This is a genomic window from Zhihengliuella salsuginis (assembly GCF_014651715.1).
Taxonomy (GTDB): Bacteria; Actinomycetota; Actinomycetes; order Actinomycetales; family Micrococcaceae; genus Zhihengliuella; species Zhihengliuella salsuginis.
The window spans coordinates 1-43,861 of record NZ_BMXK01000014.1 but is presented as its reverse complement, the minus strand read 5'-3'; the positions used below and the strand labels follow the sequence as shown (position 1 = coordinate 43,861).

Below are 43,861 nucleotides of genomic sequence, written 5' to 3'. Positions count from 1 at the left end.
CTGACCCTGCGGACCGTCAGAGGCGGCCCGCAGGGTCAGGGGGCGCCGGTGTGTCCGTCGCCGCGCCCCTGATCGCGCCGCTTCAGGTAGCGCTCGAACTCGCGGGCGATCGATTCACCGCTCGCCTCCGGCAGGTCGGTCGCGTCCTGGGCCTCCTCGAGCTGCTTGACGTACTCGCCGATCTCCTCGTCGTCGGCCGCCAACTCGTCGACCCCGCGCTCCCACGCGTCCGCGTCCTCGGACAGGGCGCGCAGATCGAGGGAGAGGTGCAGCAGGTCCTCGAGATGGCGCATGAGCGCGTAGGTGGCCTTGGGGGACGGGGACTGCCCGACGTAGTGGGGCACCGCCGCCCACGCCGAAACCGTCGGCACGCCGGCCGCCTCTGCGAGCGCGGCGAGGACGCCGACGATACCCGTCGGCCCCTCGTAGCTCGGGCGCTCGGCCTTGAGGATCGACCGCAGCTCGTCGTGCTCGCTCGTCCGGGTGACGGGGATCGGGCGCGTGTGCGGGGTGTCGGCGAGCAGCGCCCCCGTCAGCACCAGCGCCTTGACGCCGTGGGCCTCGGCGAGGGTCAGCAGCTCCGCGCAGAACGCCTTCCAGCGGTAGGTGGGCTCGACCCCGCGCACCAGGATCAGGTCGAAGTCGTGGTCGTCCAGCGCCGCCCGGTAGAAGTGCGTGGCGGGCCAGTGCACGATCCGCTGCCCGGCGGCATTGCGCTTCACCGAGGGGCGGGAGAACTGGTAGTCGTAGTAGTCGTCCTCGCCGATCGTCGCGAACTTCTGCGCGTCGTATTCCCGGGCCAGCAGCCGGGCGGCATCGCTGGCGGCTCCGCCGGCGTCGTTCCACCCCTCGAACGCCACGACCATGACGCAGGGCCGTCCGCCCCCGCCCTCGATGCTGTCCATCGCCTCGAGCAGGCTGCCGCGCTGGGCGGGCGGGCTGCCGGCGGCCTCGTGCGGATCGCCGGCGCCGTCGTGCCCCGGTTCGTCGGGATCTTGCTGTCCATGCGAATTCTCAACCACGCCTTCACCCTAGCGCGACCCGTCGCGGGGCGCGCGCAATGCCGTCGGCAGTCCGGGCACGACGGCGGCGGTGAAGCGTTCGCTGTCGGCCCGCCTGCCGGACCGGGGAACCCGGTGCCCTCCCGATAGACTTGGCGCATGCCTTCGACTGACTCCACGGTTGCCCTGCCCGACCATCGATTCGACGCCCGCGACGGCCTGCAGGCTGTGCTGTGGGACATGGACGGGACCATCGTCGACACGGAGCCGTACTGGATCCGCGCCGAGGAGGACCTGGTGCACGGGTACGGGTGCGAGTGGACGCATCAGGACGCGATGAAGCTCGTCGGCAATGCCCTGACCGACAGCGCCGCCATCATCCGCGACGCGATCGTCGCCGGGGGAGGCCCGGCCCTCGAGCCGCGCCACATCATCGACACACTCTCCGCCGAGGTCATGGCGCGCGTCCGCGAGGAGGTGCCGTGGCGCCCCGGGGCGCGGGAGCTGCTCGAGCAGCTGTCGTCCTCCGGCGTCCCCTGCGCCCTCGTGACGATGTCGGAGGGGCCCCTGGCCACGCTCGTCGTCGACGCCCTGCCGCCCGGGACGATGCGCTTCAAGGTCACCGGCGACATGGTCGCCCGCGGCAAGCCGGACCCGGAGCCCTACCTGCAGGGCCTGGACCGCATGGAGCAGATCGTGCCGGGCCTGGATCCGCGCCGGGTCGTGGCCATCGAGGACTCGGTGCCCGGCGTCGCCTCGGCCGCGGCGAGCGGCGCCACCACGATCGCCGTGCCGCACTTCATCGAGCTGCCGCCGCCGTCGAACTGGACCGAGTGGGAGACGCTGGCCGGGCGCACGGCCGCCGATCTCGACGAGCTGGTCCGGAGCCGGTGCGCCGGGACCAGCGCGTGAGCGCCCGGCCCGCCGCACCCGAGGAGTCCTCCGCCCGTTCCGGGATCCCGCTCGGATCGATCCTCGGCGTCCCGGTCACGCTCGCGTGGTCGTGGTTCATCATCGCCGCGTTCGTCGTGTTCGCGTTCGGCCCCGACGTGGCCCGCGCGCTGCCGGGCATCGGCTACGGGGCCTACGGTGTCGCGCTCGCCTACGCGGTGCTCCTGCTGCTCTCCGTCCTCGTGCACGAGCTCGCGCACGCCTGGCTGGCCAAGGCGTACGGGTGGCCGGGCGCGCGCATCGTCCTGACGCTCTGGGGCGGGCACACCCAGTTCGGGAGCTTCCACGCCACACCGGGCCGGTCGCTCGCGGTGGCGCTGGCCGGCCCCGCGGCGAACTTCATCATCGCCGGGCTCGGCCTGCTCGTGCAGACACTGCTCGCGCCAGGGGGCGTGGCGGGCCTGCTGCTGAACATCCTCGTGCTCGCCAACTTCCTGGTCGCCGTCTTCAACATCCTGCCGGGCCTGCCCCTCGACGGCGGGCGCCTGGTCGAATCGCTGGTCTGGCGGGTGACCGGCTCCCAGGAGCGCGGAACGATCGCCGCCGGCTGGGCGGGCCGCATCATCGCCGTCGGCCTGGTCGTCGCGTTCATCGGCTGGCCGCTCTACCGGTTCGGGACGGTCGACTTCTCACTCGGGATCGTCGGCCTCCTGGTCGCCGGCTTCCTCTTCGTGGGCGCGAACGCCTCGATGCGCGACGCCCGGATGCGGCTCCGGCTGCCGAAACTGGCGGCGGGCGCGCTGGCGACCCCGGCGGTCGGCCTGCGCGCCGACGCGAGCGTGGCCGACGTCGTCGAACGCGGACGGGGCCTGGCCGCCGGGACCGAGTTCCTGCTGGTCGGAGCCGGCGGGCAGCCGGAGGCCGTGATCGACCCGCCGTCGTTCGCCTCCGTCCCCCGCGAACTGCACGGCACGACGGCGGCCGCCAGCGTCGCGCGCGCCCTCGCTCCTGGCGCGGTGGTCCGCGAGGACGCCGCCGGCCAGCCGCTCATCCAGTACCTCGCCTCCTTGAAGGGCAGCGAGTACGCCGTCGTCGACCTGGCGGGACGCGTCACGGGGCTGCTGCGCCAGGAGACGGTCGTCCGCGCGATCACCGGCCGCTGAGGCGGCGCCGGAGTATTCGGGAATCCCGCCGACGTGCGGGAGAATCCATACCGGGAACACCTTGACCACAGACGCCTCCGAACCGGGGCGGACACGACGAAGAAACGAGCACGATGACCGAATTCCTAGCCCCGCAGCAGCCCCGCAGCACCGTCGACGCCCAGGGGGCCAAGATGCGGCGGGGGCCCCTGCGGCCGGGCGATCGCGTGCAGCTGACGGACGAGAAGCGCCGGATCAACACCATCACGCTCAAGACCGGCGGCGAGTTCCACACGCACAAGGGCGTTCTGCACCACGACGAGCTCATCGGAAAGCCGGAGGGCTCCGTCGTCGAGAACTCCGTCGGCCACCGCTACCAGGTCCTGCGCCCGCTCGTGAAGGACTTCGTGCTCTCGATGCCCCGCGGCGCCACGGTCGTGTACCCGAAGGACGCGGCCCAGATCGTGCAGATGGGCGACATCTACCCCGGGGCCCGCGTCGTCGAGGCGGGCGTGGGCTCCGGCGCCCTGTCCATGTCGCTGCTGCGCGCGGTGGGGGATTCCGGCTACCTGCACTCGTTCGAGCGCCGCGAGGAGTTCGCCACGATCGCCCGCGACAACGTCGAAGCCGTCTTCGGCGGCGCCCACCCGGCCTGGCGCATCACCCTCGGCGACTTCCAGGAGCAGGTCCTCGCCACGGAGGAGCCGGGCTCCGTCGACCGGGTGGTCCTGGACATGCTCGCACCCTGGGAGTGCGTCGACGCCGTGTCCACCGTGCTGGCCCCGGGCGGAGTCTGGATCAACTACGTGGCCGCCGTGACCCAGATGTCCCGTGTCGTCGAGGCGATCCGCGCGACCGGGCTCTTCACAGAGCCGGAGTCCTTCGAGACCATGGTGCGCGGCTGGCACGTCGACGGCCTGGCCGTGCGCCCGGACCACCGGATGGTCGCCCACACGGCGTTCCTGATCGTCTGCCGGCGTCTGGCCGACGACGCCGTCGGCATCCCCGGGTCCCGCCGCCCGAAGTCGGCGCAGTTCGCGGCCGAGGACGTCAGCGCCTGGACCAGGGACCACAGCGACGAGGAGTGGACGCCCGAGGCTCTCGGGGAGCGCGGCTCCAGCGGCAAGAAACTGCGGCGGGCCGCACGCGACGCCGCGGCCATCAGCGACGGCGCCGCCACCTCGGTCACGCAACTGGGTGAGACACCCGACGGTGACTAGCATGAACGATGGCAGCCAGCGACGGTAGCCGGCGTCAGGAGGGAAGCACGATGCAGAACGACTCACCAGCAACCGGACCCGATCAGGACCGGAACGCGATCGCGCAGGCCGAACGCGAGGTGAACGTCCAGCGCGAGAAGGCCCGCTCCCTCGACCGGCAGCTCGCCACCGCGGCGGCGAACAACCGCAAGCTCGTCGACCTGCTCGAGCGCACCCGCGGTGAGATCGCGACCCTGCGCGCCGGCCTCGACCGCGACGGGGAGACGCCGTTCAACTTCGCCACGATCGTCGAGGTCCACCCGCGTTCGGGGTTCTCGGCCGCCACCTCCGCCGCGGCCGAGGGCTCCGGGAGCCAGTCGGCGATCTCGACCACGCACGTCGCCAGCGTCGACATCCTGCACAGCGGGCGCAAGATGCGCGTCTCGGTCAGCCCGCTGCTCGACATCGAGTCGCTGCGCGTCGGGCAGGAGGTGCTGCTCAACGAGGCCCTCGTCGTCGTGGCCGCCCTGGGGTTCGAGGCCACCGGGGAGATCGTGACGGTCAAGGAGATCCTGGACGAGGACCGCGTCGTCGCGATCGGCCGCGGCGACGACCAGCGCGTGGTCCGCATCGGGGCGCCGCTGCGTTCCGAGCGCCTGCGCGTCGGCGACGCCGTCGTCCTCGACGCGCGCACCTCGCTGGCGATGGAGCGCGTGCAGCTGACCGAGATGCAGTCGCTCATCCTCGAGGAGGTCCCGGACATCTCCTACGAGGACATCGGCGGGCTCGGGCCGCAGATCGAGCAGATCCGCGACGCCGTCGAGCTGCCGTTCATCCACCAGGAGCTCTTCGCCGAGCACGGGCTGAGCGCACCGAAGGGCATCCTGCTCTACGGCCCGCCCGGGTGCGGCAAGACGCTGATCGCCAAGGCCGTGGCCCGCTCCCTGGCGGACCGCGCCGTCGAGCTGACGGGGACGCCCTCCTCGCGCAGCTACTTCCTGAACATCAAGGGCCCGGAGCTGCTGGACAAGTACGTCGGCGAGACCGAGCGCCACATCCGCCTGATCTTCGCCCGCGCCCGGGAGAAGGCGGCGACCGGCGACCCCGTCGTCGTGTTCTTCGACGAGATGGACGCCCTTTTCCGCACCCGCGGTTCGGGGGTCTCCTCCGACGTCGAGACCACGATCGTCCCGCAGCTGCTGACGGAGATCGACGGCGTCGAGAAGCTGGACAACGTGATCGTCATCGGCGCATCCAACCGCGAGGACATGATCGACCCGGCCATCCTGCGCCCGGGCCGCCTCGACGTGAAGATCCGGGTCCAGCGCCCCACCCGGACCGGGGCGTCCGAGATCTTCGCGAAATACCTCACCGAGCAGGTCCCGCTGCACCGCAGCGAGGTCGAGCGCGACGGCGGCGACGCGTCCGCGTGCGTGCGCCGCCTGATCGCGACGACCGTCGAGCAGATGTACGCCTCCGGCCCGGAGAACGAGTTCCTCGAGCTGACCTTCGCCAACGGGGTGTCGCGGATGCTGTACTTCCGCGATTTCGCGTCCGGCGCGGTGATCCGCAACATCGTGGACCGCGCCAAGAAGGCCGCCATCAAGGACCTGCTGACCGGCGGGGAGCGCGGGGTCACCGCGTCCCACCTCCGCGAGGGGGTGATCGAGGAGTTCCACGAGCACGAGGATCTGCCGAACACGTCCAACCCGGACGACTGGGCCCGCATCTCCGGCCAGCGCGGCGAGCGCGTCACCCACATCCGGCCGGTCGTCCACGAGCGCGCGGGGGAGCGGGCGTGAGCGTCAACCGGGTGATGGGGCTGGAGACCGAGTACGGCGTCCTGGCCCCCGGGGCGCCGCGGGCGAACTCGACGGTGCTCTCCGCGCGGATCGTGAACGCGTACGCCGACGTCGTGCGGGCGGGCGGCGGGCAGCTCGCGGGGACGCCGTGGGACTACTCCGACGAGTCGCCGCTCCTCGACGCGCGCGGGTGGCGGGTGCGCCGGAGCGAGGCCGATCCGACGCAACTGACCGACGCCCCGCGCGAGCTGACCGCCGAGGAGATCGCGCTCATCGACGCGGTCCCGCAGAACGCGCTGTACGACGACGAGGCGCCTGCGGCGCGGCCGTCGTCCCGGGCCGTCGACCACCTCGGCGACGCCCTGTACCGCGAGGAGCCGGAGTCCGCGAACGACGCCGGGGGGCGGCTCGAGGGCGAGCACGTGGTGATGAACATGGTGCTCGGCAACGGCGCCCGGCTCTACGTCGACCACGCCCACCCCGAGTACTCGTCGCCCGAGGTGACGAACCCGCTGGACGCGGTTCTCTGGGACCAGGCGGGGGACCGGGTCGCACTGGCCGCCATGGAGCAGATCGCCGCCGAGCACGGCGACGAGGTCCTGCTCTACAAGAACAACACCGACAACAAGGGCGTCAGCTACGGCGCGCACGAGAACTACCTCATGCCCCGGGCGGTCGCCTTCGACGCCATCTCAGCCGGGCTGCTCCCGTTCTTCGCGACCCGGCAGATCATCTGCGGCGCCGGGCGCGTGGGGCTCGGGATCGCCGGGACGGAGACCGGCTTCCAGATCAGCCAGCGCGCCGACTTCTTCGAAGCGGAGGTCGGCCTCGAGACGACCATCCGCCGCCCCCTGGTCAACACCCGCGACGAGCCGCACGCCGAGTGGGGCAAGTACCGCCGCCTGCACGTCATCGCCGGCGACGCCAACCTGGGCCAGGTCTCCACGTACCTGCGCGTCGGCACCACCGCGCTGGTGCTCTCGCTCATCGAGTCGGGCCGCGCCCCGGCCGTCGCCCTCGCGGATCCCGTCGCCGCGGTCGCCCGCATCAGCCACGATCCCGGCCTGAGGACCGTCGTCGAACTCGCCGACGGCCGCCGCCTGACCGCCCTCGAGATCCAGGAGATCTACCTCGACGCGGCGACCGCCTGGTGCGCGGAGACCGGCAGCGCGACCGCGGACCCGCAGACCGCGGACGTCCTGAAGCGCTGGCGGGCCACCCTCGACGGGTTGCGCCGCGACGTCTCCTCCATGGCCTCGACCGTGGACTGGGTGGCCAAGCACCACCTGATGAACCAGTACCGCGACCGGCACGGCCTCGCCTGGGACGACCCCAGGATCGCGGCCATGGACCTGCAGTGGGCCGACCTGCGCCCCGAGAAGGGCCTTTTCCGCCGGCTCGAGGCCCGCGGGCGCGTCGAGCGCCTGGTGACCGAGGAGCGGATCGCGCGCGCCGTCGTCGTACCGCCCGAGGACACCCGCGCCTACGTGCGCGGACGCGCCCTGGAGCGCTACCGCCGGCACGTGGTCGGGGCGAACTGGGACTCGGTCGTCTTCGCCGTTCCCGGGCGTCGCGGGGTGAAGCGGATCCCCCTGCTCGAGCCGGGCGCGGGAACGCGGCGGGACATCGGCGCGCTGTTCGACGCACAGCTGGACGTCGCCGAATTCGTCGACCAGCTCGCCGCGAGCGTCGACACGTCGGCGTAGAGTCGAACCAGGCCCACGGGCACGACAGGAAGCGAGGAGCCACGGATGGCACAGGAACAGCGGCAGTCCCAGCAGCAGCAGGGCGCGAGCCGGGAGCAGACCGCGCAGGAGGCCCTGCAGGCGGAGAAGAGCACGAGCGCCCAGCAGCAGGCGCAGCTGAACGAGGTCGACGACCTGCTCGACGAGATCGACGGCGTCCTGGAGACGAACGCCGAGGAGTTCGTGCGCGGGTTCGTGCAAAAGGGCGGCCAGTAGCGGTGGATCGTCGCGTCTTCGGGATCGAAACGGAATTCGGCCTGGCCTACTCGCCGTCGGGCCCCGGCCGGCTGACGCCGGAGGAGGTGGCCAAGTACCTCTTCCGGCACGTCATCGAGTTCGGCCGCAGCTCCAACGTCTTCCTGACGAACGGCTCGCGTCTCTACCTGGACGTGGGGTCGCACCCCGAGTACGCCACGGCGGAATGCGACGACGTCGCCCAGCTCATCGCGCACGACCGCGCCGGCGAGCTCATCATGCAGGACCTCGCCGAGCGTGCGGAGCGCGCCCTGGCCGCCGACGGGTACGAGGGCAGCGTCTACCTCTTCAAGAACAACACCGACTCGGCGGGGAACTCCTACGGCTGCCACGAGAACTACATGATCCCGCGCCGGGTCGAGTTCGCCCGGCTCGCGGAGATCCTGATCCCGTTCCTGGTCACCCGCCAGCTCTTCACGGGGGCCGGGCAGGTGCGCGAGGTCGACGGCCAGGCGCAATTCGTGTTTTCCCAGCGGGCGGACCACATGTGGGAGGGCGTCTCGAGCGCGACCACGCGCTCGCGCCCGATCATCAACACCCGCGACGAACCGCACGCCGACGCCCAGCACTACCGGCGCCTGCACGTGATCGTCGGCGATTCGAGCATGTCGGAGACCACGCAGCTGGCGAAGATCGGCTCGACCGACCTGCTGCTGCGCATGATCGAGGCCGGGATGCCGATGCGCGACTTCAGCATCGCGAATCCGATCGCGGCCATCCGCGACGTCTCCCACGACATGACGGGCCGGGCCCTCATCACCCTCTCGGACGGGCGGAGCATGACGGCCCTCGAGCTCCAGCAGGTCTACTGGGAGAAGGCGAGCGCGTTCGTGGACCGGGAAGGCCACCACAACCGGCACCTGCCGCGCGTTCTGGACCTGTGGAAGCGGAGCCTCGAGGCCGTCGAGAAGCAGGACTTCTCCGGTATCGGCACCGAAGTCGACTGGGCGATCAAACACCAGCTGATCAACCGGTACGCCGAGCGCGCGGCCCTGCCGCTCGCCAGCCCGCGCATCGCCCAGCTCGACCTGACCTACCACGACATCGCGCCCGGCCGCGGCCTCTTCGACGTGCTCAAGCAGCGCGGCCGAGTGGCGACTGTCGTCAGCGACGCGGAGATCGAACGGGCGCGGACGACCGCGCCCCAGACGACCCGGGCCAAGCTCCGGGGCGACTTCGTCCGCGCCGCCCGCGAGGCCGGACGTGACTTCAGCGTGGACTGGGTCCACATGAAGCTCAACGACGACTCCGGGCGCACGGTCGCGTGCAAGGACCCCTTCGCGACGGAGGACGAGCACGTCGAGGCGATGATCGCCGGGATGGCACGCGCCTGACGGGAGATTACCGGACTGCGGCCTGCCTGCAGGAAATTCACAGGCGGCCCCCATACGCTGGTGGGTGGATTTTCGCTGCTCTCCGGTGGTGAAGAGAACTGTCGAGACGAAGAAAGTTGTATCTGTGCGCAAGCTCCTTCCCGCCGTCCTGGTCGCGTCCGTCGTGGCGCTGGCCGGCTGCGGCAGCACCGCCGAACACACCGCGGGCAACGCCGAACCCCTGTCCTCCGTCTCCGCGACGGACAGCTCCGAGGAGGCCACCCCTCCCGAGGTCACCTTCGACACCCCGCTGACCGCCACCGAGACCGGCGCGCGCGTCGTCTCCGAGGGCGACGGCGAAGAGATCGCCGAGGACCAGAACGTCTTCGTCAACATCGCCGGGTTCGACACGTCCAACGGCGAGATGCTCGGCCACGACTTCGATCAGGACCCGCAGCCGCTGCCGACGACGGAGGACCTGGAGACCAACCTTCCCGTCGTGTACGACGTGCTGATCGGGACCAAGGTCGGTTCGCTGATCGCCTTCGTTCCCGAGCAGCCCGCGGCACCGGCTGAGGAGGGGTCCACGGGTGCGCCGGCCGAGCCTGCGCCTGCGGCGGAGATCCTCGTGATGAAGGTCGTCAAGGCCGAGGACATCCCCGAACCAGCGCCGGCCTCGCCGACGCTGAGCGAGGACGAGGTCAAGGAGCTCGAGGACGCCGGCAAGCTGCCGACCGCCGAATTCGACGACGCGGGCGTCCCGACGATCACCATCCCGGAGGACACCGAGCCCCCCGAGGGCCTGGCCGTCCAGGTGCTGAAGGAGGGCGACGGCGCCGAGGTCGCCGCCGAGGACGAGGTCACCGCGCACTACCTCGGGGTCCGGTGGGACGACGGGGAGAAGTTCGACGGCTCCTACGCCAAGGGCGAGCCCGTCCCGTTCGAGTTGAACAAGGTGATCCCGGGCTGGACCAAGGGCCTGACCGGTCAGAAGGTCGGCTCCACCGTCCAGCTGACCATCCCCGCCGATCTGGCCTACGGCGAAGAAGCGGAGGCCCAGGGCCGACCGGCCGGAACGCTGGTCTTCGTGGTCGAGATCAAGGATGCCAAGGCGGCCGGCTCCGCCGAGTAGAAGCAGGCACGTCCGCACGGGCGGTAGGCTGGGACCAGGACGCGCGAGGCGCAGCCGGCTCCCGGCCTGCCGCCCGTCGTCATCCGCCCACCCAGACGAAAGATGAGGGAACCCATGTCATTTGGTCAGCGCGACTACGACCGCACCAAGCCGGAGATCGACTTCCCGGGGGACACCCCGCCGGAGGAGCTCGCCGTCGAGGACCTGGTCGAGGGCACCGGCGCCGAGGTCGTCTCGGGCACGGTCGTCTCGGCGCACTACGTCGGCGTCTCCTGGTCCACCGGCGAGGAGTTCGACGCGTCCTGGAACCGCGGCGCCCCGCTCGACTTCACGGTCGGCGTCGGACAGGTCATCAAGGGCTGGGACCAGGGCCTGCTGGGCATGAAGGTGGGCGGCCGCCGTCGTCTGGAGATCCCGTCCGCCCTGGCGTACGGCGAGCGTGGCGCCGGCTCGGCGATCGCCCCCAACGAGTCCCTGATCTTCGTGATCGACTTGATGGGCGCCCGCTAGCCGCCCCTCGCGCCCTCCCGGCGCAGCATTCAGGATGCCGGTGCGTTCCGCAACAGCGGAGCACACCGGCATTCTTCGTAGTAACGTGTGCACCGTGGCTGCCCAAACCAAGGTTGATCAGACGGAACGCTTCGTGAGTCTGCTCGTGACGCTCCTGCAAGCGCCGCGCCGAGGACTCACCAAGGCGCAGCTTCGCCATGCGATCGACGGCTACCGCGACCTCGACGACAAGAACTTCGAATCCAAGTTCGAGCGGGACAAGGCGCACCTCCGCGAGCTGGGCATCGAGATCACAGCCGACGCCGGCGCCGCGAACGACTCGTTCTACGAGTCCGGCGCGCTGTACAGGGTCGACCCGGGCCAGACGCAGATCCCCGAGATCGCCTTCACCTCGCAGGAGACCATGGCGCTCACCCTGGCCGCGCGGCTGTGGGCGGACCCCGGCTTCGGCGGGGCGGCCGGCCGCGCGCTGGCCCGCCTGACGAGCGCCGACGCACTCGCTGTCGACGCGAGCCCGTTCGCGGCCCGCCTGACGGTGGGCGAGTCGGTGCTGACCCCGTTGACCCATGCGGCCCTGCGCGGGGAGCCGGTCGCATTCGCGTACCGCAAAGTGACGGGGGAGGAGTCCGTGCGCCGCGTCGCCCCCTGGGGCCTCGGTTCCCGCTTCGGGCTCTGGTACCTGATCGCCTTCGATCTCGAGCGCCGCCAGGAGCGCATGTTCCGCCTCTCCCGGATCGTCAGCGCCATCGACGCGACGGACGCCGTGGGCACCCCGCCGCGCCCCGCCGGGTTCTCGGCCCGCGACTACCTGGCGCGGCTCTCGCCCCGGGAAGCGACGACGACGGCGCGCGTCCGCCTCGCGGCCGGTCGCGGCCAGGACCTGCGCGCCGCGGCCGTCCGCATCGGGTCGTCCCCGCGCGAGGGCTTCGACGAGGTCGAGTTCGACTACCACGACGCCGAGGCGACGTCGGAACGGCTGGCCTCCCTCGGCGCGGACGTCGAGGTGACGGGACCCGCCGAGCTGCGCGACGCCGTCGTCCGCCGCCTGACAGGCGCTCTGGCGGCCCAGACGGGTGCGGTGCCCGAGTACTCGTTGAAGAAGACCGTCGGCGCCGGGCGCAGCTCCGGCGTGGCGATGGCGGCCCGCGCGTTGAGCATCGTCGCGTTCGTGCAGCACCGCGGCACGGCAGGGCGGGCGGAGATCCGCGAGCACTTCGGCATCAGCGAGCACACACTCACCACCGACCTGCAGCGCATCAGCCTGCTCGGCCCCGACGACATCAGCCTGGGCACGCGCATCGACCTGGACTTCGAGGCCGACCCGGTGCAGATCAGCACCCCGCCCGAGCTCGAGGCGCCGCTCGTGCTCAGCCTGACGGAGGCATTCGTCATGGTGATCGGGCTGAGGATGCTCAGCCAGGTCCCGGGCACCTCCACGGAGGCCGCTGTCAGCGCGCTGGCCAAGCTCGAGGAGGCGACGGAGCACCTCCCGGTGCTCGACGCGATCGCCCTGCAGAGCCGCGCCGACGACGACCCGGAGCTCAGCGGTGCCATCAAGAGGGCCGTCGCCGAACACCGCGCACTGGCCATCGACTACTACAGCCCCACCCGGGACGAGGTCACCGCCCGGACCGTCGAGCCCGTCCGGTTCCTCGAGTCCGGTCCCACCGCCTACGTCCAGGCCTACTGCCGCGAACGGCGCGGGATGCGCCTCTTCCGCCTCGACCGGATCGTCGGACACGCGCAGTCGGAGGAGACGTTCACCCCGGGCGAGCGGCATGCCGCCGAGGCCCGGGACCTCTCCCGGAACCTCTACGCGCCGCAGGACGACGACGGCGCGGTCGTCCTGGCGTTCGCGTCGCGCCTGGACGGGCTGCTGCGGGACTACTCGCCGTCGCGCGTGGCCGCGGGCCGCGGCGCGGAGAAGGACCTTAGGATGGGGGAGGTGCGCGTCGCGGGCTCCACCCATGTGCACCGGCTCGTCGCCGCGCACGGCGGAGACGTGTTCGTCACCGAGCCGCAGGAGCTGGCCCGTGAGACCGGGGCCTGGCTGCGGCGTGCGTTGAAGGCGTACTCGATCGATACGGAAAGTGGGAATGCGACGTGAGCGTTGGGTCCTGGATTCTGCTCTGGACCGTCCTGGTTCTCGCCGCCCTGATCTTCCATGCGGTGGTCCTGTTCCGGGTCGGCCTGAAGGGCAAACGCGTGTACGACGCCGCACTGGAGGCCGGCGGCGAGTTCTCGTCCCTGCTGGACGAGAAGGACCGTGCCGCCCGAGAGGTCGCGGGGGCGGACTCCGCCGGAGTCGGCGCCCTCTTCGTCGATCCCGAGCACGCCCGCGAGATCTACGCGGAATCCCGGGAGGCCGGCCGCGAAGCACGGAGGCGTCGCCGGATCGACAACAAACGTTTACGTGGGCAGCCCCAGCGTTACGGGGATCTCTACGGCCTGTGAAGTAGACTTGTAAGCCAACGAAAGGAAAGAACCACATGGGTATTCAGGGCTGGCAGTGGCTCATCATCATCGCTCTCGTGCTGTTGCTCTTCGGGGCTCCGAAGCTCCCGGGGCTGGCGCGTTCGATGGGCCAGTCGCTGCGCATCTTCAAGACCGAGGTCCGCCACATGAAGGACGAGGGCGGCGACAAGGAGTCGTCCGCCTCGGACGACGAGGCGCCGGTCGAGGGCAAGGTCGTCAACCCCAAGGGCGACGACCCGCAGAACCGCGACAACGCGTAGCCGAGAAGTGACATCGAACCCGACGTGGCACTGACAGCAGGACGCAAAAACTCCGAGGGCCGGATGTCCCTCAAAGAACACCTGATCGAGCTCCGGAACAGGCTGTTCATCGCCCTCGGCGCGCTCTTCCTCGCGACCGTGGGCGGGTTCTTCCTCTACAACCCGGTGATGGAGATCATCGTCGAGCCGCTGATCGACGCTGGCGGCCAGGCCAACTTCGCTTCGGCGGTCTCCCCGCTGGACATGCTGATCAAGGTCTCGGTCTTCCTCGGCCTGGTCATGTCCTCGCCGGTGTGGCTGTACCAGTTGTGGGCGTTCATCGTGCCCGGGCTGCACAAGAAGGAGAAGTGGACCACCGTCGGTTTCATCGGTGCCGCGGTGCCGCTGTTCGTCGGCGGGATCCTCCTCGGGTTCTGGGCGCTTCCCTACGCATTGATCTTCTTCGTCGGGCTGACGCCCGGCGGTGCGGTCAACTACGTCACCGCGCCCGAATACCTCGACTTCGTCCTGCGCCTGTTCCTGGCGTTCGGCATCGCCTTCCTCCTTCCGGTCCTGCTCGTCGGGCTCAACATGATCGGCATCCTGCCCGGAAAGCTGATCCTGAAGAACTGGCGCATCACGGTCTTCCTGATCGCGCTGGTCGCGGCCATGGCGGCCCCGGGCGGCGATGCCCTCACCATGTTCGTCCTGGCCGGCCCCCTGCTCATCCTCTTCGCCGCCGCCACGGGGTTCTGCCTCTACAACGACAAGCGCCGGGCCAAGCTCGCCGCAGCCCGTGAGCGCGAGAACGAGGAGAACGCCAAGAACGCCAGTTCGCTTCCGGACTGACGCCCCCAATGCTTAAGGAGACGGGCAGCAACTGATGTCTTCGCCCGCTGAAAAGTACGCGGCCGCGAAAGTACGCGCTGCCGACGCCAAGACGGAGCTCCACGGCTTCCGTCAAACCCTCGCCTTCGAGCTCGACCCCTTCCAGATCGAGGCGTGCCAGGCCGTGGAGGCCGACCGCGGCGTCCTCGTGGCCGCGCCGACCGGCGCGGGCAAGACCGTGGTCGGCGAGTTCGCGGTCCACCTCGCGCTGTCACGGCAGCAGAAGGCCTTCTACACGACCCCCATCAAGGCCCTCAGCAACCAGAAGTACGCGGAACTCTGCCAGCGCTACGGCCACGACCGCGTCGGTCTGCTCACCGGCGACACCAGCATCAACGGCGAAGCCGACGTCATCGTGATGACCACCGAGGTGCTGCGCAACATGCTCTACGCGGAGTCGGACACCCTCGCGGGGCTCGGCTTCGTGATCATGGACGAAGTCCACTACCTCGCCGACAAGTTCCGCGGAGCGGTGTGGGAGGAGGTCATAATCCACCTCCCGCAGAACGTCCAGGTCATCTCCCTCAGCGCCACCGTCTCCAACGCCGAGGAGTTCGGCGGCTGGCTCGACACCGTCCGCGGGGACACCGCCATCGTGGTGTCCGAGCACCGGCCCATCCCGCTGTGGCAGCACGTCATGGCGAACGGCCGCATCGTCGACCTCTTCGCCGGCGACGTCTCCTTCGACGAGGCCGCGGCCGCGGACGGCCCGGCCGACGAGGACGACGTCAAGGTCAACCCGGAACTCGTCAAATTCGCCCAGCGGGACATGCGCACGGGATTCCGGTCCGGGGGACCGCGCCGCGGACGCGGCCGGGGCGGCAACAGCCACGGCCACCCCCGGGGCGAGCGCCCGCAGGTCAGCCACAAGGTCACCCGGCCCGACATGGTCCTGTCGCTGGACCGGGCCGCACTGCTTCCCGCGATCGTCTTCATCTTCTCGCGCAAGGGCTGCGACGCCGCCGTCGACCAGTGCGTCCGCAGCGGTCTCGCCCTCACCACGGGCCCCGAAGCCGAGGAGATCGCCCAGGCGGTCGAGCGGGCGGCGCACCAGATGCCCAAGGAGGACCTCGAAGTCCTCGGCTACTGGAGCTGGCGCGAGGGCCTGATGCGCGGATTCGCCGCGCACCATGCCGGCATGCTGCCCATCTTCAAGGAGGTGGTCGAGCAGCTGTTCGCCCGCGGCCTGGTCAAGGCCGTGTTCGCGACGGAGACGCTGGCGCTCGGCGTCAACATGCCGGCACGCAGCGTGGTGCTGGAGAAGCTCGAGAAGTTCAACGGCGAGCAGCACGTGACTGTCACGGCCGGCGAGTACACGCAGCTGACCGGGCGCGCCGGCCGACGCGGGATCGACGTGGAGGGCCACGCCGTCGTGCAGTGGCAGCCGGGAACCGACCCGGCCGCCGTGGCGGGCCTGGCCTCGCGGCGCACCTACCCGCTGAATTCCAGCTTCCGCCCGACCTACAACATGAGCCTGAACCTCTTCTCCCAGTTCGGCCGGGACAGGGCACGCTCCATCCTCGAGTCGTCGTTCGCCCAGTTCCAGGCGGACCGGTCCGTTGTGGGGCTGGCCCGGCAGGTCCGCAGCCGGGAGGAGTCCCTGGCCGGATACGAGAAGGCCATGCAGTGCCACCTGGGCGACTTCACCGAGTACGCCGGCCTGCGGCGCGATCTCTCGGCGGCCGAGAAGGAGGCCTCCCGGACCGCGTCGCGCGCACGGCACAGCGCGGCGGACGAGTCCCTCCACCAGGTCGCGGTCGGCGACGTGCTGGACGTCGGAGGGCCCCGGCGGTTGGGACGCTGCGTCGTGATCGAGCTCTCCGACTCGCACCGCGACCCCCGCCCGACCGTTCTGACGGAGGACAAGCAGATCAGGAGGTTGGGAAGCAACGACCTCGACGGCCCCGTGGAGATCGTCTCCCGCATCCGCGTTCCGAAGCACTTCACCGGCAAGTCGCCGAAGGAACGCCGCGACCTGGCCTCCAGCCTGCGCAACGCCATCCACGACGGCCGGCCACCGCGCCGCAACGCCGCGGGCTTCGAATACGGCGGGAACGCCCAGCAGGAGCAGCGCATCGCCGACCTCCGGCGCAAGCTCAAGCGGCACCCCTGCCACGGGTGCTCCGATCGTGAGGACCACGCCCGGTGGGGGGAGCGCTGGACCAAGCTGCGCGCCGAGACGGACAAGCTCACCGGCCAGATCCGCGGCCGGACCAACACCATCGCCAAGACGTTCGACAGGGTGTGCACGGTCCTCGAGTCCTACGACTACCTGCACACCGAGCCGGAGACCGGCCAGATCTACACCACGCCGGCCGGAGACCGCCTGCGCCGGATCTACGGCGAACGTGACCTGCTCTCCTCGCTCGTGCTGGAATCCGGTGCGCTCTACGCTCTGGACGCCGCGGAGCTGGCCGGCTTCGTCACGGCGCTCGTCTACCAGGCCAAGCGGGAGGACAACACGGTCCATCCCAAGCTGCCGACCAAGGCCATGTCGGCGGCCTGGGACACGGCCGTCCGGCGGTGGAGCGAGCTCTCCGATGCCGAGAACGAGCACCGCCTGCCCGAAACGGCCGAACCGGAGTCGGGTCTGATCTGGCCGATGTTCAAGTGGGCGCAGGGCCGGGACCTGAAGGAGTGCCTGCGCGGGGTCGACTTCGCTGCCGGGGACTTCGTGCGCTGGGCCAAGCAGGTCATCGACTCGCTCGACCAGCTGGCCAAGGTCCCGAACGCCCCGGAGGGCTTCTCGGCGACGTGCCGCGACGCCGTCGACCTGGTCCGCCGCGGCGTCGTCGCCTACTCCAGCGTCGCCGACTAGGCGACGCGCCACCCCGTTACGAAAGAGGATATCTGTGTCTTCGCTGGTCATGTACCGCAACGGCTCCGTCTACTCGCCGGCGGACCCACTCGCGACGGCCATGCTGGTCGACGGCGGGACCGTCGCCTGGATCGGCCAGGAGGCGGCCGCCGCCGCGCTGATCGACGACCGGATGACCGTCGTCGACCTCGACGGCGGCCTCGTCGCGCCCGCGTTCTTCGACTCGCACGTACACCTCACCGAGGTGGGCGCCTCCCTCGAGCAGCTCGATCTGCGGACGGCGCGCTCGGCGGAAGAGGTGCTCGGAGCCGTCCGCGCGGCCTCAGAGCAGGCACCGGGCGAGGCCGTCCTCGGCTTCGGCTGGGACGAGACGCTGTGGGACGAGCCCCGGCTGCCCTCCGTCGGCGAGCTCGAGGCGGCGGCCGCCGGCGCCGAGGTCTACCTGGCGCGCGTAGACGTCCACTCCGCACTCGTGGCCGGGCCGCAGGCGGACGGCCTGCGCAGCACGGCGACGGCCCACGTCACCGGCGACGCCCACCGGTCGATCCGCGATCGGGCGACGGACTACGACGACGCCACGCGGCGGCGCTACCTCCGCGCGGCGCTCGGGCACTTCGCGCGAAACGGCTACGCGGGCGTCGCCGAGATGGCGGCTCCGCAGATCAGCGGCCGGCGCGATGCCGAACTGCTGCAGGAGCTCGTCGCAGCCGACCCGGCCGCCTATCCGCTGGTCCGCATCTACTGGGCGGAACTCGCGGCGACGGCCGCCGACGCCGAGGCGCTCGCGGAGGGCTTCGGGCCGTACTTCGCCGGCCTCGGCGGCGACCTGAACATCGACGGGTCGATCGGTTCGCGGACGGCCGCCCTGCGGTCCGACTACTCGGACGCGCCGGGGGAGCGGGGCACCCTCCTGCTCTCGCCGGAGCAGATCTCCGCCCACGTCGTCGCCTGCACCCGGGCGGGGGTGCAGGCCGGTTTCCACGTCATCGGCGATGCCGGTGCCGATGCCGCGGCCGAGGGATTCCGCCGTGCGGCGGCGGTCGTCGGCGAGGACGCCCTGCAGCGCCTGGGACACCGCCTCGAGCACGCGGAGATGGTGGACGACGACGTCATCGCCGCGCTTCTCGCGTCCGGTGTGACGGTCTCCCTGCAACCGGCCTTCGACGCGCTCTGGGGCGGTCCCGGCGGGTTGTACGCGTCGCGGCTGGGCCCCGAGCGGTCCCTCAGCATGAACGAGGCGGGCAGGTTCCTGGCGGCCGGCATACCGGTCTGCCTGGGATCGGACGCTCCGGTGACCGTCGTCGACCCGTGGGCGGGCGTCAAAGCGTGCCTGAACCTGTCGACGGAGTCCGCGCGGATCTCGGCGCGCGCAGCCTTCCTCGCCCACACCCGCTCCGGCTACCGGGCCGCGGGGGTCGACATCCCCTTCGGCGGACAGCTCGTCCCCGGCGGGGAGGCCACGTTCGCGGTCTGGAGCCCGTCCGAGATGATGGTGCAGACGCCGGACACCCGCGTGGCCTCCTGGAGCACGGATGCACGCGCCGGCACGCCGTTGCTCCCCGTTTTGGAAAACGAGTTTCCCCGCTGCCTGCGGACGGTGCGCGCCGGAGAGGTCCTCTTCGCGGTGGACGACCCGTCCGCGCCGGACGCGAATCCGGCGTCGCGGCCCAGCCTCGGCACTGACTAGGTTCTATCTCGATTCACACTGGTCACAAGACGGTTGACAGTGTGGGATGAGCCACTAGGCTGGTGAATCACCGGCAGTCGCCGACGGGCTTCCCGCTTCACGCGATCCCTCGCCTGCCGCGCCGGGCGACCGGCAACAACGACAGGGGAAAACCCCGATGGCATTAGAAAACAATGGGGACACGCACGCCGCCATTGGTCCGAAGTCATCGGGGTTTTTCCCTGTCCCGGGCGCGGACGCCCTCTCACGCCGGTCGAGCGCGCCGCGCACGGCAGCGCGTTCAGCGCACTGACAGGAATGCCACCGTATAGTGGGGGACTGGCATCAACCCCCGTTCAGAAGGGCACCACAGCTCCGTGCGCGTACTGACCATCATCCCCACCTTCAACGAGCTCGAAGCGCTTCCCGTCACGGTGGACCGCCTCCGGGCCGCTGTCCCGTACTCCGACGTCCTCATCGCCGACGACAACAGCCCGGACGGGACCGGGGACCTGGCCGACCGCATGGCCGCGGAGGACCAGAACATCCACGTGATGCACCGGCGAGGCAAGGAGGGGCTGGGGGCGGCCTACATCGCCGGGTTCCGCTGGGCCCTGGAGCGCGACTACGACGTGATCGTCGAACTCGACGCAGACGGTTCGCACCGGCCGGAGGACCTTCCCCGCCTGCTCGCCGAGGTTCCCGAGGCGCACCTCGTCATCGGCTCCCGGTGGGTTCCGGGCGGCAGCGTCGTCAACTGGCCGCTGCACCGCAAACTCATCTCCCGGGCAGGCTCCTTCTACTCGCGGACGATGCTCGGTCTCCCGGTCCGCGACATCACCGCGGGCTTCCGGGCCTTCCGCCGCGAGACTCTCGAGGCCATCGATTTCGACGCCATCGAGTCGGTGGGCTACGGGTTCCAGGTGGACATGACTTTCCGCGTGGCACGCCAGGGCTTCACGATCGCCGAGGTGCCGATCACGTTCGTCGAGCGCGAGCTGGGCGTCTCCAAGATGAGCGGCAACATCGTGGTCGAGGCCGTCCTCAATGTCACGCGGTGGGGCTTGGCGGCGCGCTGGAAGAAGCTCTCCGCGGGCACCCGCTAAAGCCCGCAGGGCCGCCTCGGCGGCATGCGAAAGGCCGGATCACCCGCGGGGGTGGTCCGGCCTTTTCGATCCAGCAGGAGGCGTCAGATCAGACGTTCTCGCCGCGTGCAGCGCGGATCTTCTTCAGACGCTCCTCGAGGATCTCCTCGAGCTCCTCCTCGGAGCGGCGCTCCAGCAGCATGTCCCAGTGGGTGCGCACCGGCTTGGAGTTGTCCTCGTCGGGCTTGTGGCCGTTGACGAGGAGGGCCTCCTTGCCGCTCTTGGACACCCACGTCGCCGGGATCTCGGCCTCGGAGGCGAACGTGACGAACACCTGCTCGCCGCCTTCGGTCCGGTACTCGACGCGCTGACGCGGCGCCGGCTCGACCCCGGCCTCGGACTCCATGCTCTGTGCGCCCAAGCGCATTCCGCGCAGACTGCGATCGCTCATTACTCTCCCTACTGCGTCAGTAACGCTTCACGACATTCGGCTTAACGTCAGAGCGGTCGGAATGATTCCCGACCGCCACTGATACGACCCGACTAACCAGTATACGCAGAACCTACTGGTTTGCCGGGTTTTCGCCCGCAGCGGCCCCGCCGTCGGCGTCGCCGCCGCCGGGCTGGATATTGCCGAGCGCGCCGCCGATGCCCTTGAGCGCCTCGCCGACCTCGCTGGGGATGATCCACAGCTTGTTCGCCGATCCCTGGGCGATCTTGGGGAGCGTCTGCAGGTACTGGTAGGCCAGCAGCTTCTGATCCGGGTTGCCCGCGTGGATCGCGTCGAACACCTTCTGGATGGCCTGGGCCTCGCCGTCCGCGCGGAGGATCGAGGCCTTGGCATCGCCCTCGGCCGCGAGGATCGAGGCCTGGCGTTCGCCTTCAGCCGTGAGGATCTCGGACTGCTTGGTACCCTCGGCCGTCAGGATGGCGGCGCGACGGTCGCGCTCGGCGCGCATCTGCTTCTCCATCGAGTCCTGGATCGACAGGGGCGGGTCGATGGCCTTGAGCTCGACGCGGGAGACGCGGATGCCCCACTTGCCCGTCGCCTCGTCGAGGACGCCGCGCAGCTGGCCGTTGATCTGGTCGCGGCTCGTCAGAGCCTCTTCCAGGTTCAGCCCGCCCACGACGTTGCGCAGCGTCGTCGTCGTCAGCTGTTCGACTGCCTGGATGTAGTTGGCGATCTCGTACGTCGCGTCGCGCGGCTCCGTGATCTGGAAGTAGACGACCGTGTCGATCGAGACGACCAGGTTGTCCTCGGTGATAACCGGCTGCGGCGGGAAGCTGACGACCTGCTCGCGCAGGTCCAGCAGCGGCAGCAGGCGGTCGATGAACGGAATCAGCAGTGTCAGGCCGGGCCCGAGGGTCCGCTGGTACTTTCCGAGGCGCTCGACGATGCCGGCGCGGGCCTGCGGCACGATCCTGATCGATCGCAACAGCACGATGATGACGAAAGCCGCCAGGACGATCAGGACGATGGCCGTCCCGAGATTCGATGTGTCGGACATGTGTTTCCCCTCTGGTGTGATGTGGGGTGGGGCTGGATGGTCGGGTGCGGCCTGAACTACGTTTCTGTCGGCGTCCGCTCCGTGATGTAGGCCGTGGCCCCGACGATCCGCGTCACCCGGCCGTAGGTTCCGGGCTCCAGGGTCGCGTCGCCGTCGACGCGTGCCGACCAGGTCTCCCCGCCGATCTTCGCGCGGCCGCTCAGCCGGGTGGTCGGCTCCAGGACCAGCGCGTCGAGTCCGACCAGGCGGTCCACGTTCGTCAAGCGGTCTGCCGGACTTCGTCTGAGGTGCCGCAGGGCGATCGGCCGGAGGAAGAGGATCATCAGCAGCGCGATCACGCAGAACACGAGCGTCTGCAGCCAGAACGGCCCACCGGCCAGAGCGGTGAAGACCGCGGCCAGAGCGCCGGTGGCGAGCATGATGAAGTAGAGGTCCAGCGACATCACCTCGATGATCGCCAGGACGAGGAACAGGGCCAGCCAGAACACCCAGCCGTTGGCGACGATCCACTCGATCATCCGCAGGTCACCACACGTTCGCTCGGGAGGGCCCTTGCCGCCCTCGTTACCCTCCATCCTGCCTGATCGCCGGGCGATTCGGCGTCCCCCTGAAGGAGGATCTTCAGCGGCGGCGCAGCACCTGGACGCGGAAGGCCGCCGTCGTCTCCAGCACCGCGGGGCCGTCGGCGAGCCGCGCCCGGAGGCCGTCGGCGTCGAGATGGTGCCCGGCCGGACCCATGACCGCCAGGCGGAGCGCATCATCCCGCGAGAGCTCGAGCGTGGTGCGCACCGTCCCGCTCGACACGGGTGCGAACGCGTCGCCGAGCGTCTCGGCGACGGCGGCCTCCTTGCCGCCGGCGATCTCCAGCAGCTGCAGGGTCTCGGCGACGTCGCGGAGGTGTTCCGGCAGGGGAGTGACGACGACGGCGATGCCGCCCGGGCGCACGACGCGCCGGAACTCGGCCCCGTTGCGCGGCGCGAAGACGTTGAGCAGGACGTCGATGCTGGCGTCGGCCAGGGGCAGCGGCTTCCAGACGTCCCAGACGAGGGCGAGCGTGTCCGCCAGCTTCGCGGCCCGACGCATGGCGTAGCGGGAGATGTCCGCGGCGACCGCTTCGGCGGCTCCCGGTTTCCTTCGGCCGAGGACCCGGTCGAGGTAATAGCCGGTCCCTGCGCCCGCGTCGAGCAGGCGCAGGGGTTCCCCGTCGCCGGGCAGGCGCCCGTGTGCCCCGACGGCTTCGGCGATCGCGTCGGCCAGGGACTCGTAGTGGCCCGCTGCCTGGAAGTCGGCCCGGGCGGCGACCATGTCGGCCGTGTCCTCGCGGAACGATGTTCCCCGGCCGGTGAGCAGGTTGAAGTATCCCTGTTTCGCCGCGTCGAACCGGTGTCCGCTCGAGCAGGCGAGTTGCGTCCGGTCGCGCCGGACGAGCCGTGCGGCGCACACGGGACAGCGCAGGTGCTCCCATCCGACGCCCGACGGCGCCGCCCCGACGTCGGGGTTCGATTCGACGTTCATGCCGTCACTCCTGCCGGTCGTCGTCTGCTGGCCGTCCGCCGCGCATCGCGGCGGCGGACCCGACAACTTTACCGGCCCGCTCAGAAGCCGAGGGCCTGACGAACGTCCTGGATGTCCGCCGTCGAGTAGCGTGCCAGGTATTCCCCGGCGGAGGTCAGGCTGCGCGTTTCGGCCCTGTCGATGTAGACCGTGCCGGCGAGGTGGTCTGTCTCGTGCTGGTAGATCCTCGCCGGCCAGCCCGTGAGCTCGCGGCTGACCTGCTCCCCATCGGTCGAGTAGTAGGTGGCGGCGATCTCACGGGGCCGTTCGACCACGGCCTGGTATCCGGCCATCGACAGGCATCCCTCGAAGAAGCCCGCCGTCTCCTCGCCCATGGGGGAGTAGCTGGGATTCAGCACGGGGAAGTAGGGCAGCGGCGTGCGCTCCCGTTCGGCCGCCACCGCTTCGACGACGTCGGCGGAGTCCTCGATGACGGCCAGCTGCCAGCCGAGGCCGATCTGGGGCGCCGCGAGACCGACGCCGGGAGCCGCGTGCATGGTCCTGCGCATGACGCCGAGCAGGGCCAGCAGCTCGTGGTCCGTCAGCTCGCCGTCGTAGGGCGCCGCCGGCGTGCGCAGGGCGGGGTGCCCCATCTGGACGATCGCCGGAAGAGGTCCGTCCTCGCCGGCGTCGATGAGGGTGCGGGCGGTGTCGATGGGACGCTGCATGGAGGGTCTCCCTGGTTGGTCTGCGGTTCCTCGCCTCTCGGCGGGGCTGGGCATCGTCGGGGGGTCGGCCGGGGCCGGACTACTCGCTGCCCAGGTAGTCGAAGATCTGCATCTGCACGCCGTTGCCGTAGCTCGACTGCTCCACCAGCCGCAGTCGCTGGGCCGCCTTGTCGGCGTCGCTGAAGTAGCGTTTGCCCGCACCGAGGAGCACCGGGAACACCAGGAGGTGGAATCGGTCGACGAGCCCCGCGTCGGTGAGCGATCGTACGAGCTCCCCGCTGCCGTGGATGGAGATCGGCGGCCCCGCGGCGTTCTTGAGGGCGGCGACATCCTCGGTACTGCGCAGGATGCGCGTCTCGCCCCAGTTGTCGACGAGCTCGCCTTCCTCCAGCGTCGTCGACACGACGTACTTGGGCATCTCGTTGTAGCGGGGGAACTCCTCGGTCATGCTGGGCCAGACGCCCGAGAACGCCTCGTAGCTGCGGCGCCCCAGCATCATGGCGCCGGCCTCGTCCTGCTCCCGGCCCTTGAGCTCGTAGGCCGACGGATCGAACTCGACACTCGTCTGGGTCCAGCCGGAGTTCCGGTAGCCCGGTTCTCCGCCCGGTCCTTCCATGACTCCGTCGAGCGAGATGAACGCGGTCGCGATGAGCTGGCGCACGGCAATTCCCTTTCCTCAGTCCTTTCGCCCGAGTCTAGATCGCCGCGGCCACGTTGACGAGGGTGGTTCTGCCGCCGAGCCGGGTTGTCAGCAGCAGAATCACGGCCTTCCCCCACAACCCGATATCAAGCCGATAATGTACATTATGTCAACTAAGAGATCGAGGACGCACCCGGGGCGGTCCGCGGCCCGCTTCCCCGCCGAAGGCCTGAAGCCGCCGCAGAGTCTTGCCGGTCGGCACCGCGCCGAGGACGATTGAGCCCATGACGACCGACTCCGCTGCCTGCCCGCGCCGCGGGTTGATCGGGCTGGCCGCGTGCGCCGTCGTCGTGCTGTCCGGGTGCACGCCGTCGCCCGAGGATCTTCCGGTGGCCACCTGGCGCATCGACGACGCGTCGCCACCCGAGGCCGAATCGCTGCACGTCGACGTGCTGGTCACGCGCCTCGAGTGCAGCGGCGGCGTCACGGGCGACGTCGGCGAACCGACGATCGACGAGGGCCCGGCGGAAGTCGTCGTCTCCTACACGGTCGAGGATCTCGGGCTGGACGCCGCGACATGCCCGGGCAATCCCGAGGTCCCGGCCACGTTCGAGCTGGCAGAGCCCCTCGGAGACCGGCGTCTGGTCGACGGCCAGTGCGCGACCGGGCTCGAGGCCGCGCGGACGTCCGCCTGCACGACGGACGTCCGCTGGGAGCCGTAGGCCGCTCCCCCGCACCCTTCGACTCCCCCGCGCGGGCTCCTCGCAACCGGACTCCGACCGGATCAGATCAGCAGTCGCCCGACGCCGTAGGCCGCGCAGGCCCACAACACGCTCGCGAAGGTGCCGAGGATGAACTGCTCGGCTGCCGCGTGCTGCTTCAGCTCCGTGAAGCGGCCCAGGCCCTTGACCGCCAGCACGATGGCGAGCCCCTCCGGCCAGCCCGCCCAGAGCGTGGAGGCGATGGCCCCGCGTTCCAGCATGCCGATCCAGAGCCCGCCGCGCAGGACCGCCCCGCCCGGCTCGGGCTCCCCGCCCCGGGCGACGGCGTCGGCCGGCATACCGACGGTGAGCAGCGCGCCGCCGTCGTGCTTGAACGAGGCCCAGCGGAACATCGCCTCAGCGACCGGGCCGCCGCCGAGCGTGGCTGCGCCGACGGAGACGACGATCGCCAGCGCGGCGGGCACGGCCGCGGCCGCCAGCGCTCCGCCGATCACGCCGGCGCCCGCGGCCAGCGACAGCAGTACGGCCAGCGCGATCGCCAGGGGCGTGCGCCGCGCCGTCGCCCCAGGTCGCCACGTGCGCAGCACCGTGAACAGGGACAACCCCGTCACGCCGATCAGTAGAGCCCACGCGGTCCAGATCACTGGTTCGCCTCCCGTCGTCCTGCGGGCTGGCGCTGGCGCCCGCCCGGTGTTCCATCGAGTTCCTCGAGGGCGCGGATCGCGGACTCCGTCAGACGCTGGGTCTCGTACCAGAGGCCCGAGGACAGCCGGCTCGACACCGCCTGCTGACTGATGCCCAGTTTCACCGCGACCTCCTGCTGCGTCATGCCCGAGCGGATCATCTGCCCGGCCTCCTCGGACGTCTTGGTGCGGCGCAGATTGACCGCCGCGATCATCTGCAGCTCCGCCTCCAGGCGCTCGGTCTCCAGAGGCGGTCCCGTCACGGCCACCCGGCCGCTGGAGGTCTTCGCCCGTTCGACGGCGTCGCGCGCCCGTTCGAACGCCTCTCCCCTGCCGGCGCGCGTCTGCGCCGGCAGCGGCTCCTCGACGGCCCCGACCCCGATGCCCACGCTCCACTCGCCGGACTTCACGATGTCGAGGGCCAGCTGCACGGCGGACTCGGCCGTCGGCAGCACTCCCTGCACCTCGTCACCGGCGGTACGCTCGAAGGGGCGGAGCGCCTCACAGGCCCCGTCGATCCAGTCGATGAGCTCCCCCACGAGGTCGGGACTCGACCGCGAGTGGCGCTGGTCTATCGTCAACACGAGCATGCGACAAGTCTAAAACCTTGTGTCAGAGGTTACAAGCCCCGGCCCTTGTCTCCCGCGGTGCGGCCCGGAGTCCCCGTGGGACTCCCTAGGATGGTTCCATGCGCACTTCCTGGATCATCAGCCTCGCCGTCGACGCCGCCCTGATCATCGTGTTCGCGCTGCTCGGGCGCCAGACCCACGAGCACGGGCTCACCCTCGCCGGCATCGCCCAGACCGCGGCACCGTTCCTCCTCGCACTGCTGGCCATGGCCTCGATGACGCGCTACCCCGAGACGCACCTGCGCTTCTGGCCGCAGGGCGTCATGACGTGGCTCGGCGTCGTCGCGTTCGGGTTGGCGCTCCGGGTGATCTTCGGAGCCACCGCCGCCACGCCCTTCGTCATCGTCACAGTGATCACCCTGGGCGTCCTCCTGATGGGCCGGCGCGCGGTGTCCCGCCTGATCGCCCGACCCCGGGGCCGCGGCGACGAGCCGACGTCGCATAAGCTGTAGGCGAGCAAGCGGGTGCGGTTCGACCGCACTCCCCCGCCGGTCCCTCGCAGTCGGGGCCCCTTCCACGCTAGGAGACATCCATGGTCACAGCATTCGTCATGATCCAGGCGCAGACAGACAGCATCCCGGAGTGCGCGCAGAAGCTCTCCGAGCTCGACGGCATCAGCGAGGTGTACTCGGTCGCCGGCGACTGGGACCTGATCGCCATCGTTCGCATCAAGCGCTACGAGGACCTCGCCGAGGTCATCTCGAACCGCGTGAACAAGGTGGAGGGCGTCGTCGAGACGACCACGCACCTCGCCTTCCGCGCGTTCTCGCAGCACGATCTCGACGCGGCGTTCTCCCTCGGCCTCGAGTAGGCCCCCTGGACGGCACGACGGCGGCCGGCGGCACCCACGTTCGAGGCGCCGCAGGCCGCAGCCGTACGTGGGGCAGTGCCGCGTCAGCCGCGGGTCGCGGCGACCCAGCCCTCGAGCGCCGCGGCGGCCGAGCCCTCGTCGATGGACCGCTCCGCCCGTTCGATCGCCGCGGCCAGCCGCTCCTCGAGGGTTCCGACCGCGTCGGTGTCGTAGGCCACCAGCCCGGCCGCCGCGTTGAGGACGACGGCGTCGCGCGCCGGCCCCCGCCGCCCCGACAGGACGTCGCGGACGACGCCGGCGTTGTAGTCCGCGTCACCGCCGCGCAACTGCTCGATCGTCACGCGGGCCAGTCCGAACTCGGTCGGGTCCACGGCATGCTCTGTGATGGCCCCGTCGCGGACCTCCCAGACCCTGTTGCCGGCCGTCGTCGTCATCTCGTCGAGCCCGTCGTCGCCGCGGAAGACGAGACCGCGCCGGCCCCGGCTGGCGAGTGCGCCGGCCATGAGCGGCGCCATGCGGGAGTCGGCGCACCCGATGGCGGACGCCGTCGGATTGCCCGGGTTGGTCAGCGGGCCCAGGAAATTGAACACCGTCGCCGTACCCAGGCCGCGGCGGGCGACGGCCGCGTAGCGCATCGACGGGTGGAAGACCTGCGCGAAGCAGAAGACGATCCCCGCCGTGTCCACCATCGCCGGCAGGGATTCGATGTCCGCGTCGAGCTTCACTCCGAGGGCCTCGAGCACGTCCGCTGAGCCGGAGGTCGACGACGCGGCGCGGTTTCCGTGCTTGACGATGCGCGCCCCGGCCCCGGCGCATACAAGCGCGGCCATCGTCGATATGTTCACTGTATTCTGCCGGTCTCCGCCCGTGCCGACGATGTCCAGCTTCTCGCCGGCGATCTCCAGCGGGCGGGCGGCTTCGACCATGGAGTCGACGAGGCCCGCCAGCTCGTCGACCGTTTCGCCCTTCGAGCGGAGCGCGACGAGGAATCCGGCGATCTGGACGTCGGTGGCGTTTCCGGACATGATCTCCCCCATCGCCCAGGCTGCGGCATCGCGCGGGAGGCTCTCCCCGGCGATCAGCATGGAGAGGATCGTGGGCCAATTCGGGAACTCTTGGGCGGCGCTGAACGTAGACACGCCTACAGGTTATCTACGTTTTGTAGAAAGCGCGGAATTGTTTCTCCCCCGTCATTCCGGGGCTAGACGGCTCGAGGGGCGTGAAAACGGGCAAGATCACGCTCGACCCATTGGTGAAGTGGCCTCATTTTTGGACATAATGGGGCTGTGACAACTGCGACTCATGCCCTCAATGCCCCGGTGCACGCTGCACCGAACCGTCCCAACATGGTGTCGGTGGGAACTGTCGTCTGGCTTGCCAGCGAGCTGATGTTCTTCGCCGCGCTCTTCGCCATGTACTTCACACTCCGCGCGGCGTCGCCGGAGATGTGGGCGACGGAGACCGACAAGCTGAACGTTCCGTTCGCGCTGATCAACACGATCATCCTCGTTTCGAGTTCCTTCTCCTGCCAGTTCGGCGTCTTCGCTGCTGAAAACCTTCAGCCGCGCCGCACCGGCGGGATGTGGAACATGAAGAAGTGGGGCATGATCGAGTGGTTCATCCTGACCTTCATCCTCGGCGCGATCTTCGTCTCCGTCCAGGCGTACGAGTACACCGAACTCGTCCACCACGGCATCGCCTTGGACTCGAACCCGTACGGCTCCGCCTTCTACATGACGACCGGCTTCCACGGCCTGCACGTCACGGGTGGGCTGATCGCGTTCCTGCTGATCATCGGCCGCGCCTACATCGCGAAGAAATTCGGCCACTTCGAGGCCACCTCGGCGATCGTCACGTCGTACTACTGGCACTTCGTCGACGTCGTGTGGATCGCCCTCTTCGCCATCATCTACTTCCTGAAGTAGACCGGCACCGGCCACCACCGCATCACCAACTTCCAAGATAACTAGTGAGGAACCAGCAAGTGAAGGCACTTTCGCAAAAGCGCCGGCATCCGCTCGCCGCTGTAGCGCTGCTCCTAATGGGTCTGCTCGTCACAGGCGGCCTGTATGCAGCCGCGAGCAGCGTGAACGAAGCGCAGGCCGCCAGCGCCTACAGCGCCAGCGACGTGGAGGAGGGCAACAAGCTCTTCCTCGCGAACTGCGCCACCTGCCACGGCATGAATGCCGAGGGCACTGATGCCGGTCCGTCCCTCATTGGTGTTGGTGCGGCCTCGGTCGACTTCCAGGTCGGAACCGGGCGCATGCCGATGCAGATGCAGGGCCCGCAGGCCCAGGTGAAGCCGGTTCAGTTCGACGACGAACAGGTCCAGCAGCTCTCCGCCTACGTTGCGTCCCTCGGCGCCGGCCCCGCAGTGCCGGAAGCCGAATACCTGGACACCTCGCTCGGCAACTCGGGTCAGGGCGGCGAGATCTTCCGCGTCAACTGCGCGATGTGCCACAACGCCGCCGCCGCCGGTGGCGCGCTGACCCGCGGAAAGTTCGCCCCGTCGCTCGAAGGCGTCGAAGAGAAGCACATCTACGAGGCCATGGTGATCGGCCCGCAGAACATGCCCGTCTTCAACGACTCCAACATCAGCCCGGAGGACAAGCGCGATGTGATCACCTTCCTCAAGGAGATCGAAGCGCAGGGCTCCCCCGGTGGCGCCAAGCTGGGCTCCCTCGGACCCGTTTCCGAGGGCCTCTTCGTGTGGACCGCCGGTCTGGGCATCATCATCGCCTTCACCATCTGGCTGACTTCGCGTCCGTCCTGAGCCTCGTGCGGTGGGCTCAAGCACCGCACCACATTCGTACCGAACACTTTAGATAGAGGATGAGAGACAACATGGGCGACCATAGTCACGGCAGTCCGCAGGAGTCGGGCACCGTTGCTAAGGCTCAGGATGACTCCCTGGACAAGATCCAGGATCCGGGCCTTCCGCCGCATCGGGCTCGACTGACCGATACGGATCCGCGGGCAGCAAAGCGCGCCGAGCGCCAGGTAGCGATTCTCTTCGCTATCTCGATGATCGGCACCGTGCTCTTCTTCGTCGGCTACTTCGCGGTGGGACATCCCGAGTCGATCGCGGAAATCCGCTTGCAGAACATGCTGCTCGGATCGGGTACGGCTTTCGCGATGCTGGGCATCGGCGTCGGCATCGTCCACTGGGCGCGCACCTTGATGCCGGACCACGAGATCGCGGAATCCCGCCATGAGGTCCGCACCGAAGAGGGCCGCCAGGAGGCCGAGGAGATTGTCAACACGATCGTCGACGAGTCCGGCATCAGCCGTCGACCGCTGATCAGGAACAGCCTCATCGGGGCCCTGGCTCTGGCCCCTCTGCCGGGAATCGTCATCCTGCGCGACCTCGACCTCACCAAGGCGAGCGCGAGTGAGATCGTCGACCGCCTGCGCCACACCATGTGGGACAAGGGCGTCCGACTGACGCGCGACCCCTCCGGTACCCCGATCAAGGCGTCCGACGTCCAGATCGGCTCCGCTTTCCACGTCATCCCGGATGGGCTGAACGAGACCGAGGATCCCCTCAACGAGAAGGCCAAGGCCGTCGTCCTGCTGATGCGCCTGAACCCCGAGGATCTCAACGTCTCGCCGGAGCGCGAGGACTGGCACCACGACGGAATCGTCGCCTACTCGAAGATCTGCACGCACGTCGGATGCCCCGTGGCACTCTACGAGCAGCACACGCACCACCTGCTGTGCCCCTGCCACCAGTCGACCTTCGACCTCACGCAGGAATGCGAGGTCATCTTCGGCCCCGCCGCACACGCGCTGCCGCAGCTGCCGATCACGGTCGATGCTGACGGCTTCCTGGTTGCCCAGAGCGACTTCCATGAACCTGTTGGACCCGGATACTGGGAGCGACCATGACAACTGACACCGTCTACCAGCCCAAAACCAAAACCGGCCGCATCGCGGACTTCGTCGACCAGCGCACCGGCGCTTCGGGCATGGTCAAGGAGTTCGGGCGCAAGATCTTCCCGGACCACTGGTCCTTCATGTTCGGCGAGGTGGCGCTCTACACCTTCGTCATCCTGCTGATCTCCGGTACGTTCTTGACGCTGTTCTTCGACCCGTCCATGGCGCACACGACCTACGACGGCTCGTACAACCCGCTCAAGGGCATCGGCATGTCCGTGGCATACCACACGTCCCTGGACATCAGCTTCGACGTCCGCGGCGGCCTGTTCATGCGCCAGGTCCACCACTGGTCGGCGCTGCTCTTCGTCGCCTCCGTCTCTGTTCACATGCTCCGCGTGTTCTTCACCGGCGCGTTCCGCAAGCCGCGTGAGCTGAACTGGGTCGTCGGCAGCACCCTGCTGGTTCTGGCGATGGCCGCCGGCTTCACCGGCTACTCCCTCCCGGACGATCTGCTCTCCGGCAACGGCCTGCGCATCATCGACGGCATCATCAAAGCCATCCCGGTGGTCGGCACCTACATCTCCGCCTTCCTCTTCGGCGGCGAGTTCCCGGGGACGGCCATCATCGGGCGCCTCTACATGCTGCACATCATGCTGGTCCCGGCCCTCATCCTGCTGATGGTCGCCGTGCACCTCTTCATGGTCGTCGTGCACAAGCACACCCAGTGGTCGGGCCCAGGCCGTACTGAGGAGAACGTCGTCGGCTTCCCGGTCGGACCCGTGTACGCGGCCAAGGCTGGCGGATTCTTCTTCATCGTCTTCGGCGTCGTCGCCGCGATCTCCGCGTTCTTCACGATCAACCCGATCTGGAACTACGGGCCATACGATCCGTCGCCGGTCTCCGCGGGCACCCAGCCCGACTGGTACATCGGCTGGGCCGATGGCGCGCTGCGTCTCATGCCGGGTCAGTTGTGGGACTTCAGCTTCGACTGGATCATCCCGTTCCCGTGGGGCGACAACCTCCTGGCGATGGGCGTCCTCGTGCCGGCCGTCGTCCTGGTCGCCCTCCTCGGCGGCATGTTCGTCTGGCCATGGGTCGAGCGCTGGATCACCAAGGACGATCGCGAACACCACCTGCTAGACCGTCCGCGTAATGCGCCGTTCCGTACCGCAGTCGGCGTAGCCGGCGTCGTCTTCTACTGCGTCCTCTGGGCGGCGGCATCCTCCGACCTGATTGCGACGCACTTCCATGTCGCGCTGAACGATGTCACCTACTGGCTGCGGGCGCTGTTCTTCCTCGGCCCGATCCTCGGCTTCATCATCGCCCGCCGCATCGCCCTGGCGCTCCAGCGCAAGGACCGCGACATCGTCCTTCATGGCCGCGAAGCGGGCATCATCGAGATGTCGCCGGAGGGTGCGTTCACCGAGCGCCACGAGCAGGTCGACGAGTACAAGCTGTACAAGCTGACCGCGTTCGAGTCGCCCGAGGTCCTGCCGGCCCAGGCCGATCGCGCGGGACACGTCACACGCTCGGAGAAGCTGCGCGGCTCCGTCTCGAAGTTCTTCTTCGAGGACCGCGTCGCCCCGGTCACGAAGTCCGAACTCGAGGAAGCTCGTTCCCACCACGGCCACCACGCCGTCGAGGGACACGACGACAAGGAACTCGAGCAGTAGCCTGACCGCGAGCGTTTCACTCTAGAACGAGGGCCGCGGCACCGATTCGATTCGGTGCCGCGGCCCTCGTTTGCGTCTATGGCCTTCTGGAAGCCCCTACAGGCCCCCTGACAGCGTTTTCAGCGGTTGTAGTCACGGGAGCTCGACCTCCGCGTCCCCGGACGTTGCAGCGGCACCCAGAGCTTGTAGCGGTCCGCCCGGTAGTAGGAGATGGAGTAGTCGACGAGTTCGCGGCGCACGTAGGCGTGCCGCTGGATGCGGAGGAGTGGCGCTCCGGCGTCGACGGCGAGCAGCTGTGCGTACTCGGGTTTGGCGGCCGTCGCCTCGATCTGGTCCTCTCCCCACTGCATCACGAGCCCGTACCGCTCCTCGAGGCTGCTGTAGAGGCTGCTGGGGGCGGGTTCGTCGAGGAATCCGGGCACCTGGTGCGCCGGCAGAAAGTTCTCGTCGAGGCTCATCGGCATGCCGTCGGCCAGGAGCAGCCGGCGGAACCGCACGACGGGCGTCCCGTCGGCCAGTTCCATCTCGCGGGCGAGGTTTCCTACGGCCGGGACCTCGTCGAACCTGAGCACTCGCGCCGCGGGCACCATGCCGCGGCGCTGCATCTCCTCGCTGTAGGAGGTGAGCTTGACCTGGAGGTCCATCTTGGGCCGTGCGACAAACGTTCCCAGGCCGACAACGCGTTCGAGGGTCCCGTCCTCGACCAGCGCGTCGATGGCCTGGCGCAGTGTCATCCGGGCAACGCCGAATCGGGTCGTGAGATCCCGCTCCGAGGGGAGTCCCTCCCCCGGCCTGCAGGCGCTCTTCGCATGGTGCCGCAGGATTTCGCGGAGCTGCGCGTGTTTCGGCACTGCCGAGGAATCGTCGAGCCGACCCTCGATCTGATGTGCGTTCTTCGTGGCCACGGGGCTCCTTTGCCGGCCGGCGTCGAGGCGAATTCTTCCGTACCCCAGCATAGGCCCCCGCCCGCGCGGCCCGGGCGGCTGCGCGGGCCAGGCGGCTACGGGCCGCGCCTCAACGTGAAAAGGCGGGTGGGACGGTACACGCAATGTGTACCGTCCCACCCGCCGCGGTGAGCACCTTCCCGCGTTGCGGGCGGGCGCCCTTCCGCCTAGTGCGCGTGGTCGCCGCGGCTGTACTCGTAGGTCCAGCCGATGATGGCGATGACGGAGAGGCCGGCTCCGATGTACAGGATCCACCAGCCGATCGCCATCCCGAGGAAGCCGATGGCGGCCGAACCGGCGACGACGATGGGCCACCAGCTCCACGGCGAGAAGGCGCCGACGACGCCGGCGTTCTCGTGGATCTCCCCGTCGTTGCGGTCCTCGGGACGGGGGCCGACGCGCTTGGCGGTGAACATCAGGTAGCCGCCGAGCATGAGGGCGAGTGCCACGAGCATGAACAGCGCCGGGATGCCCACCCACTCGCTCCAGCCGGTCATGAAGCCGTAGACGATGGCGATCGGGAGGAAGAAGAGCGTCCCACCGAGGAACAGCCAGGATTCAATCTTCATGGTTACTTGTCCTTCTGGTCAGCCGGGCCGAACACCTTGCCCACGAGATTCCCCGGCGTCGTGCGTCCGGAGAGCTCCGGGTGGTGGAGGTCGAGGGCCGGACGCTCGGAACGGATGCGCGGAATCGAGTGGAAGTTGTGGCGCGGCGGCGGGCAGGACGTCGCCCACTCGAGCGAGGCACCGAAGCCCCACGGGTCATCGACCTCGACCTTGCGGCCGTTGCGGTGGGTGACCCAGACGTTCCAGAAGAACGGCACCATGGACAGACCGAGGATGAACGCGAACACCGTGGAGAACTGGTTCATCGTGGTGAAACCGTCCTCGACCAGGTAGTCCGCGTAGCGACGCGGCATGCCCATGACGCCCAGCCAGTGCTGGATGAGGAACGTGCCGTGGAAGCCGATGAACAGCATCCAGAAGTGGATCTTGCCGAGACGCTCGTTGAGCATCTTCCCGGTCCACTTCGGCCACCAGAAGTAGAAGCCGGCGAACATCGCGAACACCACGGTGCCGAAGACCACGTAGTGGAAGTGGGCGACAACGAAGTAGGTGTCCGACAGGTGGAAGTCCAACGGCGGCGCCGACAGGATGATGCCGGTCAGCCCACCGAAGAGGAAGGTCGCCAGGAAGCCGATGCTCCACAGCATGGGCGTCTCGAACGTGATCGAGCCGCGCCAGAGCGTGCCGATCCAGTTGAAGAACTTCACGCCCGTCGGCACCGCGATCAGCATCGTCATGAAGCCGAAGAACGGCAGCAGGACCGAGCCGGTGACGTACATGTGGTGCGCCCACACGGCCACCGACAGCGCGGCGATGCCGATGGTCGCGTAGACCAGGCCCTTGTAGCCGAAGATCGGCTTGCGGCTGAAGACCGGGAAGATCTCCGAGACGATGCCGAAGAACGGCAGCGCGATGATGTAGACCTCGGGGTGGCCGAAGAACCAGAAGAGGTGCTGCCACAGGATCGGACCGCCGGCCTCGGGGTCGAAGATGTGCGCGCCGAAGCGGCGGTCGGCGCCCAGTGCGAACAGGGCGGCTGCCAGCGGCGGGAACGCCATCAGGACCAGGATGGCCGTGATGAGGACATTCCAGCTGAAGATCGGCATCCGCCACATGGTCATGCCCGGTGCGCGCAGGCAGATGATGGTGGTGATGAAGTTGACGGCGCCGAGGATCGTACCGAAACCGGAGAGCGCGAGGCCGAAGACCCAGAGGTCTCCACCGACGCCCGGACTGAACGTGGTGTTCGACAGCGGCGCATAGGCGAACCAGCCGAAGGAGGCCGCACCCTGCGGGGTGAGATAGCCGGCGACGGCAATGGTCGAGCCGAAGATGAACAGCCACAGAGCCAGCGCGTTCAGGCGCGGGAACACCACATCGGGCGAACCGATCTGGAGCGGCATGATCACGTTGGCGAAACCGGCGAACAGCGGCGTCGCGAACATCAGGAGCATCACGGTGCCGTGCATCGTGAACAGCTGGTTGTACTGCTCCTTGGACTGCAGGATGTTCATGCCCGGCTCGAAGAGCTCGGCACGGATCAGCAGCGCCATGACGCCGCCGATGCAGAAGAAAATGAACGAGGCGATCAGGTACATGTAACCGATCGTCTTGTGGTCGGTGGAGGTGATCCAGTTGACGACGATGCGCCCCTTGGAGACCGGGACCACGCTCGGCGCGACGGCCTTCGCCTCATCCGTGGCGTACTCGTAGGTGGTCATGCGTCCTACTCCCCTTCGCCGTGGCTGGACAGCTGGGCGACCTGGCCCGGCTTGCGGTCGTATTCCTCGCCGAGGTGGCCCTCGGGCAGCGAATCCAGGTGTGCCCGGAATTCGGCTTCGGAGACGACCTCGACGTTGAAGAGCATTTCCGAATGGTACTCGCCGCAGAGCTCCGTGCACTTCCCCTGGAAGGTGCCCTCGACCTGCGGGGTGAGGTAGATGTGGTTCGTCTTGCCCGGGATCATGTCGAGCTTCTGCAGGAACGCCGGGATCCAGAACGAGTGGATGACGTCGCGGCTGTTGAGCTCGAAGGTGACGGGGACATCAACCGGCAGGTACAGGGTCGGGAGATCCTCCTCGACACCCTCCTCACCGGTCAGGTGGGCCTGGACGCCCGAGTAGTAGGCCTCCTGGCCCTCATAGGAGTAGTTGAAGTCCCACGACCACTGCTTGGCGCGGACGTCGACCACGAGCGGGGAATCGACCGGCTCGTCCATGTCGCGCTGCGTGGCGTCCGAGAAGACGAACAGCGTCACGACAAGCATCAGGGGAACGGCCGTGTAGAAGATCTCCAGCGGGAGGTTGTAGCTGAGCTGGCGCGGGTAGCCCGTGTCGTTCTTGCGACGACGGTAGGCGACGATGCACCAGATGAGCAGACCCCACGTCAGGATCCCGATGGCGAGAGCGGCAATCCACGAGTTGACCCATAGGTCCTGCAGCATCCCCGTGTGATTGGTGGTGTCTCGAACTTCATTCGGGAGCCAGCCACGCTGAACTTGCTCCGAACAACCCGTCAACAACAACGCTCCCGCAGCACCGAGGGCAACGACTCTGGCCCTTGTCCCGCGGCGGCTGCTGGTTCGGTCTTGCGAACTCACAGACGGCCCTTCCTCTTCTTCTAGTGCTGAATGACTCTTCAGTCCGGCCCCGGCGCCGTGCGGCTCATTCGCCATTCGGACACACCTCCGGCCTCGCTGAAGCAAGCATAGTTTTACTACCCGCTGTAGAGCTTACCTTGTGACGGCGATCTTTGCCGACTGAAACTCCGGTGGGCCCACTTTGTTGAGCGGGTGGGTCCACCGGGGTTTCGCGAGTCGTGAGTCGGTCTAGTGGAACGAATCGCCGCAGGCGCAGGAGCCGCCGGCGTTCGGATTGTCGATCGTGAAGCCCTGCTTAGAGATCGTGTCTTCGAAGTCGATCGAGGCGCCGCCCAGGTAGGGGACGCTCATCTTGTCGACGACGACCTCCACACCCTGGAAGTCGCGGACCGCGTCCCCGTCGAGGATGCGCTCGTCGAAGTACAGCTGGTAGATCAGACCCGAGCAGCCGCCGGGCTGGACGGCGACGCGCAGGCGGAGGTCGGTGCGCCCCTCCTGCTCGAGCAGGCTGCGCACCTTCTCAGCGGCGACGTCGGACAGCTGAACCTCGTGGGCCGGGAGCTCCGTGGCGTCAGCGATGGACTCGTTGGTCGTTGCGGTCATCGTTTTCCTCCAATTACTGGTGTCGAGACCTGCTGGTGGAACTGCAGGCCCCTCTGTCGTCTATTCTACGTGCGCTGGCGCCCATTACATCCCGTGTGAATCGAGCCGCGCCAACAGGAGCGCCTCGGCGGTGATCGCCCGCTCGAAATCGCCGATGTGCAGCGACTCGTTCGCGCTGTGGGCTCTCGAGTCGGGGTCCTCGACGCCCGTGACGAGGATCTGCACCCCGTCGAACACCTCCATGAGATCCGCGATGAACGGGATCGATCCCCCGATACCGGTCTCCACCGGCACGACGCCCCAGGCCTGCTCCATCGCCCACAGGCTCGCCTGCGCCGCGGGCCTGCCGGTGTCGGCGGCGAACGGGCTTCCGGATTCCGTGACCGCCACCTCCACCTCCGCCCCGAAGACGTCCTGCTTCGCGATATGGGCGCGCAGCGCCTCGCCGGCGGACTCGGCGTCCTGGCCCGGCGCCAGCCTGATGCTCACCTTGAAGCGTGTTGCCGGCACGAGGGTGTTGGACGACATGCCCACCGTCGGTACATCCATCCCAATGATGGAGAGGGCCGGTTTATTCCACAGCCGGTCCGCCAAGGGGCCGGACCCGGCGAGCCGGTAGCCGTCGACGACGGACGAATCCCGCCGGAAATCCTCCTCCGGGTAGTCGACCTCCGCGACCTCGCGCGCAACCAGCCCCTCGATGGCGACGGCGCCGTCGTCGTCGTGGAACGTGGAGATCAGGCGTGCCGCGACCGTCGGGGCGTCGAGCACGGGACCGCCGAACATGCCGGAGTGGACGGCGTGCTCCAGGACGCGGATCTCGACCTCGGCGGCGCAGACGCCGCGGAGGCTCGTGGTCAGCGCGGGCGTGCCAACCTTCCAGTTGCTGGAGTCCGCCACGACGATGACGTCCGCCGCCAGCAGGTCGCGGTACTTTTCCAGGAAGTTGCGGAAGCTCGGCGAGCCGGCCTCCTCCTCCCCCTCGAAGAAGAATGTCACGCCGACCCCGAAGTCCTCGACGGCGTCCAGCACCGCTCGCAGGGCGGCGATGTGGACCATGATGCCCGCCTTGTCGTCCGCGGCGCCGCGGCCGTAGAGGCGTTCACCGATCTCGGTGGCCACGAACGGGGGCGTGTCCCACAGCGCCTCGTCCCCCGGCGGCTGCACGTCATGGTGCGCGTAGAGGAGGATCGTCGGCTTGCCCGGTGCGGCAGGGCGGCGGGCGACGACGGCGGGGCTACCCTGGCTGCCCGAGTCCGTCTCGGCGGTCAGGATCCGCACGTCGTCGACGCCCGTGCTCCTGACCAGCTCGCCCACGGCCTCGGCGCTGCGGGCCAGTTCCGCAGGGTCGAAGGCCTCCCACGCGACGCTCGGGATCGTCACGAGGTCCTTGAGCTCGCCCAGTGTGCGGGAGAACTCCTGGCGGACGCGGGTTGCGATGGCCTCCACGTCGATGCTGTCAACTGGTGTAGTCATGCCTTCACCCTAACGCCGGGCGCCGCAGGCGAACATGAACGCCCGCCGCCCGAACGTGTCGGACCCCACGGCCGCATTCGGTCCTGACGTCCGGGCCGGATAGACTGCTCTGGTGTTTGGACGCAAGAAGGATGAAGCCGCCGCCGAAGATGCGGCCGTAGACAACCCATACGAATCGACTGAGGCGCCCCCCGAGGGCAAGAAGGGCCCGACGCCGAAGCGCAGCGAGCAGGAGGCACTCAACAAGCGCCCGCTCGTCTCGTCGGACAAGAAGGCCCGCAAGGAGGCCGAGCGCAAGCGCCGCATCGAGTCCCAGGAGCGTCTGCGGCTGGCCAACGAGACCGGCGACGAGCGCTACATGATGCCGCGCGACCAGGGCCCGCAGAAGCGGTTCGCGCGCGATTTCGTCGACTCACGCTGGATGATCGGCGAGTTCCTGATGATCATCATCTTCGCGTTCCTCATCGTCTCGTTCACGATGGCGAACAACCTCGTCGTCCAGGCCAACATCACGATCGCCCTCTGGGCGATTCTCCTGATCACCATCATCGACGCCTTCATCATGACCCGCATGCTGAAGAAGCGCCTCGTCGCCAGGTTCGGCGAGTCCGAGCGCGGCGTCCTCTGGTACGCGTCCATGCGCGGCCTGCAGTTCCGCAAGATGCGCCTGCCGAAGCCGCAGGTCAAGCGCGGCGAGGGGCCCCGGGACTGAGTCCTCCCCGTTCCCGCTCCGCAGCACGACGGCGGCCCGTCACCAACCGGTGACGGGCCGCCTTCGCGTTGAGCCGCCGTAGACGGTTCCCTCTACGCGAGGTGCTTCGACAGGTACCGGTTGACGTGGGAGGCCCACAGCGGACCCTCGTAGAGGAACGCCGTGTAGCCCTGGACCAGGTCCGCCCCGGCGCGCAGCCGGGCGTGGACCTCCTGACCGGTCTCGACGCCGCCGACCGAGATGATCGCGGTGCCCTCCCCCAGCTCGGCGCGCAGCTTCCGCAGGACCTGCAGCGACCGTGTCTTCAGCGGGGCGCCGGAGAGGCCGCCCGCGCCGATCCCCTCGACCTGCGCCGCCTCGGAGCGCAGGCCCTCGCGGGAGATGGTCGTATTGGTCGCTATGACCCCGTCGAGCCCGAGGTCCTTGACGAGGCCGGCCACGTCGCGGACGTCGTCGTCGCTGAGATCCGGCGCGATCTTGACCAGCAGCGGCACGTGACGCTGCGTCACGGAGTCCGCCTCGGCGCGCACGGCCTCCAGCAGCGGCCGCAGGGTCTCGACGCTCTGCAGCAGGCGCAGGCCCGGGGTGTTGGGCGAGCTCACGTTGACGACGAGATAGTCGGCGTGCGGGGCGAGCTGGCGGGTGCTGGCCCGGTAGTCGTCGACCGCGTCCTCGAGTTCGACGGCCTTGGTCTTGCCGATGTTGACGCCGACGACCGGGCGGGTGCCGCCGAAGCGCTTCCCGAGCACCGGGCGGACCGCTTCGATGCGCGGCGCCACCGCTGCGGCGCCGTCGTTGTTGAATCCCATGCGGTTGACGACCGCGCGGTCCTCGATCAGGCGGAAGAGCCGCGGCTGCGGGTTGCCGGGCTGGGCGCGCCCCGTGATCGTACCGACTTCCACGTGGCCGAAGCCGAGGTCCGCCAGCGCGGAGACGCCGTGCCCCTGCTTGTCGAAGCCGGCAGCCAGTCCGAATGGCGAGGGGAACTCGATCCCCATGACCGTGCGCGCCAGCTGCGGCGCGGGACGGGTCAGCCGGCGCAGCACGCCGGAGGCCCCGACGCGCTCGGCGGCCCGGATCGCTCCGAAGGCCAGGTGGTGCGCCTTCTCGGGATCCATGCGGGAGAAGACGAGACGGAAGACGGCGGGATAGATGCGCATGCAGACAAGTTTCCCCCGGCGGGGCGCCGGCAACCAACTTCGACACGTCGATGCTTCCGGCACGCCGGGTCGCTCGCCTCGGCTTCGCACCGGGCAGTCGATATGCTCGCGTCATGCCGATCCGCGATACCGAGAGCGCCCACCACGAGCCGGCGGACTACGCTCGGACCGTTCCCGAGGGAACGTGGGTGGCGGACCACCTCGGGCGCGGGTACTCCTACACGAGCCTCCACCACGGGCGCGATCCCGAGGCCGACGAGCCCGGGGTCGACGTCGACGGCCCGGCCGACCTGGTGGCCACGCTGGTGCGGTACCGTCCCGAGCCCGAGCTCTTCGAACTGCCGCGCTGGCCTTTCGCCCGCCGTCGTCCCCGGACGGCCGTGCTCTACGTGCACGGATGGAGCGACTACTTCTACAACACGGAAATCGCCGACTTCTGGGACGGGCTCGGCGCCCGGTTCTATGCCTTGGACTTCCGCCGCTACGGCCGCAGCCTCCGGCCGTGGCAGACGCCCGGATTCACCACGGACCTCGCGGAGTACGACAGCGACCTCGAATCGGCCCTCCGCACCATCCGCGAAGACCTCGCCGACGTCGAACGGATCATCCTGGCCGGACACTCCACCGGGGGCCTGATCGCGAGCCTCTGGGTCGACCGGAACCCCGGTCGCGTCGATGCACTGGTACTGAACTCGCCCTGGCTCGAGACGCACGGCAGCTGGGTGGTGCGGCTCGCCGCCGCCGGCATCGTGGACAGGGTCGCCCGGCGGCGGCCCAAGGCACTCGTCCCGCTGCCCGATGTCGACTTCTACTGGCAGTCGCTCAGCAGACAGGCGTCAGGCCAGTGGGACCTGCACCCGCTGTGGCGCCCCCGCTACGCGTTCCCCATCCGGGCCGGATGGATGGCCGCGATCCTCGAGGGGCACGCGCGCGTCGCCGCCGGCCTGCACATCGACGTCCCGATCCTCGTGCTGACGAGCGATCACACCGTGATCAGCACGCATTTCACCCCCGAGCACCTGCAGGGAGACTCCGTGATCGAGGTGGACGTCACCCGGCAGCGCGCCCTGCGGCTCGGCCCGGAGGTCACCGTGGTGTCCGTCCCCGACGCGACGCACGACCTCTTCGCCTCGAAGCCGGCTCCCCGGGCGGCGGCCTATTCAGCCATCCGCCGCTGGGCCACCGGCTACGTCAGCGGGCTCTCCGCACCCGACTGACCGTCCGGCGCCGTCCCCTCGGCCGCCGGTTCGTCCACCGCTCCCCCGTACCGGCGGTCCCGCTGGGCGTAGATCTCGATCGCATCCCAGAGCGTCCGCCGGTCCACGTCGGGCCAGAGCACATCCATGAATACCATCTCGGCGTAGGCCGCCTGCCACAGCATGAAGTTGGAGGTGCGCTGCTCGCCGGAGCTTCGCAGGAACAGGTCGACGTCGGGCAGCTCGGGCGCGTACAGGTACTTCCCCAGTGTCCGCTCCGTGATGCCCTTCGGCTTGAGCCGGCCGGCCGAGACGTCCGCCGCCATGTCCTGCATCGCGTCGACGATCTCGGCACGGCCGCCGTAGTTCACGCACATCGTCAGCTGGCAGACGCGGTTCTCCCGCGTCAGCTCCTCGGCCGCCTTCAGCTCGTTCACGACGCTCTTCCAGAGCCGGGGCTCGCGTCCGGCCCACCGCACGCGCACACCCCAGGCGTCGAGCTGATCGCGCCGGGAGCGCAGGACGTCGCGGGAGAAACCCATGAGGAACCGGACCTCGTCCGGGCTGCGCCGCCAGTTCTCGGTAGAGAACGCGTACACGGACACGTACTCGACGCCGATCTCGATGGCCCCGGCCACGACGTCGAGCAGCGCCGCCTCGCCGGCGCGGTGGCCCTCCGTGCGCGGCAGACCCCGCTGGTTGGCCCACCGCCCGTTGCCGTCCATGACGATGGCGACGTGGCGCGGGACGAACCGGGCGGGGATCTCCGGCGGTCGGGCTCCGCTGGGGTGCGGGGCCGGACGGCCCGGGTGCGGATCCCGCTGCGGCGGCTCCGGGGTGCGGTGAGTCGGTCCGGCCATCATGCTCTTTCCACGTGTTTGAGTGACTTGACTACCCGCTCGAGGTGCCACTGCAGGTACCCCGAGACGATGTTGGCGGCCTCCCGCCTCGCGGCCGCTTCGGACGAGGCGGCGCGCGCCCAGTCGCCCGTGAGCAGGGCGTCGAGCAGGTCGATCGACTCCGGCGCGGGCGACAGCGACCCGGCCGGCCGGCAGGCGGCGCAGACCACGCCGCCGAGGGGGACGTTGACCGCGACGTGGGGACCGGGCGCCCCGCAGCGCACGCATCCGGAGAAGCTCGGCGTCCAGCCGGCCGTCGCGACGGAGCGCAGGAGGAACGAGTCCAGGATCAGCGAGGGGTCCTGCTCGCCGCGCGCCAGCGCCGCGAACGCCCCGTGCAGGAGGCGGTACTGCGCGGCGGCGTCGACGTCGTCCTCGGTCAGGCGTTCCGCCGTCTCGGCCATGGCGTGCGCGGCCGTGTAGGACCGGTAGTCCGCGGCCAGCCGCTGCCCGTACGGCGCGCGGATCTGGGCCTGCGTGACGACGTGCAGGCTGCGCCCGGTGGAGAGCTGGGCGTCTACCAGCATGAACGGCTCCAGTGTGGCACCGAGTCGGGAGCTCGTCCGGCGGACGCCCTTGGCGACGGCGCGGACCTGCCCGTGGCTGGGCGTCAGCAGCACCACGATCCGATCGGCCTCGCCCAGTTTGTGGGTGCGCAGGACGATCGCAGGCGTGCGATACGACTTGGACGCGAAACTGGAGCGGGGCATCTGCCGATTATCCCAAACTTCCCACGTCTGCGCTGCAGACACGGCACGACGACGGCGCCCGCCTC

The 43,861-nt window shown here is 69.3% G+C and carries 44 protein-coding genes; 25 read left to right on the top strand and 19 right to left on the bottom strand.

Annotation, left to right across the window (positions count from 1 at the left end; genetic code table 11):
* Positions 1-35 precede the first annotated feature (35 nt).
* On the bottom strand, positions 36-1,022 hold the full coding sequence (locus IE069_RS14375) for a PAC2 family protein (protein ID WP_308425399.1): 987 nt from the start codon (positions 1,020-1,022) through the stop codon (positions 36-38).
* 138 nt (positions 1,023-1,160) lie between these two features.
* Here IE069_RS14375 and IE069_RS14370 point away from each other — a divergent pair, with 138 nt between their 5' ends.
* From IE069_RS14370 to IE069_RS14295, 16 genes are all read left to right on the top strand, one after another.
* The gene (locus IE069_RS14370) at positions 1,161-1,913 is read left to right on the top strand and encodes an HAD family hydrolase (protein WP_189351325.1); all 753 of its coding nucleotides are present in this window, start codon (positions 1,161-1,163) and stop codon (positions 1,911-1,913) included.
* A complete protein-coding gene (locus tag IE069_RS14365; protein WP_189351323.1) occupies positions 1,910-3,055 on the top strand; it encodes a site-2 protease family protein in 1,146 nt (381 codons plus the stop codon). The genes IE069_RS14370 and IE069_RS14365 overlap by 4 nt, the downstream gene beginning before the upstream one ends.
* Positions 3,056-3,168: 113 nt before the next feature.
* Positions 3,169-4,254, top strand: a complete 1,086-nt coding sequence (locus tag IE069_RS14360; RefSeq protein WP_189351322.1) for a tRNA (adenine-N1)-methyltransferase — start codon at positions 3,169-3,171, stop codon at positions 4,252-4,254.
* A 50-nt stretch (positions 4,255-4,304) separates the two neighbouring features.
* Positions 4,305-6,035 carry a proteasome ATPase gene (arc, locus tag IE069_RS14355; protein ID WP_229791182.1) on the top strand — a complete coding sequence of 577 codons (1,731 nt, stop codon included), beginning with the start codon at positions 4,305-4,307 and terminating at the stop codon, positions 6,033-6,035.
* Positions 6,032-7,741: a depupylase/deamidase Dop gene (dop, locus tag IE069_RS14350; RefSeq protein WP_444545869.1), complete on the top strand. Its 1,710-nt coding sequence runs from the start codon at positions 6,032-6,034 to the stop codon at positions 7,739-7,741. Before arc ends, dop begins: the two co-directional genes overlap by 4 nt.
* A 45-nt stretch (positions 7,742-7,786) precedes the next feature.
* Positions 7,787-7,996: a ubiquitin-like protein Pup gene (locus IE069_RS14345; protein ID WP_189351318.1), complete on the top strand. Its 210-nt coding sequence runs from the start codon at positions 7,787-7,789 to the stop codon at positions 7,994-7,996.
* A 2-nt stretch (positions 7,997-7,998) separates the two neighbouring features.
* Positions 7,999-9,369 carry a Pup--protein ligase gene (gene pafA, locus IE069_RS14340; protein ID WP_189351316.1) on the top strand — a complete coding sequence of 457 codons (1,371 nt, stop codon included), beginning with the start codon at positions 7,999-8,001 and terminating at the stop codon, positions 9,367-9,369.
* 124 nt (positions 9,370-9,493) lie between these two features.
* Positions 9,494-10,480 (top strand): FKBP-type peptidyl-prolyl cis-trans isomerase, encoded by a 987-nt coding sequence (locus IE069_RS14335; protein ID WP_189351314.1) that lies wholly within the window; start codon positions 9,494-9,496, stop codon positions 10,478-10,480.
* Positions 10,481-10,594: 114 nt separating this feature from the next.
* The gene (locus IE069_RS14330; protein WP_189351312.1) at positions 10,595-10,990 is read left to right on the top strand and encodes an FKBP-type peptidyl-prolyl cis-trans isomerase; all 396 of its coding nucleotides are present in this window, start codon (positions 10,595-10,597) and stop codon (positions 10,988-10,990) included.
* Positions 10,991-11,084: 94 nt separating this feature from the next.
* Entirely contained in the window at positions 11,085-13,097 is a 2,013-nt protein-coding gene (locus IE069_RS14325; RefSeq protein ID WP_189351310.1) for a helix-turn-helix transcriptional regulator, read from the top strand.
* On the top strand, positions 13,094-13,444 hold the full coding sequence (locus tag IE069_RS14320) for a hypothetical protein (protein WP_189351309.1): 351 nt from the start codon (positions 13,094-13,096) through the stop codon (positions 13,442-13,444). Before IE069_RS14325 ends, IE069_RS14320 begins: the two co-directional genes overlap by 4 nt.
* Positions 13,445-13,479: 35 nt before the next feature.
* The gene (gene tatA / locus IE069_RS14315) at positions 13,480-13,725 is read left to right on the top strand and encodes a Sec-independent protein translocase subunit TatA (RefSeq protein WP_189351306.1); all 246 of its coding nucleotides are present in this window, start codon (positions 13,480-13,482) and stop codon (positions 13,723-13,725) included.
* 24 nt (positions 13,726-13,749) lie between these two features.
* A complete protein-coding gene (gene tatC, locus IE069_RS14310) occupies positions 13,750-14,553 on the top strand; it encodes a twin-arginine translocase subunit TatC (protein ID WP_229791181.1) in 804 nt (267 codons plus the stop codon).
* A 34-nt stretch (positions 14,554-14,587) separates the two neighbouring features.
* Positions 14,588-17,410, top strand: a complete 2,823-nt coding sequence (locus IE069_RS14305; protein WP_189351304.1) for a DEAD/DEAH box helicase — start codon at positions 14,588-14,590, stop codon at positions 17,408-17,410.
* Positions 17,411-17,444: 34 nt separating this feature from the next.
* A complete protein-coding gene (locus IE069_RS14300) occupies positions 17,445-19,097 on the top strand; it encodes an amidohydrolase (protein ID WP_308425397.1) in 1,653 nt (550 codons plus the stop codon).
* Positions 19,098-19,453: 356 nt separating this feature from the next.
* On the top strand, positions 19,454-20,182 hold the full coding sequence (locus IE069_RS14295) for a polyprenol monophosphomannose synthase (RefSeq protein WP_189351302.1): 729 nt from the start codon (positions 19,454-19,456) through the stop codon (positions 20,180-20,182).
* A gap of 88 nt (positions 20,183-20,270) precedes the next feature.
* Here the strand turns inward: IE069_RS14295 and IE069_RS14290 are convergent, their stop codons facing one another.
* From IE069_RS14290 to IE069_RS14265, 6 genes are all read right to left on the bottom strand, one after another.
* Complete coding sequence (locus tag IE069_RS14290) at positions 20,271-20,612, bottom strand: RNA polymerase-binding protein RbpA (RefSeq protein ID WP_189351300.1); 342 nt, start codon at positions 20,610-20,612, stop codon at positions 20,271-20,273.
* Positions 20,613-20,724: 112 nt separating this feature from the next.
* Positions 20,725-21,669, bottom strand: a complete 945-nt coding sequence (locus tag IE069_RS14285) for an SPFH domain-containing protein (protein WP_189351298.1) — start codon at positions 21,667-21,669, stop codon at positions 20,725-20,727.
* A gap of 56 nt (positions 21,670-21,725) precedes the next feature.
* Complete coding sequence (locus tag IE069_RS14280) at positions 21,726-22,187, bottom strand: NfeD family protein (protein ID WP_189351296.1); 462 nt, start codon at positions 22,185-22,187, stop codon at positions 21,726-21,728.
* A gap of 103 nt (positions 22,188-22,290) precedes the next feature.
* Positions 22,291-23,184 carry a putative RNA methyltransferase gene (locus tag IE069_RS14275; RefSeq protein ID WP_189351294.1) on the bottom strand — a complete coding sequence of 298 codons (894 nt, stop codon included), beginning with the start codon at positions 23,182-23,184 and terminating at the stop codon, positions 22,291-22,293.
* Positions 23,185-23,264: 80 nt separating this feature from the next.
* A complete protein-coding gene (locus IE069_RS14270) occupies positions 23,265-23,891 on the bottom strand; it encodes a peptide deformylase (RefSeq protein WP_189351292.1) in 627 nt (208 codons plus the stop codon).
* A gap of 79 nt (positions 23,892-23,970) precedes the next feature.
* Positions 23,971-24,552, bottom strand: a complete 582-nt coding sequence (locus tag IE069_RS14265; protein WP_189351290.1) for a dihydrofolate reductase family protein — start codon at positions 24,550-24,552, stop codon at positions 23,971-23,973.
* A 263-nt stretch (positions 24,553-24,815) separates the two neighbouring features.
* Between IE069_RS14265 and IE069_RS14260 the strand changes: the two genes are divergently transcribed.
* Complete coding sequence (locus IE069_RS14260) at positions 24,816-25,253, top strand: hypothetical protein (protein WP_189351288.1); 438 nt, start codon at positions 24,816-24,818, stop codon at positions 25,251-25,253.
* A 62-nt stretch (positions 25,254-25,315) separates the two neighbouring features.
* On the opposite strand, the gene IE069_RS14255 is transcribed toward IE069_RS14260, so the two are convergent.
* Positions 25,316-25,864 carry a hypothetical protein gene (locus IE069_RS14255; protein WP_229791180.1) on the bottom strand — a complete coding sequence of 183 codons (549 nt, stop codon included), beginning with the start codon at positions 25,862-25,864 and terminating at the stop codon, positions 25,316-25,318.
* Between the two features lie 29 nt (positions 25,865-25,893).
* The gene (locus tag IE069_RS14250; protein ID WP_189351286.1) at positions 25,894-26,526 is read right to left on the bottom strand and encodes a hypothetical protein; all 633 of its coding nucleotides are present in this window, start codon (positions 26,524-26,526) and stop codon (positions 25,894-25,896) included.
* Positions 26,527-26,624: 98 nt separating this feature from the next.
* Here IE069_RS14250 and IE069_RS14245 point away from each other — a divergent pair, with 98 nt between their 5' ends.
* Both IE069_RS14245 and IE069_RS14240 read left to right on the top strand, forming a co-directional pair.
* The gene (locus IE069_RS14245) at positions 26,625-27,017 is read left to right on the top strand and encodes a DUF3054 domain-containing protein (RefSeq protein ID WP_189351285.1); all 393 of its coding nucleotides are present in this window, start codon (positions 26,625-26,627) and stop codon (positions 27,015-27,017) included.
* Positions 27,018-27,097: 80 nt separating this feature from the next.
* Entirely contained in the window at positions 27,098-27,376 is a 279-nt protein-coding gene (locus IE069_RS14240; RefSeq protein ID WP_189351282.1) for an Lrp/AsnC family transcriptional regulator, read from the top strand.
* A gap of 83 nt (positions 27,377-27,459) precedes the next feature.
* Here IE069_RS14240 and trpD read toward each other — a convergent pair whose 3' ends face one another.
* Positions 27,460-28,461: an anthranilate phosphoribosyltransferase gene (gene trpD, locus IE069_RS14235; RefSeq protein ID WP_189351331.1), complete on the bottom strand. Its 1,002-nt coding sequence runs from the start codon at positions 28,459-28,461 to the stop codon at positions 27,460-27,462.
* Between the two features lie 201 nt (positions 28,462-28,662).
* Between trpD and ctaE the strand changes: the two genes are divergently transcribed.
* The 4 genes from ctaE to qcrB all read left to right on the top strand — a co-directional run bounded on the left by ctaE (position 28,663) and on the right by qcrB (position 32,928).
* Positions 28,663-29,301, top strand: a complete 639-nt coding sequence (ctaE, locus tag IE069_RS14230; protein WP_189351280.1) for an aa3-type cytochrome oxidase subunit III — start codon at positions 28,663-28,665, stop codon at positions 29,299-29,301.
* Positions 29,302-29,360: 59 nt separating this feature from the next.
* Positions 29,361-30,149 (top strand): cytochrome bc1 complex diheme cytochrome c subunit, encoded by a 789-nt coding sequence (gene qcrC, locus IE069_RS14225; protein ID WP_189351278.1) that lies wholly within the window; start codon positions 29,361-29,363, stop codon positions 30,147-30,149.
* Positions 30,150-30,220: 71 nt separating this feature from the next.
* A complete protein-coding gene (gene qcrA, locus IE069_RS14220; RefSeq protein WP_189351277.1) occupies positions 30,221-31,264 on the top strand; it encodes a cytochrome bc1 complex Rieske iron-sulfur subunit in 1,044 nt (347 codons plus the stop codon).
* On the top strand, positions 31,261-32,928 hold the full coding sequence (gene qcrB, locus IE069_RS14215) for a cytochrome bc1 complex cytochrome b subunit (protein WP_189351275.1): 1,668 nt from the start codon (positions 31,261-31,263) through the stop codon (positions 32,926-32,928). Before qcrA ends, qcrB begins: the two co-directional genes overlap by 4 nt.
* 119 nt (positions 32,929-33,047) lie before the next feature.
* Here the strand turns inward: qcrB and IE069_RS14210 are convergent, their stop codons facing one another.
* The 6 genes from IE069_RS14210 to IE069_RS14185 form a co-directional block, all read right to left on the bottom strand.
* On the bottom strand, positions 33,048-33,833 hold the full coding sequence (locus IE069_RS14210) for a GntR family transcriptional regulator (protein WP_229791179.1): 786 nt from the start codon (positions 33,831-33,833) through the stop codon (positions 33,048-33,050).
* A 206-nt stretch (positions 33,834-34,039) separates the two neighbouring features.
* On the bottom strand, positions 34,040-34,441 hold the full coding sequence (locus tag IE069_RS14205; RefSeq protein WP_189351271.1) for a cytochrome c oxidase subunit 4: 402 nt from the start codon (positions 34,439-34,441) through the stop codon (positions 34,040-34,042).
* Between the two features lie 2 nt (positions 34,442-34,443).
* Positions 34,444-36,162, bottom strand: a complete 1,719-nt coding sequence (gene ctaD / locus IE069_RS14200) for an aa3-type cytochrome oxidase subunit I (RefSeq protein WP_189351269.1) — start codon at positions 36,160-36,162, stop codon at positions 34,444-34,446.
* A 5-nt stretch (positions 36,163-36,167) separates the two neighbouring features.
* A complete protein-coding gene (gene ctaC / locus IE069_RS14195; protein WP_229791178.1) occupies positions 36,168-37,040 on the bottom strand; it encodes an aa3-type cytochrome oxidase subunit II in 873 nt (290 codons plus the stop codon).
* Positions 37,041-37,268: 228 nt separating this feature from the next.
* Positions 37,269-37,643 carry a HesB/IscA family protein gene (locus IE069_RS14190; RefSeq protein ID WP_189351265.1) on the bottom strand — a complete coding sequence of 125 codons (375 nt, stop codon included), beginning with the start codon at positions 37,641-37,643 and terminating at the stop codon, positions 37,269-37,271.
* A gap of 84 nt (positions 37,644-37,727) precedes the next feature.
* On the bottom strand, positions 37,728-39,119 hold the full coding sequence (locus tag IE069_RS14185) for a dipeptidase (RefSeq protein WP_189351263.1): 1,392 nt from the start codon (positions 39,117-39,119) through the stop codon (positions 37,728-37,730).
* Positions 39,120-39,231: 112 nt separating this feature from the next.
* On the opposite strand from IE069_RS14185, the gene IE069_RS14180 reads away from it, so the two are divergent.
* Entirely contained in the window at positions 39,232-39,831 is a 600-nt protein-coding gene (locus IE069_RS14180; protein ID WP_229791177.1) for a DUF3043 domain-containing protein, read from the top strand.
* A gap of 92 nt (positions 39,832-39,923) precedes the next feature.
* Here IE069_RS14180 and IE069_RS14175 read toward each other — a convergent pair whose 3' ends face one another.
* Positions 39,924-40,991, bottom strand: a complete 1,068-nt coding sequence (locus IE069_RS14175; protein ID WP_189351261.1) for a quinone-dependent dihydroorotate dehydrogenase — start codon at positions 40,989-40,991, stop codon at positions 39,924-39,926.
* 113 nt (positions 40,992-41,104) lie between these two features.
* Here IE069_RS14175 and IE069_RS14170 point away from each other — a divergent pair, with 113 nt between their 5' ends.
* Entirely contained in the window at positions 41,105-42,208 is a 1,104-nt protein-coding gene (locus IE069_RS14170) for an alpha/beta hydrolase (RefSeq protein ID WP_189351259.1), read from the top strand.
* On the opposite strand, the gene IE069_RS14165 is transcribed toward IE069_RS14170, so the two are convergent.
* Positions 42,178-43,047: an isoprenyl transferase gene (locus IE069_RS14165; RefSeq protein WP_189351327.1), complete on the bottom strand. Its 870-nt coding sequence runs from the start codon at positions 43,045-43,047 to the stop codon at positions 42,178-42,180. The genes IE069_RS14170 and IE069_RS14165 overlap by 31 nt on opposite strands.
* Positions 43,047-43,796 (bottom strand): DNA repair protein RecO, encoded by a 750-nt coding sequence (gene recO, locus IE069_RS14160; RefSeq protein WP_189351258.1) that lies wholly within the window; start codon positions 43,794-43,796, stop codon positions 43,047-43,049. The genes IE069_RS14165 and recO overlap by 1 nt, the downstream gene beginning before the upstream one ends.
* Positions 43,797-43,861: the final 65 nt, after the last annotated feature.

Coding starts and splice junctions, on each gene's coding strand:
- IE069_RS14280 (WP_189351296.1), bottom strand. CDS start 22,187: ATGATCGAGTGGATCGTCGCCAACGGCTGGGTGTTCTGGCTGGCCCTG.
- IE069_RS14290 (WP_189351300.1), bottom strand. CDS start 20,612: ATGAGCGATCGCAGTCTGCGCGGAATGCGCTTGGGCGCACAGAGCATG.
- IE069_RS14175 (WP_189351261.1), bottom strand. CDS start 40,991: ATGCGCATCTATCCCGCCGTCTTCCGTCTCGTCTTCTCCCGCATGGAT.
- IE069_RS14185 (WP_189351263.1), bottom strand. CDS start 39,119: ATGACTACACCAGTTGACAGCATCGACGTGGAGGCCATCGCAACCCGC.
- ctaD (WP_189351269.1), bottom strand. CDS start 36,162: ATGACCACCTACGAGTACGCCACGGATGAGGCGAAGGCCGTCGCGCCG.
- IE069_RS14370 (WP_189351325.1), top strand. CDS start 1,161: ATGCCTTCGACTGACTCCACGGTTGCCCTGCCCGACCATCGATTCGAC.
- arc (WP_229791182.1), top strand. CDS start 4,305: ATGCAGAACGACTCACCAGCAACCGGACCCGATCAGGACCGGAACGCG.
- qcrB (WP_189351275.1), top strand. CDS start 31,261: ATGACAACTGACACCGTCTACCAGCCCAAAACCAAAACCGGCCGCATC.
- IE069_RS14270 (WP_189351292.1), bottom strand. CDS start 23,891: ATGCAGCGTCCCATCGACACCGCCCGCACCCTCATCGACGCCGGCGAG.
- IE069_RS14345 (WP_189351318.1), top strand. CDS start 7,787: ATGGCACAGGAACAGCGGCAGTCCCAGCAGCAGCAGGGCGCGAGCCGG.
- IE069_RS14165 (WP_189351327.1), bottom strand. CDS start 43,047: ATGGCCGGACCGACTCACCGCACCCCGGAGCCGCCGCAGCGGGATCCG.
- IE069_RS14190 (WP_189351265.1), bottom strand. CDS start 37,643: ATGACCGCAACGACCAACGAGTCCATCGCTGACGCCACGGAGCTCCCG.
- recO (WP_189351258.1), bottom strand. CDS start 43,796: ATGCCCCGCTCCAGTTTCGCGTCCAAGTCGTATCGCACGCCTGCGATC.
- IE069_RS14170 (WP_189351259.1), top strand. CDS start 41,105: ATGCCGATCCGCGATACCGAGAGCGCCCACCACGAGCCGGCGGACTAC.
- IE069_RS14305 (WP_189351304.1), top strand. CDS start 14,588: ATGTCTTCGCCCGCTGAAAAGTACGCGGCCGCGAAAGTACGCGCTGCC.
- tatA (WP_189351306.1), top strand. CDS start 13,480: ATGGGTATTCAGGGCTGGCAGTGGCTCATCATCATCGCTCTCGTGCTG.
- IE069_RS14245 (WP_189351285.1), top strand. CDS start 26,625: ATGCGCACTTCCTGGATCATCAGCCTCGCCGTCGACGCCGCCCTGATC.
- IE069_RS14275 (WP_189351294.1), bottom strand. CDS start 23,184: ATGAACGTCGAATCGAACCCCGACGTCGGGGCGGCGCCGTCGGGCGTC.
- IE069_RS14250 (WP_189351286.1), bottom strand. CDS start 26,526: ATGCTCGTGTTGACGATAGACCAGCGCCACTCGCGGTCGAGTCCCGAC.
- IE069_RS14360 (WP_189351322.1), top strand. CDS start 3,169: ATGACCGAATTCCTAGCCCCGCAGCAGCCCCGCAGCACCGTCGACGCC.
- IE069_RS14260 (WP_189351288.1), top strand. CDS start 24,816: ATGACGACCGACTCCGCTGCCTGCCCGCGCCGCGGGTTGATCGGGCTG.
- IE069_RS14330 (WP_189351312.1), top strand. CDS start 10,595: ATGTCATTTGGTCAGCGCGACTACGACCGCACCAAGCCGGAGATCGAC.
- IE069_RS14285 (WP_189351298.1), bottom strand. CDS start 21,669: ATGTCCGACACATCGAATCTCGGGACGGCCATCGTCCTGATCGTCCTG.
- trpD (WP_189351331.1), bottom strand. CDS start 28,461: ATGCTGATCGCCGGGGAGAGCCTCCCGCGCGATGCCGCAGCCTGGGCG.
- qcrA (WP_189351277.1), top strand. CDS start 30,221: ATGGGCGACCATAGTCACGGCAGTCCGCAGGAGTCGGGCACCGTTGCT.
- IE069_RS14240 (WP_189351282.1), top strand. CDS start 27,098: ATGGTCACAGCATTCGTCATGATCCAGGCGCAGACAGACAGCATCCCG.
- IE069_RS14205 (WP_189351271.1), bottom strand. CDS start 34,441: ATGAAGATTGAATCCTGGCTGTTCCTCGGTGGGACGCTCTTCTTCCTC.